This is a genomic window from Pseudomonas sp. 05N432 (genome assembly GCF_056396945.1).
This window is the reverse complement of sequence record NZ_JBFTMM010000022.1, coordinates 56313-113983: the sequence shown is the minus strand read 5'-3', so window position 1 is coordinate 113983 and position 57671 is coordinate 56313. Positions and strand designations below refer to the sequence as shown.

Here is a 57671-nt window from a genome sequence, read left to right as displayed (position 1 = left end):
CGATTGGGCAGGCCGGTCAGGACGTCATGGCCGACCCGCCATTGCAGTGAGTGCAGCAACTGACGCTTTTCACTGATATCGAAGCAAATCGACAGATACCGATGGACCCGTCCGGTCGATTCGTCCAGCACCGGCACCATGGTGCTGTCGACCCAGTACAGGCTACCGTCCTTGGACCGGTTGCAGATTTCGCCCTTCCAGACTTTGCCCAAGGCAACGGTGCGCCACATCGTGGTGAAGAAATCGTCAGGATGCAGACCCGAGTTGAGGATCCGGTGGTTGGCCCCCAGCAACTCCTCGCGACTGTGACCAGACACGGCACAAAACAAATCGTTGACGTAAGTAATGCGCCCCGCCAGGTCCGTCTCGGAGAAAATAGCGGCTGCATCTACGGCCCTGCGGTACTTCTCATCCATGAGTCCGGCTCACTGTGGCTAGCGGTTGTACCGCTCGACCAGCGCACAACGCCCGGAAGAGATGTTTTGAAGGATGCGGCACTGCGCAGAGGGTCGCAGCGCGTGATGCTGCCAGGGCAACATCCTTGTAAAAGAGCGGGCCGGCAAATTCAGATGCACGTTAAAACTCCATGAACAGCATTTGATGGCCCCCGAACAGACGAAGATCAACTAGGCTCAGAGGCCTCGTACAGGCACGTCAAAAACACCGACTCTGGTAATATTGAAACGGCATTTCGCGTCGTCAGCGGCGCCTCTGCACACCCTGCGAGGTAACACAATGCTGGCTATCTCACATTGCCTGGACTTATGAAGCCAGGTCACCAAATGCCTGTACGAAACAGGGATTCTACGAAATACATCACATTTTGCAAAGCAAGGTGATGGATCATGCAGTTGTCTAATGCAAAAATCTATCGTTAAGTTCTTGATTCTAAATGGGAATTGAGCGATGCAAATTTCAAGTTTGGGTCCAGCCATAAGGCGCTATCGCAAGGTGGCGGGGCTTACTCAGGCTGAACTCGGTGAAAAAACCGGTTTTGACCCCAAAACCATCAGCCGCTTCGAAACCGGCACCTATACCCCCAGCGTGGAAGCCCTGTTCATGCTTGCCGATGTGCTGGGAGTGAAGCTCAAAGCGTTTTTTGCCGATCTTGGCGACGAAGACGAACAGCGAGCGTATTTGTTCGGTGTCATACACAAAGCCACCCCGAAGGATCTGGGAAAGCTGATCGCGGCGGTAGACCAGGCCTTGTCCAAGCCTTAGAGCCAGAAACAAAAAAGAGCAGGCAGGTGTATCGGATTGATACACCTGCCTGCTCTTTTGCTATCGACTACTGACAGAAACTGACAGCCCGACCGTCTAGGCTTGAGCCATCAACGCCAACGACATCGGAGTCGCCATGAACGCCCAACATTACCTGCTGCTGTACGTCGACAGCCCCGCCACCAGCGCAAACTTCTACAGCCGCCTGCTCGACAAACCACCGGTTGAACTGCAACCGACCTTCGCGCTGTTCATTCTTGATTCGGGGCTAAAGCTTGGGCTGTGGTCCAGACACACCGTTGAACCTGCGGCCGAAGCGGCGGGTGGTGGCGGAGAACTGGGATTCTCGGTGGCCGACAAAGAGACGGTCGACACGCTGTACGCCGCATGGACTGCACAAGGACTGCGCATCGCCCAAGAGCCGATTGAACTGGATTTCGGCTACACCTTCGTGGCGCTCGATCCGGATGGGCATCGGTTGCGGGTATTTGCTCTTTCGGAATGACGGCGAGGTTATTTTGGACGAAGCAAGGCATCGATCAGGAAAGATCAATGAGATAGAAATTCTGGATTTTTTTGAAGAGGTACAAGCCTTGCGAATGAAGGCCTGGCGTTAAGGTGGCGACCCCACCAGCCACACCCCGGCACACAATGTTCCCGCTGTGGCTGCTTCCTTCCGGATCTGACCAGGTTCACGGGTAATCGTTGCGGGGGGACCGATGGGGTCACCATAACGACGCTCACCTGACGGCGAGCCGCGCCATTGTACCTATCTGAGACGAAGTTACAACCGTTCGCGCAGATTAAAAAATATGAGTCACGTCAAGGACCTGCGTTGGTCCTTAAAAGATCGCGGCCTGCGGCAGCTCCTGCCGGCAAATGCCGATTCCGGAGCTGCCGCGGGCTGCAATCTTAAACGTTGATGTCGTGTGCCTTCAGAAACCCGACAAACGCTTCTTCGTCCAGCACCTTCAACCCCAGCTCATTGGCCTTGACCAATTTGGAGCCCGCACCGGGCCCCGCCACCACGCAGTAGGTCTTGGCCGATACCGAGCCCGCCACCTTGGCACCGAGGCTTTCGAGCTTGTCCTTGGCGACGTCGCGGCTCATCAGCTCCAGAGAGCCGGTGAGCACCCAGGTCTGGCCCGCCAGCGGCAAGCCTTCGACGACTTTCTTCTCGCTTTGCCAGTGCATGCCGAAGTCGCGCAATTGCTGTTCGGCATCCAGCGCCAACTGGCGGTTCGGTTCGATGGCGAAGAATTCCCGAACAGCATTGGCCTGTTTCTCCGGCAGCGCTTGACGCATGTCCAGCCAGTCGGCGCTGATGATCGCTTCCAGCGAACCAAACTTGTCGGCCAGCTTCTGCGCCCCGCCCGGCCCGACCGAGGGAATGTTGAGCTTGTCGATCATTCCGCCCAGCGTGGTACTGGCGGCAAACTCGGCGCCCAATTCGCCCTGATCCTGAATCTCCAGGCCATGCTTGAGCAGTTCTTCGATCACCTTCCGGTTGTGCGCGTCTTCGAAGAAGCTGTGAATCTCGTAGGCAACTTCCAGCCCGACATCCGGCAAGTACGTCAGCACTTGCGGCAATGCCTGCTGAATCCGCGCAAGCGATGCCAGTGAGCGCGCCAGGACCTTGGCCGTCTCTTCGCCGACATCCGGAATACCAAGGGCGTAGATGAAGCGCGCCAACCCCGGTTTCTTGCTGTCGGCAATCGCGCTCAGCAAGTTCTTGCTCGACAGCTCGGCGAACCCTTCCAGGTCGACGATCTGTTCGAAGCTCAAGGCGTACAAATCTGCTGGCGAACTGACCAGGCCTTCGTCCACCAACTGCTCGACGCTCTTCTCGCCCAGACCCTCGATGTCCATGGCCCGGCGCGAAACGAAATGGATGATCGCCTGCTTGAGCTGGGCCCCACAGGCCAGACGCCCGACACAGCGATATACCGCCCCTTCGCTGACCGTTTCGCGCCCCTTGCTGCGCTTGACCAACTGCGTGCGCTCGACATGCGAGCCACAGACCGGGCAGCACTTGGGAATCTGCACGGGACGGGCATTTTCCGGGCGACGCTCGGTAACCACTTGCACCACCTGCGGGATCACGTCACCGGCACGGCGAATGATCACCGTATCGCCGATCATCAAGCCCAGGCGCGCGACTTCATCCATGTTGTGCAATGTCGCGTTGGACACGGTCACACCCGCCACTTTCACCGGTTTCAAGCGTGCAACCGGAGTCACCGCACCGGTTCGGCCGACCTGGAATTCCACGTCGAGCAACTCGGTGAGTTCTTCCATCGCCGGAAACTTGTGGGCAATCGCCCAGCGCGGCTCGCGAGCACGGAAGCCCAGCTCACGCTGCGAGGCGAGGCTGTTGACCTTGAACACCACGCCATCGATTTCATAAGGCAGCGCATTACGGCGCTCGCCGATATCGCGGTAGTAATCCAGGCATTCACCAATACCCTTGGCCAGTTTCAACTCGTGACTGACCGGCAAGCCCCACAGCTTGAGTTGTTGCAGATTGCCGATGTGCGTGTCGGCAATCTCGGCCGAGACCTGGCCGAGGCCGTAGCAGCAGAACTCCAGCGGGCGACTGGCGGTAATCTTCGAATCCAGCTGACGCAAGCTGCCCGCTGCGGCGTTGCGCGGGTTGGCGAAGGTTTTGCCGCCGGCTTCCAGTTGCGCGGCGTTAAGGCGATCGAAACCGGCCTTGGACATATACACTTCGCCGCGCACTTCCAGGGTCGACGGCCAGCCGCTGCCCTGCAGCTTGAGCGGAATGTTGCGCACCGTGCGCACGTTGACGCTGATGTCTTCACCGGTAGTGCCGTCGCCGCGAGTAGCGCCGCGCACCAGCATGCCGTCCTGATACAGCAAGCTGACTGCCAGGCCATCGAGCTTCGGTTCGCAGCTGTACTCCACCTCGGCGCCAGCGCCAAACAAATCGCCGGCCGGCAAATCCAGACCTTCGGTGACCCGGCGATCGAACTCGCGCATGTCATTTTCTTCGAAGGCGTTACCAAGACTGAGCATCGGCACTTCATGCCGCACTTGAGTGAACGCCGCAAGCGCCGCACCGCCAACCCGCTGGGTCGGCGAGTCGATAGTGACCAGCTCGGGGTTTGCCGTTTCCAGCGCCTTGAGCTCATGGAACAGCCGATCGTATTCGGCGTCCGGAATGCTCGGCTCGTCGAGAACGTAGTAACGGTAGTTGTGCTGATCCAGCTCAGCGCGCAGCTCTAGAATGCGTTTTTCAACGGCGGTCATGGGTGCTCTCTCATAAAGCAAAAGAGCAGCCGAGGCTGCTCAATCTTCAAAATACGATATAGCGTAAAGACGCAGATTCTGTGGCGAGGGAGCTTGCTCCCGTTCGGCGGCGAAGCCGTCGTAAACCAGAATGGGGCCGCTTCGCAGCCCAGCGGGAGCAAGCTCCCTCGCCACAAGAAGCTCTCTAGTCTTAGAGAGCTTGATCATTCGATTCAGCGCTTCTGGGTCAGGGCGCGACGCTCGAACTCGACGATACGTTGACGGTAGTGCTCGATGGTCTGAGCCGTCAGCACGCTGCGCTGATCGTCCTTCAGTTCGCCATTGAGTTCCTGAGACAGTTTGCGGGCAGCCGCGACCATCACGTCGAAGGCCTGTTTCGGATGGCGCGGGCCTGGCAAGCCGAGGAAGAAGCTGACGGCCGGGGTGCTGAACAGATCAATGTCGTCCAGATCGAACACACCAGGCTTGACCGCGTTGGCCATGGAGAACAGCACTTCGCCGTTGCCGGCCATGCTTTCGTGACGATGGAAGATATCCATCTCGCCAAAACGCAGACCGCTTTCCAGGATGTTCTGCAACAGGGCCGGGCCTTTGAACCCACCCGGGTCACGGCAGATCACGCTGATGACCAGTACTTCTTCTGCCTGCGGCTGTTCTTTATTGGCGGCAGCACTCGGCGATTTGGTTTCGTCCGGGAAATCATCACGGCTACTGAAACTTGGGCCGCCATCCAGGTCCAGATTCAAATTCAGGTCACCCTGGGATGGCTCACTACCCCGCTTGCCGCGCTTGGAGCCCGATTCACGCGGCTCACGGGCAGGCATGCTCACCGACGGCAAGTCATGCTCGTCGAGTTGTGGTTCTTTATGGGTATCCAGTACGCGTGGCGGGCCCAGCAGCTCGGCACCACTGTCCTCGTCCGGCAGGTTGGACAGGCTTCGGTCCAGGCGAAACTTCAGCTTGCCCTTGCCGCCGCGCATGCGCCGCCAGCCATCAAAAAGAATACCGGCAATGACAATAATGCCGATGACGATCAGCCACTCGCGCAGACCGATTTCCATGTAATCCCGTGCCTCTATAAAAAATGCTGAAAAATAAGGGGTTTACAAGCTGTAAACCGCTTTAAAACGTGGCGCCAACTCTATGTTCTGAATGGCGTTTTGCCCACGCATACGAAAAATTGACATTAAACTAGCACGACCAAAGATAACTTTACACCGTCAGTCACAATGGCTTCAGCCATTATGTCGATTAGCCAGCATTCTCTGCGGGTAAAAATCCCTGCTTCGCGCAAATATCTGGCCTACGCGCCATGACTCAGGCGTCCACCATCGCCATCGCCTCCTCGACATCCACGGCTACCAGACGCGAACAACCGGGCTCGTGCATCGTGACCCCCATCAATTGGTCGGCCATTTCCATGGCGATCTTGTTGTGGGTGATATAGATGAACTGCACCGTTTGCGACATCTCTTTCACCAATCGGGCATAGCGTCCAACGTTAGCGTCATCCAGCGGTGCGTCAACTTCGTCGAGCATGCAAAACGGCGCCGGGTTCAGCTTGAAGATCGCAAACACCAATGCCAAAGCCGTCAGGGCTTTTTCACCACCGGACAGCAAATGGATGGTGCTGTTCTTCTTCCCGGGTGGACGCGCCATGATCGTTACCCCTGTATCGAGTAGATCTTCGCCCGTCAGTTCCAAATAAGCGCTGCCTCCACCGAAAACTTTTGGAAAAAGAGCCTGCAATCCACCGTTAATCTGATCAAAGGTATCTTTGAAGCGATTGCGGGTTTCCTTGTCGATCTTGCGAATGACGTTTTCCAGCGTATCGAGCGCTTCCACAAGGTCAGCATCCTGAGCATCCAGATAACGCTTGCGCTCGGACTGCTGCTGATACTCGTCGATGGCTGCGAGGTTGATCGCGCCCAGTCGCTGAATTCGCGCAGCAATGCGCTCGAGCTCTTCTTCGGCGTCTTTTTCGTTCGCTTCAGCCACCAGGGTGGCGAGCACCCCTTGCAGGTCATAGCCGTCTTCGAGCAATTGATCCTGCAAGGTTTTGCGGCGCACGGTCAGGGCCTGCCATTCCATGCGCTGCTGTTCAAGTTGACCACGGATCAGCTGTGATTGCTGCTCGGCCTGGCTGCGGCGTTTCTCGGCATCACGCAATTCACGGTCGGCATCTTCCAGGGCGATCTGCGCGGTTCTGAGTTCTTCGTCGACGCTCATGCGCTTGTCGAGCAACTCTTCGAGCTTGAGCCGCAACTCTTCCAGCGGCGCTTCGCCCTCCTCCAGATTAAGGCTGAGCTGCTCGCGCTTTTCGGTCAGGCGCTCGGACTGCAACTCCAGCCGTTCCAGCGCCTGACGGGTTGAATCGTGTTGCGCCTTGAGCGAGCCCAGACGCACCGCCAATTGGTGCGCGTGGTCTTTATGCTGACGAGCCTCCTGCCGCACCCGATCCAGGCGCTCGCGCAAGCTGTCGCGCTGAGCCAGCAGCAACTCGCGCTGTTCGGTATCGATCGCCATGCTGTCGAGGGCTTCCTGCAATTGCAGGCGCGACTCGCCAATCTGTTCATGTTCCAGCGCACGCTGCTCAGCCAGTTCACCGAGCTCTTCGTCGAGCCGCGTGCGGCGTAATGTCAGTTGCTCGGCCTTGGCCTTGCCGGCCGACAACTGAGCTTTCAATTCGCCTTGCTGGCGCGCTTCGTCCTGCAGCAAACGGCGCAGGTGTTCGCGGCCATTCTCTTGCTGACGTTGCTGGGCGCGCAGGTTTTGCAAAGTGGTTTCCAGCGTCTCGACGGTCGCTTCGCGCTCTTCGCGCTCAAGCCCCAGACGCTGGATTTCCTGCCCGCGCGCCAACATGCCGCTCTCGGCCTCACTGGCGCGGCGCACCCGCAAAAAGTGCCGCCCAACCCAGTAGCCATCACGACTGATCAGGCTTTCGCCGACCGACAACTGGCCACGCAGCGACAGCGCCTGTTCAAGACTGTCCACCGGCTTGACCTGCCCCAACCACGGCGACAAATCGATCTGCGCCTCAACCTTGTCGAGCAGGCTGCCGGGGATCCGCACTCCATCGCTGGCCGGGCTGAGCAAACGCAGATCGCCTTGGGCAAAGCCGGACAGATCGAAGCCCGCGAAGTCATCGACCAGCACGGCTTGCAGGTCGGCACCGAGCACGGTTTCCACCGCCAGCTCCCAACCCGCTTCAACCTTCAAGCCTTCAGCCAGACGCGGACGTTCGGCCAGATGCTGTTCACGCAACCACTCGGCGGCGCCGGTGCCCGGATCGAGCGCCGCTTGCTGCAACGCCTCCAGCGAGGCCAGGCGCCCGTTGAGCCGTTGCAAGTCGCCCTGTGCCTGCTGCTGGTTTTGCAGGGCCAGTTGCAGTTCCTGACGCAACTGCTCAAGCCGCTCGACCTGCGCTTCTTCGCTGGCCTGCAAATCTTCGAGGGTCGCTTCACTGGCGGCAAGCTGTTCACTCAGATCGAGAATCGCCGCGTCTTCCGGGGCTGCCGACAACAGGTCGCGCTCTTCGGCCAAGCRACGTTGGCGCTCGGCCAGACGTTCCATGCTGGTTTCCAGCTGCTGGATGCGCGACTGCTGGACTTCGGCCTGACGCCGTGGCTCGGCCGAGCGCAGGTTGAAACTGTCCCACTGCTCCTGCCAGCCGTGCATGGTGGTTTCGGACTCTTCCAGCGCGGCGGCGGCCTCTTCAGCAGCGGCGCTGGTGACTTCCTGCTCGGGCGTGAGCATATCCAGCTCTTCGCCGAGGGTCGCCAGCAAGGTGCGGTCGTGGCCCAGGTGCGACTCGGTTTCCAGGCGCGAACGCTCGGCTTCCTTCAAATCGTCCTGCAACTGACGCAAACGCTGCTGGCCGTGCTGGATGCTTTGCTCGACCCGGGCGATGTCGCCGCCGACCGAATAGAAGCGTCCCTGCACCAGATTGAAGCGCTCGGACAGGTCGTGATGTCCGTCGCGCAGCCGCTCGATGCTCGCATCGGCATTGCGCTGTTCAGCGACCAGGGCCTCGAAACTGATTTCCTGGTTGCCAATGATCGCTTCGCGCTGGCCAACCTGTTCGTTCAATTCCTGCCAGCGTAGCGCCGACAGTTGTGCCTTGAGCTGACGCTCTTCGGCTTTGTATTCCTGATACTTCTCGGCCGCCTGGGCCTGACGATGCAAGCGTTCGAGCTGACGTTCCAGCTCATCACGCAGGTCGGTCAGGCGCGCGAGGTTTTCGTGGGTGCGACGGATGCGGTTTTCGGTCTCGCGCCGGCGCTCCTTGTACTTGGAGATCCCCGCCGCTTCTTCAATGAAGTTACGCAGGTCTTCAGGCTTGGACTCGATCAGCTTGGAGATCATCCCCTGTTCGATGATCGAGTAGCTGCGCGGGCCCAGTCCGGTACCGAGAAAAATGTCGGTGATATCGCGGCGACGGCATTTGGTGCCGTTGAGGTAATAAGTAGTCTGGCTGTCGCGGGTAACTTTGCGGCGAATGGAAATCTCCGCGTAAGCCGCGTATTCGCCGATCAACGTGCCGTCGGAGTTGTCGAAAACCAGTTCGATGCTTGCCTGGCTCACCGGTTTGCGACTGGTAGAACCGTTGAAGATGACATCGGTCATCGACTCGCCGCGCAAGTTCTTGGCCGAGCTCTCGCCCATCACCCAGCGTACGGCATCGATGATGTTCGACTTGCCGCAACCATTGGGCCCGACCACCGCCGCCATGTTACTGGGGAAGTTCACCGTGGTCGGGTCGACGAAGGATTTGAACCCCGCCAGTTTGATGCACTTGAGCCGCACGCTCAGGCAACCGGCAAGGCAGACAACACCAGATCGCAACTGCGCCGGGCATAAGCCGAGAGCACGACGCGAATCTCTGGCAAATCACGCGCCAGCACGGCCGCGAGCAAGCGCTCGAACAGTTCGAGGAACTCGCTCATCTCGGCCTTGCGCTGTTCCAGGGCGAGAAAATACGCACGGCTCATGGCCGGTTGCAGGTTCTCGACGGTTTCCTGCAAGTACGGGTTATTGGCGAATGGGTACGCCGCGCGCATCACGCTGAAGCTGTCTTCGACAAAGGCGCGGATGTCCTGACGCTCGTAACTGGCGCTCAGGCGTTGCTGGATTTGCAGGAACGGCGCCATGTCGGCCTGGACCTGCCAGCCACTGGCCACTGAATTACCGAGCAGGATGTACAGCTCGCTCATCAGCGTGCACAGGCTCTGCACCTTGTGTGCGGTGAGCTCGGTCACATGAGCACCACGACGCGGCAGGATGGCGATCAGGTGCCGGCGCTCGAGAATCAGCAAGGCTTCGCGAACCGAGCCGCGGCTGACATTGAGGGCCAGCGTGACCTTCTGTTCCTGGATGCGCTCTCCGGGCTTGAGGTCGCCGCGAATGATGCGTTCGGCGAGGTGGTGAGCAATTTGCTCGGCGAGGCTGTCCGGCGCCTTGAACGTCATGGTTTTCCTTCAAACTCTTCGATCTGTACAAGCGGCGCAGTGTAGCGCACTTGCGAGGTGATGGCGCAGGGCCCAGCCAGCGGAATTTGGCACGATTCAAGCAAAAAGCGAGGTATCCCGAGAGGGTCAATAATGAAATAAGCCGTTGTTGATCGGCAAAAGCGAATTTCCTGACCCTTAAGTCAGAAAATCATTGACCGAAAAGTCAGACCTGATAAATTCAGGTTCGTCGGTTAACAACAATAATGAGTCTGCGAGGCCTTCCGTGATCCAGTTTTTACTTAACCAGGAACTCCGTAGCGAGCACGCCCTGGACCCGAACCTGACCGTGCTCAACTATCTGCGCGAACATTTGGGCAAACCCGGTACCAAAGAAGGTTGCGCCAGCGGTGACTGTGGCGCGTGCACGGTGGTGGTCGGTGAATTGCAGACCGATGACAACGGCCGCGAACACATTCTCTATCGCAGCCTCAACTCGTGCCTGACGTTTGTGTCGTCGCTGCACGGTAAACAGCTGATCAGCGTTGAAGACCTCAAGCATCAGGGCCAATTGCATAGCGTGCAAAAAGCCATGGTCGAGTGCCACGGTTCGCAGTGCGGCTTCTGCACACCGGGCTTCGTCATGTCGCTGTTCGCCCTGCAGAAAAACAGCGATCACGCCGATTCCCATAAAGCCCATGAAGCCCTCGCCGGCAACCTCTGCCGCTGCACCGGCTACCGGCCGATCCTCGCCGCCGCCGAACAAGTGTGCAGCGCCAAAAAGCCTGACCAGTTCGATGCTCGCGAAGCCGAGACCATCGCTCGCCTGAAAGCCATTGCGCCGACCGACACCGGTGAACTGAACAGCGGCGACAAACGCTGCCTGGTGCCACTGACCGTCGCCGATCTGGCCGACCTCTACGACGCCTATCCGCAAGCCAGACTGTTGGCCGGCGGTACCGACCTGGCACTGGAAGTGACCCAATTCCACCGCACGCTGCCGGTGATGATCTACGTCGGCAACGTCGCAGAAATGAAGCGCATCGAGCGCTTTGACGACCGCCTGGAAATCGGTGCCGCCACCGCCCTCTCCGACTGCTACGACGCCCTCGAGACCGAGTACCCGGATTTCGGCGAATTGCTGCAACGCTTCGCCTCCCTGCAAATCCGCAATCAGGGCACCCTCGGCGGCAACATCGGTAACGCCTCGCCGATTGGTGACTCGCCTCCGCTGCTGATCGCACTGGGCGCACAGATTGTTTTGTGCAAAGGCGAAACCCGCCGCACGCTGGCACTGGAAGACTATTTCATCGATTACCGGGTCACTGCGCGCCAGGAAAGCGAGTTCATCGAAAAGATCATCGTGCCGCGTGCCAGCGCTGAACAACTGTTCCGCGCCTACAAGGTCTCCAAGCGTCTGGACGATGACATTTCCGCGGTCTGCGCGGCATTCAACCTGCGCATCGAAAACGGCGTGGTTGCCGACGCCCGCGTCGCGTTCGGCGGCATGGCTGCGACGCCGAAACGCGCGAAAAGCTGCGAAGCCGCGCTGCTCGGCGCGCAGTGGAGTTCACTTTCTCAAGGGCAGACAACGGTCGAACGTGCCTGCGCCGCCCTTGCGCAAGACTTCACACCGCTCACGGACTTCCGTGCGAGCAAGGAATACCGTCTGCTCAGCGCACAGAACCTGCTGCGTAAATACTTCATCGAACTGCAAACACCGCACATCGAGACTCGGGTGACCGCTTATGTCTAACCATCACAAAGTCGAGAAGACCCAAGCCGAACTGGCCGAACTGTTTGCCAAGGACCTGACTACCGGTGTCGGTCGCAGCGTCAAGCACGACAGCGCCGACAAACACGTGTCCGGTGAAGCGCAGTACATCGACGACCGACTTGAATTTCCGAATCAGCTGCACGTTTACGCACGGCTCTCGGACCGCGCCCACGCGAAAATAATCAGCATCGACACCCAGCCCTGCTACGCCTTCGAGGGCGTGCGCATCGCTATTACCCATAAAGATGTGCCGGGCCTGAAAGACATCGGCCCATTGTTGCCGGGCGATCCATTGCTGGCCATCGATGATGTGCAATTCGTCGGTCAAGTGGTGCTGGCGGTGGCCGCGAAGGACCTGGAAACCGCGCGCAAAGCGGCCATGGCCGCGATCATCGAATACGAAGATCTGGAGCCGGTACTCGACGTGGTCGAAGCCTTGCGCAAACGCCATTTCGTGCTGGACAGCCACACCCACAAGCGCGGCGATTCAACCACTGCACTCGCGACCGCAGAACATCGGATTCAAGGCACGCTGCATATCGGCGGCCAGGAACACTTCTATCTGGAAACCCAGATTTCTTCGGTGATGCCGACCGAAGACGGCGGCATGATCGTCTACTGCTCGACCCAGAACCCCACCGAAGTGCAGAAACTGGTGGCGGAAGTGCTCGACGTCTCGATGAACAAAATCGTCGTAGACATGCGCCGCATGGGCGGTGGTTTCGGCGGCAAGGAAACCCAGGCCGCCAGCCCCGCCTGTCTCTGCGCGGTAATCGCGCACCTGACCGGCCAGCCGACCAAAATGCGTCTGCCACGGGTCGAAGACATGCTGATGACCGGCAAGCGTCACCCGTTCTACATTGAATACGATGTCGGCTTCGACGACAGCGGACGCCTGCACGGCATCCAGCTGGAACTGGCCGGCAACTGCGGTTGTTCACCGGACCTGTCGGCGTCGATCGTCGACCGGGCGATGTTCCACTCGGACAACTCGTACTACCTGGGCGACGCGACCATCAACGGTCACCGCTGCAAGACCAACACCGCGTCGAACACCGCTTATCGCGGCTTTGGCGGCCCGCAAGGAATGGTCGCCATCGAAGAAGTGATGGACGCCATCGCCCGTCATCTGGGCCTCGACCCGCTGGCCGTGCGCAAGGCCAACTACTACGGCAAGACCGAGCGCAACGTCACCCATTACTACCAGACCGTCGAGCACAACATGCTCGAGGAAATCACCGCCGAGCTGGAAGAAAGCAGTCAGTACGCCGAACGCCGCGAAGCGATCCGCCGCTACAACGCCAACAGCCCGATCCTGAAAAAAGGCCTGGCGCTGACCCCGGTGAAATTCGGTATTTCCTTCACCGCCAGCTTCCTCAATCAGGCTGGTGCGCTGATTCACGTCTACACCGACGGCAGCATTCACCTGAACCACGGCGGCACCGAAATGGGCCAGGGCTTGAACGTCAAAGTCGCGCAAGTCGTGGCCGAAGTGTTCCAGGTTGAAATCGACCGCGTGCAGATCACCGCGACCAACACCGACAAARTGCCGAACACCTCGCCGACCGCCGCGTCCAGCGGTGCCGACCTGAACGGCAAGGCTGCGCAAAACGCCGCCGAAATCATCAAGCAACGCCTGGTGGAATTTGCCGCGCGCAAGTATGCGGTCAGCGAAGAAGACGTGGAGTTTCACAACGGCCACGTGCGGGTTCGCGATCAGATCCTGACCTTCGAAGAACTGATCCAGCAGGCGTATTTCGCCCAGGTATCGCTGTCCAGCACCGGCTTCTACAAGACTCCGAAAATCTACTACGACCGTAGCCAGGCACGCGGCCGGCCGTTCTACTACTACGCGTTTGGCGCCGCCTGCGCCGAGGTGATCGTCGACACCCTGACTGGCGAATACAAAATGCTCCGCACCGACATCCTGCATGACGTCGGCGCCTCGCTGAACCCGGCCATCGACATGGGCCAGGTCGAAGGTGGCTTCATCCAGGGCATGGGTTGGCTGACCATGGAGGAGCTCGTCTGGAATAACAAAGGCAAACTGATGACCAACGGCCCGGCCAGCTACAAGATCCCAGCAGTCGCCGACATGCCGCTGGATTTACGGGTCAAGCTGGTGGAAAACCGCAAGAACCCGGAAGACACGGTGTTCCATTCCAAGGCCGTGGGCGAACCGCCGTTCATGCTGGGCATTTCCGTCTGGTGCGCAATCAAGGATGCAGTGGCGAGCCTGGGCGATTACCGACATCAGCCAAAAATCGACGCACCGGCCACACCGGAGCGGGTGTTGTGGGGCTGTGAGCAGATGCGCCAGTTGAAGGCGGTGAAAGCCGTGGAAGCCGAGACCGAGCTGGCTTCGCTGTAAAGACCGCGTCGCGGCCAATCGCGAGCAGGCTCGCTCCCACAGGGTTATGTGCTGATTGTTGGACCTGTACAAATCCAATGTGGGAGCGAGCCTGCTCGCGATGAGGCCCGAACAGACAACAGAAATGTTGAGGTGAACATGTACAACTGGATCGACGCCCTCGCCGACCTGCAAAACCAGGGTGAACCCTGCGTGTTGGTGACCATCATCGAAGAGCTCGGCTCAACGCCGCGCAATGCCGGCTCGAAGATGGTCGTCAGCGCCACGCAGGCGTTCGACACCATCGGTGGCGGGCACCTGGAATACAAGGCCATGCAGGTCGCCCGGGAAATGCTTGCCAGCGGCAAACAGGACACCCACCTGGAGCGTTTCACCCTCGGCGCCAGCCTCGGTCAATGCTGCGGCGGCGTCACGGTGCTGCTGTTCGAGCCCATGGGCCAGGTACAGGCACAGATCGCTGTATTCGGTGCCGGCCACGTTGGTCGGGCGCTGGTGCCGTTGCTGGCCAGCCTGCCCTGCCGCGTGCGCTGGATCGATTCGCGGGAAGCCGAGTTCCCCGAACAGATCCCCCATGGCGTGCGTAAAATCGTTGCCGAAGAACCGGTGGACGAAATCGACGACCTGCCCGCTGGCAGTTACTGCATCGTCATGACCCACAATCACCAGCTCGACCTGGAACTCACTGCGGCAATCCTCAAGCGCAACGACTTCGCCTACTTCGGCCTGATCGGCTCGAAGACCAAACGGGTGAAATTCGAACACCGCCTGCGCGACCGCGGTTTCGACAACGCCGTGCTGCAACGCATGCGCTGCCCGATGGGCCTGGGCGAGGTCAAAGGCAAATTGCCGGTGGAAATCGCCATCTCCATCGCCGGCGAAATCATCGCCACCTATAACGCGAATTTTGGCCAGCACGGCGCGAAAGCCGAACCTATTGCCAAACTGCTGCCCGCCTCGCGCCGCAGCCACGCCTCGAACTAAAAAAGCCACGAACCGAGAACGACAATGCCTTTGACTCGCAAAGCCTACCGCGCCGCCATTCTGCACAGCATCGCCGACCCAGCCATGGTGGGTATCGAAGCCTCCTACGAGTATTTCGAAGATGGCTTGCTGGTGACTGAAAACGGCCAGATCAGCGCCGTCGGCCCTGCCTGCGAACTGCTCGCCAGCCTGCCCGCCGACATTCAAGTCAGCCATTACCAGGATGCGCTGATCACGCCGGGCTTCATCGATACGCACATCCACCTGCCGCAGACCGGCATGGTCGGCGCGTACGGCGAACAACTGCTGGACTGGCTCAACACCTACACCTTCCCGTGCGAAAGCCAATTCGCCGACAAGGCCCACGCTGAAGAAGTCGCCGGTATCTTCATCAAGGAACTGCTGCGCAACGGCACCACCACCGCACTGGTGTTCGGCAGTGTGCACCCGCAATCGGTGGACTCGTTCTTTGAAGCTGCCGAAAAGCTCGACCTGCGGATGATCGCCGGCAAGGTGATGATGGACCGCAACGCCCCGGACTATCTGACCGACACCACCGAATCCAGCTACGTCGACAGCAAGGCGCTGATCGAGCGCTGGCACGGCAAGGGTCGTTTGCACTACGCGGTAACGCCACGTTTTGCACCGACCAGCACCCCGGAACAACTGACCCTCGCCGGCCAGTTGCTCAGCGAATACCCCGACCTGTACATGCAGACCCACATCAGTGAAAACCTGCAGGAAGTTCAATGGGTCAAGGAACTGTTCCCCGATCGCAAGGGCTACCTGGACGTCTACGACCACTACAAACTGCTCGGCGAACGCTCGGTATTCGCGCACGGCGTGCACCTGTGCGATGACGAATGCGCGCGCCTGGCCGAAACCGGTTCGGCGATTGCCTTCTGCCCAACCTCGAACTTCTTTCTTGGCAGTGGATTGTTCAACCTGCCAATGGCCGAGAAGCACAACCTGAACGTGGGCCTGGGCACTGACATCGGTGGCGGCACCAGTTTCTCACTGCTGCAAACCCTGAACGAAGCCTACAAAGTCATGCAGCTGCAAGGCGCCCGCCTGAGCCCGTTCAAATCGCTGTACCTGGCAACCCTCGGCGGTGCCCGTGCACTGCGCCTGGAAGACAAGATCGGCACCCTGCAACCGGGCACCGACGCCGACTTCCTGGTGCTGGACTACAACGCCACGCCGCTGCTCAGCTATCGCCTGAAACAGGCCAAGAGCATCGCCGAGACGCTGTTTGTGTTGATGACATTGGGTGATGACCGGACGGTGTTGCAGACGTATGCGGCGGGCAACCTCGTTCACCAGCGTTAAGTCTTTCCAGACATAAAAAATCCCCCGCAGCCATTCGGTTGCGGGGGATTTTTTTATCGTCTGTCAGACCGCCATCGCGAGCAGGCTCGCTCCCACAGGGGAATGCGGTCAAATGTGGGAGCGAGCCTGCTCGCGATAGGCGCGCCGCGGTCTATCAAAGCTTGGCGGTTGGCCGCCCTGGCTTCTTGGTCTGCAACAGGTGCGAGAACACCGCGTGCAAATCATCCGAGGCGCTTTCTTCGTCGAGGTTGAGCTTGCTGTCGATGTGATCCATGTGATGCATCATCAGGTTCACCGCCAGGTCGGCATCGCGGGCCTCGATGGCGTCGATCAGCTGAGTGTGTTCATCGTAGGAACAGTGCGAGCGGTTACCGCTTTCATACTGGGCGATGATCAAGGAAGTCTGCGACACAAGGCTGCGCTGAAAGCTGATCAGCGGGGCGTTCTTCGCTGCCTCGGCCAGCTTCAGGTGGAACTCGCCAGACAGACGGATACCGGCACCGCGGTCGCCACGGGAAAAGCTGTCGCGCTCGTCGTTGACCATCTGCCGCAGCTCGGCAATCTGTTCGGCCGTTGCGTGTACGACTGCCAGCTCGGTGATCGCTTTCTCGACCAGACGCCGCGCCATGAATACCTGACGGGCTTCTTCGACACTCGGGCTGGCAACCACGGCACCCCGGTTGGGACGCAACAGCACCACGCCTTCATGGGCCAGACGCGACAACGCGCGGCGAATGATGGTGCGACTGACCCCGAAAATTTCTCCCAGCGCCTCTTCGCTCAACTTTGTACCGGGCGCCAGGCGCTGTTCGAGGATGGCCTCGAAGATATGCGCATAGACGATATCGTCCTGGGTTCCGCTGCGGCCGGCTTTGCCTGCTCGCGGTTGTTTCTTGAGGGGCTGCAACTGTTCGTTCATGGGCACTCGAGTCGGGAGAACTGCGGCGAATTGACTGTGACTGTAATACGTCACAGAGGGTCGCTGGCAAGTATTGCGTAAAAAACACAGCACATTGTACACAACCGCTGGTGGCAACACGACTGTACGGCCACATACGCCCCCGGCTGTATCGCAACGAGATGCCAGGTTTAAGTTTAGGCTTGAACACCTGGCCCATGGCGAGGGAGCTTGCTCCCGTTGGACTGCGCAGCAGCCCTGAAACCTGCCGACTCGTTTACTCAGATAACCTCGCTCACACATTACGACCGCTGCGCGGCCGAGCAGGAGCTAACTCCCTCGCCACACCGGTAGCAGCGGACTTTATTCGTATATCAAGAACAAGGAACACCGCGCCATGACCGACGCCACTCACGTGCAACTTCGCCCACTGGCCGACACTTCACCTTCGGCCATCGTCGCCGGGTTCATTGCCATGATGACCGGCTACACCAGTTCGCTGGTGCTGATGTTCCAGGCCGGCCAGGCGGCGGGCCTGACCAGCGGGCAGATTTCGTCGTGGATCTGGGCGATTTCGATTGGCATGGCGGTGTGCTCGATCGGTTTGTCCTTGCGTTATCGCACACCGATCACCATCGCCTGGTCGACGCCCGGTGCGGCACTGCTGATCACCAGCCTGTCGGGGGTGACTTACGGCGAGGCGATTGGCGCCTACATCACTTGCGCCGTGCTCGTCACTCTTTGCGGCATGACCGGCAGCTTCGAACGCCTGGTCAAACGCATTCCGGCATCCCTGGCGGCAGCGTTGCTGGCGGGGATTCTGTTCAAGATCGGCAGCGAAATTTTCGTCGCCGCCCAGCACCGCACCGGCCTGGTACTGGGGATGTTTTTCACCTACCTGGTGGTCAAGCGCCTGTCGCCGCGTTATGCGGTGCTGGCGGCGCTGCTGATCGGCACGGCACTGTCCGGCGTCATGGGCCTGCTGGATTTCAGCGGTTTTCATCTGGAAGTGGCCACGCCGGTCTGGACCACCCCGCACTTTTCCCTCGCGGCAACCATCAGCATCGGCATTCCATTGTTCGTGGTGGCCATGACCTCGCAGAACATGCCCGGCATCGCCGTGTTACGCGCAGATGGCTACAACGTGCCGGCCTCGCCGCTGATCACCACCACCGGCATCGCCTCACTGTTGCTGGCGCCATTTGGCTCCCACGGGATCAACCTGGCAGCGATCAGCGCCGCAATCTGCACCGGGCCGCATGCCCATGAAGATCGCAACAAGCGTTACACCGCGGCCGTCTGGTGCGGGATTTTCTACGGGATTGCCGGGGTCTTTGGCGCAACCCTCGCAGCGCTGTTCGCCGCCTTGCCGAAGGAGTTGGTGCTGTCGATTGCCGCGTTGGCGCTGTTCGGCTCGATCATCAACGGCCTGAGCATCGCCATGGCGCAAGTGAAGGAACGTGAAGCGGCATTGATCACCTTTATGGTCACTGCGTCGGGGTTGACGCTGTTTTCCATTGGTTCGGCATTTTGGGGGATTGTGGCGGGGGTGGTGACGCTGATGATTCTGAACTGGCGCAATGCCTGAAACGCAAAAAAAACGGCGACCTTCAGGTCGCCGTTTTTTTGAACATCAGGCTACCGGATTGATCGGCTTTTCCGGGTACCAAACGTCCAGCAACGGGCTGACTTCTACGCTGGTCAGCTCGGTGCGGGCTTTCAGCCAGGCTTCAACGGCGGCGCGTTGTTCAGCGCTGACCGAGCCACGTTTTTGCAGGCAAACCAGACCGAAGTCGTCGCCGCCAACGTAGCCGAGGCCGTTCGCTTCCATGGCTTCTTTCAGAAACGCGTCGAGGAAAGCGTCAACAGCCTCATCAGCCAGATCTTCTTTGAAATCCAGGTTCAGTTCGAAACCCAGCTCTTGAAATTCATCGACGCAAAGCTTTTTGCGCAGACGCTGGGAACGGTTAGTCGCCATTGGAACAATCCTCAAAAGTAATAACGGGCAGCACTTTAGCAGTTTAAGCCGTTGTTTGCCCGACTCTCTGGCCGCTTGTGCCTACCGCCGGTAAAAAAATAGCGGATTCGGCCCTCTGGATACGGCACAAGCCGCTACTCCTTGGGGCATAATGCCGACACTTTCGCGACCACCGAGGGAATTTATTCTCATGCCCTCATCTTTTTCCCCCTCGGCAGTAGGGTTTTATTTCAGATGATCAAATCTTTACGTCCATTGCTTCTCGCCAGCCTGCTTGTGCCGCTGGCCTTCCCTGTTTCCGCTGCCCCGACCAACACCAGCCTGCCACCCAGCGTTGAAAAAGCCCTCAAAGCCAGCAAGCTCCAGGACAGCGCCCTGTCGCTGGTGATGATTCCGCTCAACGGCCCAGGCACACCGACGGTCTTCAACGCTGACGTTTCGGTCAATCCGGCCTCGACCATGAAACTGGTCACCACCTACGCCGCGCTGGAAATGCTTGGCCCGAACCACCAGTGGAAAACCGAGTTCTACACCGACGGCACCCTCAATGGCGGCATCCTGCACGGCAACCTGTACCTCAAGGGTGGCGGCGATCCAAAGCTGAACATGGAAAAACTCTGGCTGCTGATGCGTGACCTGCGAGCCAATGGCGTGCAGCAAGTTACCGGTGACCTGGTGCTGGACCGCAGCTTCTTCGTCCAGCCGCAATTGCCGGAGTTCAATGACGACGGCAAAGACGAAAACAAGCCATTCCTGGTCAAACCCGACGCGCTGATGGTCAACCTCAAGGCCCTGCGCTTCGTCGCTCGCAACGATTCGGGCAAGGTGCTGGTGTCGGTCGAACCACCGATCGCCAGCATTCGCATCGACAACCAGGTCAAAGCCCTCAGCGGCAAACAGTGTTCCGGGGGCGTGCGCTACAACCCGGTGACCCAGGCCGACGGCAGCGTGTCCGTGACCGTTGCGGGCCAGTTGGCCGACGGTTGCAGCTCGCAGACTTACCTTTCGCTGCTCGATCATGCGACCTACACCGCTGGCGCTGTACGGGCGATCTGGCAGGAACTGGGTGGCAGCATCCAGGGCAAGGATCGTCTGGCCGCTGTACCAAAGGATGCCAAGGTACTGGCCCGGGCGTTCTCGCCGGACCTGGCGGAAATCATCCGCGATATCAACAAATACAGTAACAACACCATGGCTCAGCAGCTGTTCCTCAGCCTGGGCGCGAAATACCGCACCGACGCCGATGCTGACGATGCCAAAGCCGCACAACGCGTAGTGCGTCAGTGGCTGGCGAAGAAAGGCATCACCGCGCCGCATCTGGTGATGGAGAACGGCTCGGGCCTGTCGCGTGCCGAACGGGTCAGCGCCCGTGAAATGGCGAGCATGCTGCAGGCTGCCTGGAGAAGCCCGTACTCGGCCGAGTTCGTCAGTTCGCTGCCGATCAGCGGCATGGACGGCACCATGCGCAAACGCCTCAAGACCACCGCAATGCGGGGTGAAGCACACGTCAAGACCGGCACCCTGAACACTGTGCGCGCTATCGCCGGTTTCAGCCGCGACAACAACGGCAACACCTGGGCGGTGGTCGCGATCCTCAACGATCCGGCACCTTTTGGCGCGCATACGGTGCTCGATCAGGTGCTGCTGGACCTGTATCGCCAGCCGAAACTGGCAACGGCCGAGTCGGCGCTTTAAGCCGATCGATCAAACACCACAGATCCAATGTGGGAAGAGCCGGGCGACGTTCGTCTGCTCGCGATGAACGATGACACGGTCATTCTGATGCACCGCGTTGCCTGCATCGCGAGCAGGCTCGCTCCCACAAAAGCTTGTGTACAACGGGCTTACACCAGCTCCATCTCAACCCGATCCCGCCCGGCCTGTTTCGCCGCGTAAACCCCCGAGTCAGCGCGCAGCAGCAAGGCATCAGCCCCCTCCCCGGAACGCCAACTGGCGATACCAAAGCTGGCAGTCACCGTGCCCAGGTCGTCGATCGGCGTATTACGCAAGCTCTGCCATAACTCGACGGCCAACGCATGGGCATGCTGCCCGTTGGTGTCCGGACACAGCACCATGAACTCCTCGCCTCCCAGGCGACAGAACACATCGGTGCGCCGCAAACGGTGGCGGATGCGCTGACAAATCGCCTGCAACACCCGATCGCCGGCCGCGTGGCCGTACACATCATTGATGCGCTTGAAGTGATCGATATCCAGCATGATCACCGCCAAGTCTCCAACACCTCGCTCGACGCGGGCCATTTCCATGGTCAACCGCTCCTGGAAATAGCGTCGATTGTGAATGCCGGTCAGCGAGTCGGTCACCGACAAGGCGCGTAGCTCTTCCTCGACCCGTTTGAGGTCGGAAATATCCGAAATGTAGCCATGCCACAACACCCCGCCACCGGGCAGTTCTTCCGGCGTTGCCTCACCGCGTACCCAACGCAGGCCACGGACCGGCAACTGTACGCGGTACTCTTCGCGCCACGGGTTGAGCTTTAACGAAGAGATCCGGATCGAGGAACGCACCCGAGCGACATCCTGCGGATGGATCCGCTCGAAAATGGCCTCGGCGTTCTGTTGCAGCACGTCCGGATCGATCTCGTAAATGTCGCGGATGCCATCACTCGCGTAAATCACACTGAATCGCCCGTCAACCGCCATCTTGAACTGATAAATGCCGCCCGGCACATGAGCGCTGAGTTTCTTGAGCAGCAAATCGCGCGCCGCCAACGCTTCATGCACCCGCTTGCGCTCGGTAATGTCGATGCAGATCGCCAGATTCCCGACCCACAGCCCCTGCTCGTCGAGCACGGCAGTGGCGAGCATGTTCACCGTCAGATAGCTGCCGTCCTGGCGCACCAAGGTCCATTCACGCGCTTCATGCCCACCCGCTTCGCCACCTTCCATCAGCATCGCCTGACAGCTCGGCACCGGTTTGCAGTAACGCTGACTGAGTTCCACGGCTCGCGCTTCCAGCTCAGCGGGCAGATGCAGGCTTTCCAGGGTCGCCTGCCCCAACACATCGACACTGCGATAGCCGAGCATGTGCTCGGCACCGGCATTGAAGGTGGTGATCACACCACGCAGGTTGGTGGCGATCACCGCCACTTGGGTCGCCGCGTCCAGCACCCCGCGTAACTGACCATGAGCGCCGCTCAACTCCTGTTCTCGCAGGCGCAACTCGCGGGTGCGCTCTTCGACCAGCGCCAGCGCTCGTTGCCGTTGACTGACCAGAATGTAGAGCAAGGCACTGAGCAGCACGCTCAACAGCGCCCCCATCACGACCAGGYTGGCAACCGCCGAATGATTGGCATGTTCGAACACGGCGCTGGTGCGAATATCGAGATCGTAGACATGATCGCCCAATCGCAGCATCGAGCTGTAATGCAATGGCTGATTCGCCACCCGATTGGTAGATTCGTAGAGCGCTTGCGCCTGACCGTCCTGCGCCCGACCGCGAATCTGCACCACAAGGTTGTCCTGACCGGGCAACGGAAACCCATCGATGACCAACTGACGCATGCTGATCACTGCCAGCACGTAACCAAGGGGCACAGCGTCATGAGCTGACGCTGCGGCATCACGCAAAACCGGCTCGACCAGCAGCACGCCATGGGCATATTCAGGATCGACGCCAACCAGCAGCGTGGGCTCGGACACCGCCATCGCGTTGAGGTCGCGAGCCCTTTGCAGGGTGGCCCGACGTGTCGGTTCCGAGAGCAAATCAAAACCCAGCGGCGCACCTTTTGCACTTTGCGTCTGGCTATACAACACCGGCGCGTATTCATCACGCTCGGCGGCAGGTTGCAACGTGGCGGAAGGTGTCAGATCGCTGATGGAGAACCCTGCTTTACCTTGCTCGCGCACCCGTTGCTCGAACGCGGAACGTTCACTACGGGCAACCAGCGGCGCCCAGGCGTAGGCCTGAGTTCTGTGCAACAGTGCTTTGGTAAAGCCGTCGAACTCTTCACGGGAGACCGACTCGGAGTTGACGAAGAAACGCCGCAGGCTATCAAGACGCTGTTCCTGATCGCCGAAACGCTCGGTAATCCGGCCCTTGCGCTCATTGACCAGCATTTGAAAACGCCGCGCCATCTGCTGATGGTGCTCATTGAAGCTGGCCCAGGCGAGCAGCCCCGTCAGTACGCCGCCGGCCAGTAGCACCAGCAGCGCAATGAGCCAGGCCGAAACATCTTCACTGATCAGGCCCAGGATCTTGGGTCGTACGGCGTGCGACGGCATAAACAAAACTCAAAACGCCGGCGTGCTTTGACGTCACCTTGGCTTTGAGTGAAGTTATAGCTATCAGCCACTCGATTAGCCAGCGCAAAAAGGCCACAGAACCTCGAAAAATCAAGGTTCTGTGGATCCAATCAGCCTCAGCGCGCCATGATTTTCCAGGCGCGGTGGATCTTGCCGTTACGGGCAAAATCCGGGTCGATGGTTTGTGCGGTGATCTCCTCGACGGCATAACGCGCCGTGAGGTTTTCTTCGAGCTGGAACTTGCGGAAGTTATTGGAGAAATACAGCACGCCACCCGGCGCCAGACGGGCCATGGCCAGGTCCAGCAACTGCACGTGGTCACCCTGTACGTCGAAGATGCCTTCCATGCGCTTGGAGTTGGAGAAGGTCGGCGGATCGATAAAGATCATGTCGAACTCGTCACGGTTGGCTTCCAGCCAGGCCATCACATCGCCCTGCTCCAGGCGGTTCTTGTCGGAGAAACCGTTCAGCGACAGGTTGCGACGCGCCCAATCCAGATAGGTTTTCGACAGGTCGACGCTGGTGGTGCTGCGTGCACCGCCCTTGGCCGCGTGAACGCTGGCGGTTGCGGTGTAGCAATACAGGTTGAGGAAGCGCTTGCCCGCCGCCTCTTTCTGAATCCGCAGGCGCATTGGACGGTGGTCCAGGAACAGGCCGGTGTCGAGGTAGTCGGTCAGGTTGACCAGCAACTTCACACCGCCTTCGTTCACCTCGGTGAACTTGCCCTGTGCGCTCTGGCGCTCGTACTGCTTGGTGCCGCTCTGACGTTCGCGACGTTTGACGACCACGCGATTCTTGTCGATGTTCAAGGCCTGTGGAATGGCTGCCAGCGCATCGAACATCCGCGCCGAGGCTTTTTCCGGATCGATCGATTTCGGCGCCGCATATTCCTGAACGTGGACCCAGTCGTGATACAGGTCGATCGCCATGGAGTATTCCGGCATGTCGGCATCGTAAACACGGTAGCAGTCGATACCTTCACGCTTGACCCACTTGCCCAGCGCCTTGAGGTTTTTTTGCAGGCGGTTGGCAAACATCTGCCCGCCTTCGCTCAGACGTGGCTGCTCGACAACAGGAGCCGGCGCCGGTACAGGCTTGATCGGGTTGCCGTTCTTGTTGTACTGACGCTCTTGCGGCTCGGCCGGCGACTGATCGTAGGCCGCCTGCTCGCGTTCGGCCTGACGCTGTTCCGGGGTACGACGCTCACCCGTGACGAACTGGTCCGGCAGTACTTTGATCAGCAGCAATTTGCACGGCAAGGCGCCGTTCCAGAACGAATACTGTTTGTGGCTGCGAATACCCATGCGCTTGCCCAGGTCCGGTGCGCCGGTGAACACCGCCGCTTCCCAGTTCAGGCAGGCCTGACGCAGACGCTCACCGAGGTTCTGGTAGAGATAGAGCAAGCTCGCCTCATCACCCAGACGCTCGCCATACGGAGGGTTGCAGATCACCAGGCCTTTCTGGTTCTGGTCCGGACGCGGCTCGAAGGTTGCGACTTCACCCTGGTAGATCTTGATCCACTCACTCAGGCCTGCGCGCTCGACGTTATTGCGGCCGGGTTGAATCAGCCGTGGGTCGGCCTCGTAACCGCGAATCCACAGCGGTGGCTTGGCCAGGCCGGCAGCAGCGCGGACGACGGCTTCTTCGTGAAGTTTTTTCCACAGCGCCGGCACATGACCGAGCCAGGCGGTGAAGCCCCACTGCTCGCGACGCAGGTTCGGCGCCATGTCGGCGGCGATCATCGCGGCTTCGACGAGGAACGTACCGACACCGCACATCGGGTCAGCCAGGGCGCCGCCTTCAGCCGCAATGCGCGGCCAGCCGGAGCGGATCAGAATTGCGGCGGCGAGGTTTTCCTTCAGTGGCGCCGCACCTTGCTGCAGGCGATAGCCGCGCTGGTGCAGGCTGTGGCCGGAGAGATCGAGGGACAGAATCGCTTCGCCACGGTCCAGGCGCAGATGAATACGCAGGTCCGGGTTGAGCTTGTCGATGGACGGACGCTCGCCTGATGGGGTGCGCAGTTTGTCGACAATGGCGTCCTTCACTTTCAGGGCGCCGAAGTGCGTGTTGTCGATGCCCGAGCCGTGACCGCTGAATTCGACGGCCAGGGTGCCGTCATTGAGCATGTGGTCTTGCCACTCGATATCCAGCACGCCGTGGTACAGGTCTTCGGCATCCTTCATCGGGAAACGCTTGAGTACCAGCAGCACCCGGTTAGCCAGACGCGACCACAGGCACAGGCGATAAGCCGTTTCCATGTCGGCCATGCCGCGCACAGCCGACGTGTGCTCACGCGCTTCCTCAAGGCCAAGCCCGACGGCTTCCTCGATCAGCAAGCCTTCGAGGCCCTTGGGGCAAGTGAGGAAGAGTTCGTAACGATCCGACATGGGAGTTCCAGGGCCTTTAGCAATAAGTGAACGGACAACGCATTGACCGCTCGGTTTTCAATCAAGCGCTTTTCTTGAAGAGCGCTCGCGTGGCACGAAAGTGTGCCGCCCCACCCTGGCCACACAGCCAACCAACCGGTTGAATGAGCTTAGATGCCCGGGCAGATAAAAAATTCTGTGCAACAAAATGTCATAACTCGACCCTTCGTCGAATAGTACCCGAGTGCAATGGGTGGACATTTTTACTCAATCATTAGCCGCATCATCCAGTGAAAGGCCGATCATAGCGAGCTTTGGTCAATGAACACGGGAATTACATCGTGTTACTTATGGCCTTAGCATCATTATCGTTACGTCCTTATGACAAAACGATCATTCCCTCGATGTGACGCATTGGTTAGAACTCAACACAGGTTGACGTCGCAACGGCGTCAACACCTTGGCTCGTGACGCCGGCAGCGAGCCACCAACGGCAGAATTTTTCTGCCTGACCTCGATCGAGGTCGACGCGACAAATACAGTCAACAAGTGAGGGAAACACCCTATGAGAAGACTTAAGCGTGATCCGTTGGAAAGAGCATTTTTGCGCGGATATCAATATGGCGTTGGTGGAAAATCCCGTGAGCTTTGCCCCTTTACTCTACCGTCGGTACGCCAAGCCTGGATCAACGGCTGGCGAGAAGGACGCGGCGACAACTGGGACGGTATGACCGGCACTGCGGGAATCCATAGACTCAACGAACTTCACGCCGTCGGCTAAAACAGGGCACACACTCCGACACGAAAATCTGAATAGGTAACGACTTAACCACGCACGTCCTCTCCGGACGGCGGGCTTCGGCCCAAGGGCTCCTTCGAGGAGCCCTTTTTTATGCCAACTTCTCCACAATCCCTGTAGCAGCTGCCGAGCCTGCGAGGCTGCGTTCGGCTGCGAAGCAGTCGTAAACCCGGAATGCACCGCGCACCTGCAAGACCACGGTGTCTGATTTCACGACGGCTTCGCCGCCGAACGCAGCCTCGCAGGCTCGGCAGCTGCTACGAGGTCAACGCAGGGCTGCGATCGCGTCTACAGATTCGCGAATCAACGCCGGGCCCTTATAGATGAAGCCAGAGTAGAGCTGCACCAGACTGGCGCCCGCAGCGATTTTCTCAGCTGCATGCTTGCCTTCGGTAATGCCGCCCACCGCGATGATCGGCAAACGCCCGGCCAGCTCGGCCGCCAGGACCTTGACCGTGTGAGTACTCTTGTCGCGCACCGGTGCGCCGGACAAGCCACCCGCCTCGTCACCGTATTCCATGCCTTCGACGCCTACGCGGCTCAGGGTGGTGTTGGTCGCAATCACCGCGTCCATCCCGGTGTCGATCAGCGCTTGTGCCACCTGAACGGTTTCTTCGTCGGTCATGTCCGGTGCGATCTTGATCGCCAGCGGTACACGCTTGCCATGGCGTTGAGCCAGGTCTTCCTGGCGCTGACGCAAGGCTTCGAGCAGTTGCTTGAGCGAATCACCAAATTGCAGGCTGCGCAGGCCCGGAGTGTTCGGCGAGCTGACGTTGACCGTCACGTAACTGGCGTGGGCGTAGACCTTGTCCAGGCAGATCAGGTAGTCGTCGACCGCACGCTCAACCGGCGTGTCGAAGTTCTTGCCGATGTTGATCCCCAGCACGCCCTTGTATTTGGCCGCGGCCACACGCGCCAGCAGATGATCGACGCCGAGGTTGTTGAACCCCATGCGGTTGATGATCGCCTCGGCTTGCGGCAAGCGGAAAATCCGTGGCTTTGGATTGCCCGGTTGCGGACGCGGGGTAACAGTGCCGATTTCGACGAAGCCGAAACCCAATTGCGCAAACCCGTCGATGGCCGCCCCGTTCTTGTCCAGACCAGCCGCCAACCCCACCGGGTTTGGAAAGTCCAGGCCCATGACATTCACTGGCAACTGCGCTGGCGCCTTGCACAGCAAGCCATTGAGACCCAAACGCCCGCCTGCGCCGATCAGGTCCAGGGACAGATCGTGGGAGGTTTCCGGGGAGAGTTTGAACAGCAGTTGGCGGGCCAGGGTATACATGGGTGGGCTTGACTCGGTTGGCGGCGAAATAAGGCGGCGATTATAGCCGTGCATCGGGGTCGCAAGCGAGGTGCGCGATGAAATCAGACCTCAGTGGCATATGCCTTGCACTGGTACTGACATCGGCACCCATGCCAATGGCGGGATGCGTGCCAGGTAACGATTAAAAAGGACAACGGCGTCGTCACCTGGCCTGGTTTGCACATGGGGCCTGGGTACGGCGCTTTTTTCATGCAAGGTGCTTATGTGATGACTGAACCTGAAGCAGGACCGCTGGCCTGGGTCAATGGCAGCGATGCCCCGGAAAAGACCGCGATCAACCTCGGTTTCATGGCCCTGAGCGACTGCGCATCCGTGGTGGTTGCGGCGACTCAGGGCTTCGCCCAACCCTACGGGTTGACCCTGAACCTCAAGCGCCAGTCGTCGTGGGCCAACCTGCGGGACAAACTGGTCAGTGGCGAACTGGATGCCGCCCACAGCCTCTATGGTTTGATCTATGCGGTGCATCTGGGCATCGGCGGCGTCGCCGCGACGGACATGGCCGTGCTGATGGGGCTGAACCAGAACGGCCAGAGCATCAACCTTTCTCATGGCCTGCAAGGGCTAGGCGTGACCGGTCCTGAAGCGCTGGACCGTCACGTGCACCAAAGTCGCCCAAAACTCACCTTCGCCCAGACCTTCCCTACCGGCACCCACGCCATGTGGTTGTATTACTGGCTGGCGAGCCAGGGCATCCATCCGTTGCAGGATGTCGACAGCGTCGTGGTGCCACCGCCACAAATGGTCGCGCACTTGCAGGCCGGACGAATCGACGGTTTCTGCGTCGGCGAACCCTGGAGCGCCCGTGCGGTGAAGCAGAACCTCGGCTTCACCCTGGCGACAAGCCAGACCATCTGGCCCGACCACCCGGAAAAAGTTCTTGGCTGCACCCGCGCCTTCATCGAGCAATACCCGAACACCGCACGAGCGCTGGTCATGGCGATCCTTGAGGCCAGTCGTTTCATTGAACAAAGCACGGAAAACCGCCGCAGCACCGCGCAACTGTTGAGTGCTACCGAATACCTGGACGCACCGCTCGACTGCATCGAACCGCGCCTGCTGGGCGATTATGCCGACGGTCTGGGCAATCGCTGGCAGGACCCTCACGCGCTGCGCTTCCATGGCGGCGGCGAGGTCAACCTGCCGTACCTTTCCGACGGTATGTGGTTCATGACTCAATTCCGGCGTTGGGGCTTGCTGCGCGAAGACCCGGACTATCTGCAGGTGGCGCGTCAGGTCCAGCAACTTGGCGTCTATCGCGATGCCGCCAGCGCGCTGGGGATCGCGGTCCGGGATCAGGAAATGCGCAGCAGCCAGTTGATCGACGGTAAAATATGGAATGGCTCGGACCCGGCGGCGTATGCCCGCAGCTTCAAGCTGCACGCCATGGCCGACACCCCCGCTCTTCTCGCCCGCCGCTGACAGGAGGCTGCAAATATGTTGCGTATCCTGCTGATCAACGACACGGCGAAAAAGGTCGGGCGGCTCAAGGCCGCGCTGACCGAAGCCGGGTTTGAGGTGATCGATGAATCAGGCCTGACCATCGACCTGCCTGCGCGCGTCGAAACGGTGCGTCCGGACGTGATCCTGATCGATACCGAGTCACCGAGCCGTGATGTGCTGGAGCAAGTAGTGCTGGTCAGCCGCGACCAGCCTCGGCCGATCGTGATGTTCACCGACGAGCACGACCCGGACGTGATGCGCCAGGCGATCAAGTCCGGCGTCAGCGCCTATATCGTCGAAGGCATTCATGCCGCGCGCCTGCAACCGATCCTCGACGTGGCCATGGCACGCTTTGAAAGCGATCAGGCCTTGCGTGCCCAACTCCAGGCCCGCGACCAGCAACTGGCCGAGCGCAAGCGCATCGAACTGGCCAAGGGCTTGCTGATGAAAATGAAGGACTGCAATGAAGAACAGGCCTACACCCTGATGCGCCGTCAGGCCATGAGCCGCCAACAGAAGCTGATCCAGGTGGCCGAGCAGATCATTGCCATGAGCGAGCTGCTGGGCTGACCCTTCTAGCGCCTGTTGGGGCGCCCATCGCGAGCAGGCTCGCTCCCACAAGGAAATTGCGTCGTACACAAATCAACTGTGGGAGCGAGCCTGCTCGCGATTGGCCGCGACTCGGTTTCGTCTGTTGGCACAGATCTCGCTAAGTAAACCGCACAGGTAGCCAACGGCGGTTGCCCCACCTACGACAAAGACGTCGCATACCCCTTTCGCGCAAGTGCAGCGGGTTGCGGCGTTTTTTCGTTTTGGCCCCACAGCCCGGGGCCGGTGGTGCGGCCGTCGCGGCGCGCCACCGCAAAGCTCATGACTCCCTTCGAGACTCTTTACAGCTGAGGTGCGCGATGAATTCAAGCTTCTGGAAATCCGGCCATACCCCGACACTCTTCTCGGCCTTTCTGTATTTCGACCTGAGCTTCATGGTCTGGTACTTGCTCGGCCCGCTGGCGGTGCAAATCGCCGCCGACTTGCACCTGACTACCCAGCAACGCGGGCTCGTGGTGGCCACGCCGATTCTGGCCGGGGCGTTCTTGCGCTTCGTGATGGGACTGCTGGCAGACCGTCTGTCACCGAAAACCGCCGGGCTGATCGGTCAGGTCATCGTGATTTGCGCCCTGTTCGGCGCCTGGAAACTCGGCATCCACAGCTACGAACAAGCGCTGCTGCTGGGCCTGTTCCTCGGCATGGCCGGCGCCTCGTTCGCGGTCGCCCTGCCCCTGGCTTCGCAGTGGTATCCACCACAGCATCAAGGCAAGGCGATGGGCATCGCCGGCGCGGGCAACTCGGGCACGGTGTTCGCCGCGCTGATCGCCCCGATGCTGGCGGCCTCATTTGGCTGGAGCAACGTCTTTGGCTTCGCATTGATCCCACTGATACTGACGCTGATCATCTTCGCCTGGCTGGCGAAAAACGCACCTGAACGGCCGAAAGCCAAATCCATGACTGACTACCTCAAGGCCCTCGGTGACCGCGACAGCTGGTGGTTCATGTTTTTCTACAGCGTGACCTTCGGTGGTTTCATCGGCCTGGCCAGCGCCCTGCCCGGCTACTTCAACGACCAATACGGCCTGAGCCCGGTCACCGCCGGCTACTACACCGCAGCTTGCGTGTTCGGCGGCAGTTTGATGCGGCCACTCGGTGGCGCACTGGCGGATCGTTTCGGTGGCATTCGCACCTTGCTGGTGATGTACACACTGGCCGCGACCTGCATTGCTGCCGTGGGTTTCAACCTGCCCAGCTCCTACGCTGCACTGGCACTGTTCGTCTGCACCATGCTCGGCCTTGGCGCGGGTAACGGCGCGGTGTTCCAGCTGGTGCCACAACGCTTTCGCCGCGAAATCGGCGTGATGACCGGGTTGATCGGCATGGCAGGCGGCATCGGCGGTTTCGCCCTCGCGGCAGGCATGGGTGCGATCAAGCAAAGCACCGGCAGCTATCAACTGGCCTTGTGGCTGTTCGCGAGTCTCGGTGTTCTGGCCTGGTTTGGCCTGCACGGGGTCAAGCGCCGCTGGAGAACCACCTGGGGTTCGGCTGCTGTGACCGCCGCGCGGGTATGATGCACCAATGAGCCTGCAATTGAGCTTCGCCGAGGCCAGCGCCATCGGCCCACGGGACGAAAACCAGGACGCCCTGCGCCTGGTCACGCCCGCCGCTGAACTGGCGGCGAGCAAGGGGTTTCTGTTCGCCATCGCCGACGGCGTCAGTCAATGCGCCGATGGCGGGCTCGCAGCCAGGGCAACCTTGCAGGCCCTGGCCCTCGATTACTACGCCACTCCGCAAACCTGGGCTGTGGCGCAAGCGCTGGACCGCCTGTTGCTAGCGCAAAATCGCTGGTTGCAGGCCAATGGCGGCGGCCAGCCATTACTCACCACCGTCAGCGCGCTGGTGCTACGCGGTCGTCGCTTCACGTTGGCGCACGTTGGCGATTGTCGGGTGTATCGCTGGCACGCCGACCAGTTGCAGCGCATCACTGAGGACCACGTCTGGGAACAACCGGGCATGCAGCATGTGCTCAAGCGCGCATTGGGACTGGATCAGCATCTGGTGCTGGATTTTCTCGACGGCGAATTGCGCGCCGGCGAGAGTTTCGTCCTGTTGAGCGACGGCGTTTGGGCGACGCTGGGCGACACCGCCATCGCGGCCATTCTGCGCGATCAACCCGACCTCGACAGCGCGGCACAAACCCTGGTCAACGCCGCTCACCTGGCCGGCAGTCAGGACAACGCCAGCGCGCTGCTGGTGCGGGTCGACACCCTCGGTGAAACAAGCATTGGCGATACGCTGATCCAACTGCAGCAATGGCCATTGCCACCGCCGCTCAAACCCGGTCAGGTCTTCGAGGGCTGGCACGTCGAAAGACTGCTCGGGCAGAGTCAGCAGTCGCTGATTTACCGTGTCCATGATGGGCAGCAACAGCCCTGGCTACTGAAAACACTCCCCTCACAGTTGAACAACGACACAAAGGCCGCTCAGGCTCTGCTCTCTGAAGAGTGGTTTCTCAAACGTGTTGCCGGTCGCAGCTTTCCGGAAGTTCACCCAGCGGCGCAACGTCAACACCTGTATTACGTGATGCGCGAGTATCCGGGGGTGACCCTGGCCGAGCTGTTCGCACAAAACGGCCCGTTGCCGCTGCCCCAATGGCAACAACTGGCCGAACGTTTGCTGCGGGCGGTGGGCATGCTGCATCGGCGGCAGATTTTCCATCGCGACATCAAACCGGAAAACCTGCTGCTGTCTGAGGACGGTGAGTTACGGCTGCTGGATTTCGGCCTGGCGTACTGCACCGGCTTATCCGAAGACCAATCCAACGCGCTGCCGGGCACCCCGAGCTATATCGCCCCGGAAGCGTTCAACGGGACTCCACCAACACCACAACAGGATCTGTATGCCGTCGGTGTGACGCTTTATTACCTGGCCACCGGGCATTATCCCTACGGGGAAATCGAAGCCTTTCAACGTCCGCGCTTTGGCTCGCCCGTCGCAGCCAACCGCTATCGGCCGGATTTGCCGGACTGGCTCGGGCAAAGCCTGGAACGTGCGGTATGTGCCGACCCGGCGCAACGCTATGAAACGGCGGAGGAATGGTTGCTGCTGCTGGAACAAGGCGAACGGCGCAGTTTGAGCGTACGACCCAGGCCGTTGCTGGAACGTGAACCGTTGAAGGTGTGGCGGACCCTGGCGCTGGTGTCGTTGTTGATCAATCTGGTGCTGTTGTATCTGGCATTTCATACCTGACGCCTTGCTTTACGTAGCAGTTGGCGCAGCCTGCTGCTACAGGGATTTGTCGCGCCAATTGCGGGCGGCGCGCTTTGATTTGGTGCAAAAAGCTCCAACCCGACACTGCTTAACGAAGCGAAACCCAACAAAACCGCGCCCTCCGCCGATTTGGCACGACCACTGCATTACCTTTTCCAACAGACATAAAGCCCGGCCTTCAACGACGAAGGGCGTGCTTCCCGAGAGAACGGGACCAGGACAAAGGCGTCCTCGCTAGGTAACTAGCGGGACGCCTTTTTTTGTTTGCGCAAAATTTGTCGAGCCAGCCTGACCGCCCTGATGAGGCAAGCCTGAGCTCCCCGGAGAACCTGATGAAAAAACTAAAACTGGTGATGATCGGCAATGGCATGGCCGGGGTTCGCACCCTGGAAGAATTGCTCAAGCTGAGCAGCGAGCTGTATGACATCACGGTCTTCGGTGCCGAGCCCCATACCAACTACAACCGCATTCTGCTTTCGCCGGTGCTGGCGGGTGAGCAGACCTTTGAAGAGATCGTGCTTAACGATCTTGATTGGTACCTGGAAAACAACATCAAACTGCTGCTCAACCGCAAGGTAGTGGAAATCGACCGGGTCAAACGCCGGGTCATCGCCGAAGACGGCAGCGAAGCCGAATACGACCGGCTGCTGATCGCTACCGGCTCGACGCCGTTTATCCTGCCGATTCCGGGCAATACCCTGGAAGGCGTCATCGGTTACCGCGACATCGCCGACACCCAGGTCATGATCGACACCGCGAAGACCCACAAGCACGCGGTAGTCATCGGCGGCGGCCTGCTCGGCCTTGAAGCGGCCAATGGGCTGATGCTGCGCGGCATGCACGTGACCGTGGTGCACCTCGGCGAGTGGTTGCTGGAGCGGCAACTGGACAAAACCAGCGGCCAGCTGCTGCAAACTGCCCTGGAAGGACGCGGCTTGCACTTTCGCCTGTGCGAACAGACCCAGGCCCTGCACGACGCCGGCAATGGCCGGGTCGGCTCGGTGCAGTTCAAGAACGGCGACATCATTCCCGCTGACCTGGTGGTGATGGCTGCCGGCATTCGCCCCAATACCGAACTCGCGGAAAAATCCGGCATCCCGTGCAACCGCGGGATTCTGGTCAACGACACCCTGCAAACCTATGACCCGCGCATCTATGCGATCGGCGAATGCGCCAGTCACCGCGGCATCGCCTACGGCCTGGTAGCGCCACTGTTCGAGCAGGCCAAGGTCTGCGCCAACCACTTGGCGCAACTGGGGTTTGCCCGCTATTCGGGCTCGGTGACCTCGACCAAGTTGAAAGTCACCGGCATCGATCTGTTCTCCGCTGGCGACTTCATGGGCGGCGAAGGCACCGAAACCATCACCCTCTCCGACCCGATCGGCGGGGTCTATAAAAAACTGGTGATCAAGGATGACGTGCTGGTCGGTGCCTGTCTGTACGGCGACACCGCGGATGGCGGCTGGTATTTCCGGCAGATTCGCGAGAACCACGCCATCGGCGAGATCCGCGATCACCTGATGTTCGGCGAAAACGCTCTGGGGGATGTAGGCCATCAAGGCCAGGACAAAGCCATGAGCATGGCTGATAACGCCGAAGTCTGCGGTTGCAATGGCGTCTGCAAGGGCACCATCGTCAAGGCGATTCAGGAACACGGGCTGTTCAGCGTCGACGAGGTCAAGAAACACACCAAAGCGGCCAGCTCCTGCGGCTCCTGCGCCGGATTGGTGGAACAGATCCTGATCAACACCGTCGGCGGCGCGGCGGACGTCAAACCGAAAAGTGAAAAAGCCATCTGCGGTTGCAGCGACCTCAACCACGGACAGATCCGCCAGGCGATCCGCGAAGAGCATCTGCTGACCATCGCCGGGACCATGAGCTACCTCAACTGGCGCACCCCGAATGGCTGCGCCACCTGCCGCCCGGCGCTCAATTACTACCTGATTTCCACATGGCCAGGCGAGGCCAAGGACGATCCGCAATCACGGCTGATCAACGAACGTGCCCACGCCAACATCCAGAAAGACGGCACCTACTCTGTAGTCCCTCGGATGTGGGGTGGTGTGACCAATCCTTCGGAGCTGCGGCGTATTGCCGATGTGGCAGACAAGTACAACGTGCCCATGGTCAAGGTCACGGGCGGCCAGCGCATCGACTTGCTGGGGATCAAGAAGCAGGATCTGCCCGGCGTCTGGAAGGACCTCGACATGCCGTCCGGCCATGCCTACGGTAAATCGATCCGCACGGTCAAAACCTGCGTCGGCAGCGAGTTCTGCCGCTTCGGCACGCAAAACTCCACGCAACTGGGCATCGAACTGGAGCATGACCTGTTCAACATGTGGTCGCCGCACAAGGTCAAGCTGGCGGTCTCTGGTTGCCCGCGCAACTGCTCGGAAGCCGGGATCAAGGACGTAGGAATCATCGGCGTCGACTCGGGTTGGGAGATGTACATCGGCGGCAATGGCGGGATCAAAACCGAGGTCGCGGAATTCTTCGTCAAACTGAAAACCGCCGAAGAGGTGCGCGAGTACAACGGCGCGTTCCTGCAGCTGTACCGCGAAGAAGCCTTCTACCTCGAGCGCACCGTGCACTACCTGCAACGGGTCGGCATGGAGCACATCAAGAAAGCCGTACTGGAAGACCCGGAGCGCCGTAAAGCGCTCAACGACCGGCTGCAATTCTCCCTGTCGTTCGAGCAGGACCCATGGAAAGAACGCCTTGAGCAGCCATTGCTGAAGAAGGAGTTCGATGTCATCCCCGTGAAAAACCTGGAGGTGCCGGCATGAACTGGCTGGATATCTGCGCACTGGAAGAAATCAACGCCCTGGGCTCGCGCATCGTCAGCGGCCCCAAAGGTGACATCGCGATTTTTCGCACCAGCGACGACGAGGTTTTCGCGCTTGACGACCGCTGCCCACACAAGGGCGGACCGCTGTCCCAGGGGCTGATCTACGGTAAACGCGTCGCTTGCCCGTTGCACAACTGGCAGATCGACCTGGAGTCCGGTGAGGCCCTGGCGCCTGATGTCGGCTGCGCTCATCACCATCCGGCACGGGTGGAGAACGGTCGGGTCATGCTGGCTCTGCGGGAAGCAGGCTGATGAGCCGCCAGACGACCGCCTCGACCTGCTGTTATTGCGGGGTGGGCTGCGGCGTACTGATCGAGCATGACGGCGAGCAGATCCTCGGCGTCAGCGGCGACCCGACGCACCCGGCCAACTTCGGCAAGTTGTGCAGCAAAGGCTCGACCCTGCACCTCACCGGCGACCTCGCGGCACGGGCGCTGTACCCGGAACTGCGCCTCGGCAAAGGTATGGCCCGCAGCCGTACCGATTGGGACACCGCCCTCGATCACGCCACCAGCGTTTTCGCCGACACCATCGCCGAGCACGGCCCGGACAGTGTGGCGTTCTATATCTCCGGGCAATTGCTGACGGAAGACTATTACGCCTTCAACAAGTTGGCCCGGGCGCTGGTTGGCACCAACAACATCGACAGTAATTCGCGACTCTGCATGTCGTCGGCGGTGGTCGGCTACAAGCGCAGCCTGGGCGCCGACGCCCCGCCGTGCAGCTATGAAGACCTTGAGCTGAGCGATTGCGTGATGATTGTCGGCAGCAACATGGCCTACGCCCATCCGGTGCTGTTTCGCCGACTGGAAGAAGCCAAATCCCGCCGACCACAGATGAAAGTCATCGTCATCGACCCTCGACGCACTGACACCTGTGATCTTGCCGACCTGCACCTGGCCATTCTGCCGGGCACCGATGTCGCGCTGTTCCACGGAATTTTGCACCTGCTGTTGTGGGAAGACTGGGTCGACCGTGAGTTCATCAAGGCGCACACCGAAGGCTTGGCCGAGCTGAAAAGCCTGGTACGCGATTACACCCCGCAAATGGTCGCGCAACTTTGCGGGATCAGCGTTGAACAGCTGCAGCAATGCGCCGAGTGGGTCGGCACCTCAAGCAGTTTTCTCTCGCTATGGTGCATGGGGCTGAACCAGTCCACTGTCGGCAGCGCAAAAAACAGTGCACTGATCAACCTGCACCTGGCCACCGGGCAAATCGGTCGGCCGGGCGCCGGCCCCTTCTCGCTTACCGGTCAGCCGAATGCCATGGGCGGGCGCGAAACCGGCAGTTTGTCGAACTTGCTGCCTGGCCATCGCGAAGCAGCCAATGCGCAACATCGCGCCGAAGTGGCGGCTTACTGGGGTGTCGAAAAACTACCTGACACCACCGGGCTAACCGCCATTGAACTGTTCGAACAGGTCCAGAGCGGCAAGATCAAAGCATTGTGGATCGCCTGCACCAACCCTGCGCAGTCRCTGCCGGATCAGCAAACCGTGCGCGCTGCATTGCGGGCTTGCCCATTCGTGGTGCTGCAAGAAGCCTTTCGTACCACCGAAACCGCACCCTTCGCTGACCTGCTGCTGCCAGCCGCCAGTTGGGGTGAGAAAGAAGGCACCGTGACCAACTCCGAACGGCGGATTTCCCACGTTCGCCGCGCCATAAGCGCACCGGGTGAAGCGCGCCCGGACTGGGCGATCACAGTGGATTTCGCACAACGCCTGGAGCGGCGCCTGCGTCCAGGACAGCCCAGCCTGTTTACTTTCGAACAACCGGCGCAGGTCTTCGATGAATACAAACAACTGACACGCGGACGCGATCTGGACCTCTGCGGGATCAGCCATGCGCTGCTCGATCGCCTCGGCCCGCAGCAATGGCCGTTCCCGGACGGCGCCTCGAGCGGAACGCCACGGCTTTACGCGGACGGGATTTTCCCTACCGAGAGCGGCCGTGCACAGTTTGTCGCCGATCCATATCGCGCGGCCAAAGAGCAGCGTGACGCACGCTTTCCGCTGACCCTGATCACCGGGCGCCTGCGCGATCAATGGCATGGCATGAGCCGCACCGGCACGGCTGCACAATTGTTCGGCCATGTCAGCGAAGCCCTGTTGAGCCTGCACCCTGATGAACTGCGTCGGTATCGGCTGCAGACCGGCGACCTGGTCAACCTCAAAAGCCGTCGAGGCAGCGTGATCGTCGCCGTTGGCAGTGATGACAGTGTGCGCCCGGGCCAGGCGTTTCTGCCGATGCACTGGGGAGACCGTTTCCTCAAGGGTGGCGTCAATACGCTCACGCAGCCGGCGTTCGATCCTCTGTCGAAACAACCTGAACTCAAGCACAGCGGCGTGCGAATCGAGCCAGTAAAACTGCCATGGCATTTGTTTGCACTGGTTGAGGGCGATGTTCAGCAGCATTTCGAGACCTTACGACCGCTATGTGAGGACTTTGCCTACGTCAGCCTCAGCCTGGCCGGCCGTGAACGCCCTGCGCTGCTGATACGCGCTGCCAGCGCCCAGGCGCCCGACCCACAATGGCTGCATGACATCGATCAACAACTGGGACTCAACGATGGCCCGGTCCTGGCTTACGACGATCCACGGCGTGCCATTGGCAAACGCGTACGCATCGAACAGGGCCGGATTACCGCCATTCGCCTGGCCGGTGAAACCCTTGCACAACACTGGCTGCAAAACCTCTGGCTGGAAGGCCGCGCCGACGAACAACTGCGGCGCTGGCTCTTGGCGCCGTTGAGCACGCCACCCGGCAGTGCGGGCTCATCCGTCAGTGCCACGAAAACTCTGTGCAATTGCAAGAACGTCAGCGAAAGCGCGGTGTGCGCCGGCATTCGCAGTGGCCTGGATTTGCAGGGTCTGAAACAACAACTCGGTTGCGGCACGCAATGCGGCTCCTGTGTCCCGGAAATCAAGCGTCTGTTGGCGGCCAGCGTGCAGCCCATCGCAATCACCTCGTGAGGAATAGAACATGAGCGCAAAAGTCTGGTTGGTGGGTGCAGGTCCGGGTGACCCTGAATTGCTGACCCTCAAAGCTGTACGGGCGCTGAACGAAGCCGATGTGGTGCTGATCGATGACCTGGTCAACGACGCGGTGCTGGTGCATTGCCCGCAGGCACGAATCATTGCGGTCGGCAAACGTGGTGGCTGTCGCTCTACCCCACAGGCGTTCATTCATCGCTTGATGCTGCGTTATGCCCGCCAAGGCAAGTGCGTGGTACGGCTCAAGGGTGGCGATCCGTGCATTTTCGGACGCGGCGGCGAAGAAGCGCAGTGGCTGCGCGAGCGCGAGATTGAAGTGGAGTTGGTCAATGGCATCACCGCAGGCCTGGCCGGCGCAACGCAATGCGATATTTCGCTGACCCTGCGCGGCGTCGCCCGCGGCGTAACCCTGGTCACCGCGCACACTCAGGACGACAGCGAGCTTAATTGGCGAGCCTTGGCCCAAAGTGGTACGACGCTGGTGATTTACATGGGCGTGGCGAAATTGAGCTCAATTGGCGAGCAATTGCTTGCCGGTGGGATGGCGGCAGATACGCCCGTGGCGATGATTGAAAATGCTTCACTGCCCCACCAGCGCGAATGCCGGAGCAACCTGACAGCGATGCAGGAAGATGCCCACAACTTCCAACTGAAAAGCCCGGCGATCCTGGTGATCGGTGCGGTGGCTGCCAGTGACAATGTTAAAAGATCGCAGCCTGCAACAGCTTCCAGAGAAGAGTTCTGGAACGCTAACCTCGCATAAGTGCCCTTGAAGGCTCGGACCGCGTTTGGACGATTCTTCCAAAAAGCTAAATCGCAGACAAAGAAAAGCCCGGCCTAAGCCGGGCTTTTCCGAACTACCAGGCTAATTACTTAGCGGTAGCTTCAACCTGCGCTTCTACGCGACGGTTTGCAGCGCGGCCAGCTTCAGTGCTGTTGTCAGCAATTGGGCGGGACTTGCCATAACCAACCGAGTGAACGCGGTTAGCTTCAACGCCATCTTTGACCAGGACTTGCTTAACAGCGTCAGCACGACGCTGGGACAGCTTCTGGTTGTAAGCGTCAGGACCGACGTTGTCGGTGTGACCTTCAACTACGGTGGTGGTGTTCGGGTACTGCTTCATGAAGTCAGCCAGGTTCTTCACGTCGCCGTAGCTGTTTGGCTTGACAACAGCCTTGTTGAAGTCGAATTTCACGTCCAGTTGAACGCGAACAACTTCAGCAACTGGAGCTTCTGCAACTGGCTCTGGAGCCGGTGCCGGAGCTACTGGAGCTGGAGCAACTTTACCGCCAGTGCCGCCGAAGTTAACGCCCAGGCCGATCAGAGCCTGGTAGTCCCAACGACCGCTGTCCAGCTTGTAGTCGGCTTCAACGCCAGCACGAGCGTACAGGTTGTCGGTCATGTACCACTTGGCGCCAGCACCAGTGGTCAGGTAGGTGGACTTGTCACGACCAGTGTGACCGTCAGCAGCGACGTTGGTCATGCTGCCGTGAGATACACCGCCTTCAACGTAAGGACGGATAGCGTCGCCTACGGTACCGAAGTGGTACTGGGATTTCAGACCGAAGTGATCGCCTTTGATCCGCTGGTTGCCAGTATCGGTGTCCGAACGGGTGTATTCGTCTTTGCGATAGGTCGCGTTCACAGACACGTCATCGGTCAGGAAGTAGCCGATCGAGACGCCAGGAGTGCGGCCGTTCTCGTAGGAATCGACGCTGTGGTTCCAGGTTTTGCCCCAGAATGCTTCCCCTTCGACCGCGCCTTGGCCTTGTGCCAGAGCGCCGAACGAAGTAGCGGCAATAAGAGAACCAATGGCCAAGCCCAAGGTGTTTTTCAGTTTCATCCGTTAAATCCCCATCTGGTGATTGTAAAGCAGTCCCGCAAACCGGGGGACAACTCGGCGGCAAGTCTATCAGAACTTGCCTACACGTAAGAAGTATTTGCGCTGAACTAAGCCTCAGCGATGCCTGCAAATTTCTCACGCAATTTGTCAAGAGCGCGTTTGTACCGCATTTTCGTTGCACTCAAACCCATGTGCATGATGTCCGCGATCTCCTGAAACTCCAACTCTGCGACAAATCGTAGCACTAGAATTTCTCGGTCAATCGGGTTCACATACACTAACCAGCGATCAAGTCCACCCTTTTCCTCAGGTTTCGGCGCCTTCTCTTCAGACGCTTCCTCAAGGGGGTCCAGACTCAAAGCGTCCATCAAGCGACGCTTACGCCGTTCCTTCCGATACTGTGTGATGCATTCGTTGTATGTGATGCTGTAGAGCCACGTTTTGAACTTCGATTTACCCTCGAAGTTCTTCAGACCGTACAACACCTTCAACATCACTTCCTGACAGACATCATCTGCGTCACGATCGTTCCCAAGATACCGTGCACAAACGTTAAATAATGTTCTCTGATAACGCCGCATCAGCTCTTCGTAGGCGCGCGTCACGTGAAACAGCTCCGTGTGCGAGCGCGCGACCAACTCCTCATCAGAGAGCTCGCGGGGGTCGTAGCGCATGGATAGCGATTGGGCTTTATTCAAAACAAGTCGGGCCGACAGTCAGGTCAATGTCCGCCGCAGCCCATCGTATCGGGCATTTTGCGGCGGCATACATTAGCAGGGTTTGCCGGGTTAGCGGCTACTAACATGCTGTTCCAGGAGGATCCGATTGGAAAGTGAGACTAGCTCACCCTCATCGGTCAGCAATGTAGTTTTAACCGTGCCGATCTCTTCGATCTGACCTTCGACCTCACCAACACGCACTTGTTGCCCAACCTGATACAACTCACGCACATAGATTCCAGCAAGAATCTGACCGGCGATTTCCCGGCTTCCCAACCCCATGGCCAAGGCAACTGCCAGACCAACGGTAATCAAGACAATCACGATTACATGGTTCAGCAGGTCTGTTTTGACCTCAAGCTGACTGATCGCGACCGAAATACTGATGATGATCACCAGGCCCTGAGCGATACGTCCAAGGCCCGATGCGTAATCCAGCCCTACACCTTCTGCGGCGCCACGCACCAGCCCGTTGGCCAATTGTGCGAGCAATACGCCCACCAGCAACACCAGCGCGGCACCAAATACTTTCGGTAAATACAGTGCCAGCATGTCGAGCGTAGCCGAAACTCGCTCCAAGCCAAGGGATTCTGCAGCAGAAACCAGAAAAATCAGCAAAACGAACCAATAAACGATCTTGCCGATCAATGTAGAAATCGGCACCTGCAGCCCTGCGCGGGACAGCAGCTTGGTCAAGCCGGTACCGCCCATCAAGCGATCCAGACCCAGTTTTGCGAGCAATTTCGAGAGCAGGGTGTCGAGCAGCTTGGCCACGACAAAACCCAGCAGAAGCACTACCAGTGCGCCGAACAGGTTCGGAATGAAGTTCGCTACCTTGGTCCACAACGCAGTCATTGCAGTGACGAGGCTCTGAGTCCAGAGATCAAGTTCCATATTCAATCAGCCTTATCAGCAGTGCGGGCAGCAGGTTTATGACGGGAAACCGGCATGACATGGGCCGATCCGTTATTTAGGGCGATCATCAGCGCGGGCAGCCAGCGGCCCAGCAGACTGAACAGATCACCGGCACCAACCTGGCGGTTGGCGGTTTTCAGCACACGCCCCAGACAGGCATCGTCGTCACGGGTGGACGGTGATGCCTTGAGCATGTCGCGCAAGGACTGTTCAAACGGATCGTGCATACGCACCTCTCGTGATATCTGTGAAAGACGCGATCAAAATTCCTCGGGTCACATGGCTCTCCCTCATACCCAGCGCAAACGCCGGAACAACCACCACTGCCCCACCCCTACCGTCACCATCATCAGGCAGGCAATCACGAAGCCATAAGGGTTCCCGGAAAAAGGAATTCCGCCGACGTTTATTCCGAGCAAACCGGTCAGAAAACTCATCGGCAAAAAGATCCCGGTGATGATCCCGAAGCGGTACATGATGCGATTCATGTGCACGTTCAAACGCCGGTCTTCAGTCTCAAGCACCAGCCCCACGCGCTCCCGGGTCAATTCCAGCTCTTCCAGGTAACGCGTCAGGCTGTTGTTCAATTCGTTCCAGTAGTCGCCGTCATCGTCGACAAACCATGGCAGTTTTATCCTCGTCAGTTGGCCGAAGATATCCCGCTGCGGAGCAAGGAAGCGCTTCAGTCCGGCCGCTCGCCGACGGATCTGCACAATGGCGCCATGCTCCGGAGTATACCGTTCGTCGGCATCCAGCTTTTCTTCTTCGTCATCGACGATTTCGGAGAGATCGCTGACCAGATCCTGCACCTTATGGGTGAGGTACTGAGCCAGATAAAGGACCAGTTCGGAGGTGGTTTTCGGCCCCTTGCCCTCGTTCAGTTGCACCAGCAACTCATCGGTGGCGCGTAACGGGCGTAAACGCAGGGAAATGACCCGCTGAGCAGAGGCGAAGATGCGCACCGACACCATGTCTTCAGGCTCGGCACCCGGGTTGAGGTTGATTCCGCGCAAAAACAGCAACAACTCGGAGTCCGGCAGCGCCAACAGGCGCGGCCGGGTGTTCTCTTCGAGCAGCAGGTCACAGCTGAACTCGCTCAGACCGCTGGATTTACGCAACCAGGTCTGAGTTTGCGGGTGACTACGATCCCAGTGCAGCCAAAGGCTTTCATGAGGTTGCAGTTGCAGGTCATCCAGTTCAGTCCGGGCAAGCCAACGCGCACCACCTTTACCATCCAGCACCAGGGCATGCACCAGCCCCCACTGCGCGTTTTCTTCCTCGAACATCCTCACCCCTGGTTTGAATCAGCTGTTTATTCTGGCATTTTCAACGGACTTGGCGAGACGATCACGCCGTTATTGTCCGCGTAGATGTATTCACCCGGACGGAAAGTCACGCCGGCAAAGGTTACCGCAACGTTGAGGTCGCCGAGGCCACGCCTGTCGGTTTTCATCGGGTGACTGGCCAGCGCCTGCACGCCCAGGTCGGTTTGCGCAATAACGTCGACATCACGGATGCAGCCGTAGATAACCAGCCCTTCCCAACCGTTTTTCGCGGCTTTCTCGGCGATCATGTCGCCCAGCAAGGCGCGACGCAGCGAACCACCGCCATCGACCACCAGCACCTTGCCATTCCCTTTGAGCTCGGCCTGCTCCTTGACCCGTGAGTTGTCTTCGAAGCACTTGATGGTAACGATTTCGCCGCCGAAGGAGTCACGGCCACCAAAATTGCTGAACATCGGCTCCAGCACCTGCACCAGTTCCGGGTAGGCATCACACAGGTCGGGAGTGAGGTAATGGTTCATCGAGAAACTCCTGTAAGAGAGAAAGAACACGATCGTGGGCTGTCGAAAATCGCAGGGATTACGGCACCGAAACGAGTACCAGCAAAGAATTTAAACATCTATTCCGATGCGATCCCCCTCGTAAGCCACCTTCAGCATACTCAAGCTAGGACACTGTGCCTGTACCGGCACGCCGCTGGGCAACTGAAACTCGATACCGTGGCGCTGACAACGCAGGATATTTCCCGACAATGTCGCGCTGCCTAGCGGCGAGCCTTGATGTGGGCAGCTGTCTATCAGCAACAACGGCTGATTATCCAGCACCAACAACAGCAGGCTACGCCCTTCAACCTGGAACGTCCGCCGATAACCTTCATTCAGATTGATCAGACGCTCAAGAGGTACGAACATAAGGTCGACTCAACAACCGTTTGTGACCAGAACAGCTCAATGCGTCATATGTTAGCCGTTCGCTGATCAGAGCGAAACGCTCTTGTCAGAGCATTCGTACTCAGACAGCTGTCGCCACATCCGGCTTGCCCGCCAGCAACGGCGCCTGCGGGTCTGTCAGCCAGCGCTGCACCAACGGCCAGACTTCGGCCTGTGCGGCTTTGCTGACGAGCATTTCAACATGCCCGAAATTGTCCGAAAAACCCTGCTCGCGCCCCAGGCAGATGAACTGTTTGTGCTCGGAACCGATCTGATCGAACAGCTTGCGACACGCCCAATCCGGGTCCTGATGATCGCTGGTCGCGCTGACGCCCAAGACCGGCACCTGAACCTCCGCCAGCCCGGCCCACCAGTCTTTCTCGGCATCGCCAAAGCGCCCGAACAAGCCGTACCAGCGCATGCCTTCCAGAGCCAGGCCTATGGGCTCGTCCTCTGGACCGCGCTTTAGACGAGAACCGGAAATTTGCGCGAAACGCTTCAGGATAAACCGCCCGCTCCACTCCACCGGGGGAATTTTCAGCGGCCAATAAGTGCGACTGACCTGCGTACCAAAAAATGCCGCAGAGGCCACGGCAGGTTCACCCAGGTACTGACCACCCAGCGCTGCGGCCAGGGTGATGCCACCCAGTGAATGACCAATCCAGTGCGGAACCTGACCGCTTTGCTCACGAACGAATGCAGCAATCGCTGGCAAATCGTAACGGGCATAGTCGGCAACGCGGTTTTTTCGATAGTTCTGGTTGCGCTGGGACAAGCCGTGACCGCGCATTTCCGGTATCCACACATCAAAGCCGGCGCGCGCCAGATAGGCGCCCAGACCAAGGCCCTTGGGGGAAAACCAGAAACGCCGATTGGAAAAACTGCCGTGAAGCAAAATCACCGGAACGCCACGCACGGTGGGCTCATCGGCCATGCCCAGGCGGGTGACCGCCAGCTCGACAGTGCCGTCCGGGCTGTTGCCGGGTTTCAAACGGTAGACGTCCTCGCTCAGATCGCCGCGACGCTCGGCGCTGATCAAGGCGACAGGAAATAGGTTACTGCTGCTTTGCATAATGCTCTTGCACAAAAAAGGGCGGCATCCACCGGAGCCCGCCCTACTCGAATCCTAAAGGGGCCAATCATCGATCAGCCCCTTCACTCAACACATCAGACCGCAGCCTGACCTTCAGCCAGGAAGAACCAGGTTTCCAGTACGGAATCGGGGTTCAACGAAACGCTTTCGATACCCTGTTCCATCAGCCACTTGGCCAGGTCTGGGTGGTCGGAAGGGCCCTGGCCGCAAATACCGATGTATTTGCCAGCCTTGTTGCAGGCCTGAATCGCGTTGGACAGCAGCTTCTTGACCGCAGGATTACGCTCGTCGAACAGATGCGCGATGATCCCGGAGTCACGGTCCAGGCCCAGGGTCAGCTGGGTCAGGTCGTTGGAGCCGATGGAGAAACCGTCGAAGAATTCGAGGAACTCTTCAGCAAGGATCGCGTTGGACGGCAGTTCGCACATCATGATGACGCGCAGACCGTTTTCGCCACGGGCCAGGCCGTTTTCGGCCAACAGCTCCACAACCTGGCTGGCTTCGCCCAGGGTACGGACGAACGGCACCATGATTTCGACGTTGGTCAGGCCCATCTCGTTGCGCACGCGTTTCAGCGCACGGCATTCGAGTTCGAAGCAGTCACGGAACGACTCGCTGATGTAGCGCGAAGCGCCACGGAAGCCCAGCATCGGGTTTTCTTCTTCCGGCTCGTAGAGCTTGCCGCCGATCAGGTTGGCGTATTCGTTGGACTTGAAGTCCGACAGGCGCACGATGACCTTTTTCGGCCAGAACGCGGCAGCCAGGGTGCTGATACCCTCAACCAGTTTCTCGACGTAGAAGCCGACCGGATCGTTGTATCCGGCAATACGCTTGTCGACGCTTTCCTTGATGTCCAACGGCAGGCCGTCGTAGTTCAGCAGTGCTTTAGGGTGCACGCCGATCATGCGGTTGATGATGAACTCCAGACGGGCCAGGCCCACACCGGCGTTCGGCAACTGCGCGAAATCGAAGGCGCGATCCGGGTTGCCGACGTTCATCATGATTTTGAACGGCAGTTCCGGCATGGCGTCAACGGAGTTTTTCTTGATGTCGAAGCCCAACTCGCCTTCGAAGATGAAACCGGTGTCGCCTTCAGCGCAGGAAACGGTCACGCCCTGGCCGTCTTTCAACAGCTCGGTGGCATTACCGCAACCCACGACTGCCGGGATCCCCAGCTCACGCGCAATGATCGCCGCGTGGCAGGTACGGCCGCCACGGTTGGTGACGATGGCGCTGGCGCGCTTCATGACCGGTTCCCAGTCCGGGTCGGTCATGTCGGAAACCAGAACGTCGCCCGGCTGGACTTTGTCCATCTCGGAAACGTCTTTGATGATGCGGACTTTACCGGCGCCGATGCGCTGGCCGATGGCGCGACCTTCCACCAGCACGGTGCCGGTTTCTTTCAGCAGGTAACGTTCCATGACGTTGGCGTGGGTACGGCTTTTCACGGTTTCAGGGCGAGCCTGAACGATGTACAGCTTGCCGTCGTCGCCGTCTTTGGCCCATTCGATGTCCATCGGGCACTTGTAGTGCTTCTCGATGATCATCGCCTGCTTGGCCAGTTCGCTGACTTCAGCATCGGTCAGGCAGAAACGTGCACGCTCGGCCTTGTCGACATCGACAGTCTTGACCGAACGACCGGCCTTGGCCTCGTCGCCGTAGATCATCTTGATGGCTTTGCTGCCCAGGTTGCGGCGCAGGATCGCCGGACGACCGGCTGCCAGCGTGCCTTTGTGGACATAGAACTCATCCGGGTTCACCGCGCCTTGTACGACGGTTTCGCCCAGGCCATAGGCGCCGGTGATAAACACCACGTCACGGAAGCCGGATTCGGTGTCCAGGGTGAACATCACGCCGGCAGTGCCGGTTTCCGAACGGACCATGCGCTGCACGCCAGCCGACAGGGCCACCAGCTTGTGGTCGAAGCCTTGGTGCACGCGGTAGGAAATGGCACGGTCGTTGAACAGGGAAGCAAACACTTCCTTGGCAGCACGAATGACGTTTTCAACGCCGCGGATGTTCAGGAAGGTTTCCTGTTGACCGGCGAAGGACGCGTCCGGCAAGTCTTCGGCTGTTGCCGAGGAGCGCACGGCCACAGCCATGTCCGGGTTGCCGGCCGACAGCGTGGCGAACGCGGTGCGGATTTCGGTGTTGAGCTTCTCCGGGAACTCGGCCTCCATGATCCATTGACGGATTTGCGCACCGGTTTTCGCCAGGGCGTTCACGTCGTCGACGTCCAGCGCATCGAGGGCTGCGTGGATCTGGTCGTTCAAACCACTTAATTCGAGAAAATCACGATAAGCCTGAGCCGTCGTGGCGAAGCCACCCGGGACCGAGACACCGGCACCCGCAAGATTACTGATCATCTCGCCGAGGGATGCGTTCTTGCCCCCCACATGCTCCACATCATGGACGCCGAGCTTATCGAGGGAAACTACGTACTCTACCAAGGTGATCTCTCCACTAACTGTGTTGGAAAAGCTCAGGGCGCCGGCAGCTCATCAGGAGCATTTGCCAGCAATATGGCCTGGACCTGGAAAATAAGTGAGAATGCGGGCCAATCCAGGCCGACAAACCGCGCCTATCATATCCAAGAATCGTCACCAGCTTAAGGCCCAAGGCGCAAATGAAACGATCTGCTTTCTTTATCTCCGATGGCACGGGCATTACAGCCGAAACCCTGGGTCAAAGTCTGTTGGCGCAGTTCGAAAACATTACCTTCAGCAAAATCATACGACCGTACATCGACAACGTGGACAAAGCGCGGGCCATGGTACAACAAATCAATATGGCCGCCGAAAAGGACGGATTTCGTCCGATCATCTTCGACACGATCGTCAACCAGGATATTCGTGAGATCCTCGCGACCTCCAATGGTTTCATGATCGACATTTTCTCGACCTTCCTCGCGCCGCTCGAGCAGGAGTTGAGCGAACACTCGTCGTATTCGGTCGGCAAGTCCCACTCCATTGGCCACAACTCCAATTACATGGAGCGTATCGAGGCGGTGAACTTCGCCCTCGACAACGACGACGGCGCCCGCACCCACTATTACGACACGGCCGACCTGATCCTGGTCGGCGTGTCACGCTGCGGCAAAACCCCGACCTGCCTGTACATGGCCATGCAATTCGGTATTCGCGCGGCCAACTACCCGCTGACCGAAGACGACATGGAGCGCCTGCAACTGCCAGCGGTATTGCGTGCCCATAAGCACAAGCTGTTTGGCCTGACCATCGATCCGGACCGCCTCACCGCGATCCGCAATGAACGCAAGCCCAATAGCCGCTACTCGAGCTACGCCCAGTGCGAGTTCGAAGTGCGTGAAGTCGAAAACCTGTTCCGCCGCGAGAACATCGCGCACATCAACTCCACGCATTTTTCCGTGGAAGAGATTTCGGCGAAGATTCTGGTGGAAAAAGGCGTCGAGCGGCGGTTCAAGTAGCTCCTTGCTGCCAGGCCTACCGCCATCGCGAGCAGGCTCGCTCCCACATTTGATCTTCAGTGAACACGTTACTTGTGTACGACGAAGAAATAATGTGGGAGTGAGCCTGCTCACGATGAACGATAACGCGGTCTGGCTAGATCACCCACAAATCGACAAAACGGTTAACCGACGTGGCCTCAAGGCTCGCCTGATCCTTGCACAAGGAAAAGATCTGCGCCGACCGTTGCGCAGTGAAGCGCGTCGCCAGATTGGCCTTGAACTTGTCCTCCAGCAAGGGAATGCCCTCGGCGCGGCGACGACGATGACCAATCGGGTATTCGACCACCACTTGTCCGGTACTTGAGCCGTCCTTGAAGAACACTTGCAAGGCGTTGGCAATAGACCGCTTGTCGGCCTCCAGATATTCGCGGGTGTAGCGCGGCTCTTCGACAATGACCATCTTCTCGCGCAACTCGTCGATGATCGGGTGCGCCGCGTGAAACTCGTCTTCGTACTGTTCAGCCACCAGAGTGCCGAAGGCCAGCGGCACGGCGGTCATGTACTGGATGCAGTGGTCGCGGTCCGCGGCATTGGCCAGTTGGCCGACCTTGGAAATGATACGAATCGCCGACTCGTGAGTGGTGATAACGATCTTGTCGATTTCACCCAGACGATCGCGCACCTGCGGGTGCAGGGTCACTGCCGCTTCGCAGGCGGTTTGCGCGTGGAACTCGGCCGGGAAACTGATCTTGAACAGCACGTTTTCCATCACGTAGGTGCCGTACTGCTGCGAGAGGCTGAACGTACGTTTATCGGCGGGCTTGAGCGCCAGGTCCTTGTTGGTGTGGCTGAACAGCACGTCGTAGAAACCCCATTGCGGCGCGGTCAATACACCCGGAATGCCCATCTCGCCACGCATGGCGATGTCCGCCAATCGCACGCCACGACTGGAGGCGTCGCCCGCGGCCCAGGACTTGCGCGAACCGGCGTTCGGCGCGTGACGGTAAGTGCGCAATGCCTGGCCGTCGACAAACGCATGGGACAGCGCCGCCAACAATTGCTCGCGATTGGCGCCCATCAGTTTCGCAGTCACCGCCGTCGAGGCGACTTTGACCAGCAGCACGTGGTCCAGCCCAACCCGGTTGAAGGAGTTCTCCAGGGCAATCACACCCTGAATCTCGTGGGCCATGATCATCGCGTCCAGCACCGCTCGCATGGTCAGCGGCGCATCGCCATTGGCCACGCGTTTTTGCGACAGGTGGTCGGCAACCGCGAGGATCCCGCCGAGGTTATCGGACGGATGGCCCCACTCGGCAGCCAGCCAGGTGTCGTTGTAATCGAGCCAGCGAACGATACAGCCGATATCCCACGCCGCTTTTACCGGGTCGAGACGAAAATGGGTACCGGGAACACGTGCGCCAAAGGGCACGACCGTGCCTTCAACGATAGGGCCCAGGTGTTTGGTGCATTCGGGAAAGCGCAGGGCCAGCAGGCCGCAACCGAGGGTGTCCATCAGGCAATTGCGGGCGGTGTCCAGCGCCTCTTTGGACTCGATCTTGAAATTGAGAACGTAATCGGCAATGTCCTGCAGGACCTTGTCGTAGTCGGGACGTATGTTCAGGTCGACGTTGGCGCTCATGTTCGATTCACTCTGGCAGTGGTTCGTAAATGGGACCTCGGTTCAGGATCAATCTCTGTCGGTTACTGCTTTCTTATAATTGAAATGCAATGAACTGTGGGAGCAGCCGGGCGGCGTTCCGTATGCTCGCGATGGGGCCGGCACAGTCAACATTGATGTCGCCTGAGACAACGCTATCGCGAGCAGGCTCGCTCCCACATGGGCTCGGAGTCGGGATCAGAAAGAATCGCCCGGCACGCGCACCCAGCCTTCCATCAACACCCGCGCACTGCGGCTCATGATGGCTTTGGTCACGGTCCACTCGCCATCGACCTGTTGGGCTTCGGCGCCAACGCGCAAGGTGCCTGACGGATGGCCAAAGCGCACCGCGTTGCGGGGAATACCACCCGCGGCGAGGTTGACCAGCGTGCCGTCAATCGCTGCTGCGGTGCCAATCGCTACGGCAGCAGTGCCCATCATCGCGTGATGCAACTTGCCCATGGACAGTGCGCGGACCAACAGGTCGACATCGCCTGCCGCCACCGGCTTGCCGCTGGAAGCGAGATAATCGGCAGGCCGTGCGACAAACGCCACCTTGGGGGTGTGCTGACGCTTGGCGGCGTCGTCGAGGTTCGAAATCAGCCCCATGCGCAGTGCGCCATGTGCACGAATAGTCTCGAACATCGCCAGCGCTTTCGGATCGCCGTTGATATCGCCCTGCAACTCGGTGCCGGTGTAGCCGATGGCTTCGGCGTTAACGAAAATGGTCGGGATGCCGGCGTTGATCATGGTCACTTTGAGCGTGCCGACACCGGGTACTTCCAGGTCATCGACCAGGTTGCCGGTCGGGAACATCGAGCCGCCGGCGCCCYCTTCCTCGGCCGCCGGATTCATGAATTCGAGCTGCACTTCAGCGGCCGGAAAGGTCACGCCATCGAGTTCGAAATCACCGGTTTCCTGCACCGCGCCGTCAGTGATCGGCACGTGGGCGATGATGGTCTTGCCGATATTGGCCTGCCAGATGCGCACCACCGCCATGCCGTTGCGCGGAACACGACTGGCCTCGACCAGACCGCTGCCGATGGCGAACGAACCGACCGCCGCCGAGAGGTTGCCGCAGTTACCGCTCCAGTCGACAAAAGGCTTGTCGATGGAGACCTGACCGAACAGGTAATCGACGTCGTGATCAGCTTTGATGCTCTTGGACACGATCACCGTTTTACTGGTACTGGAGGTCGCCCCGCCCATACCATCGATTTGCTTTTCATACGGGTCAGGGCTGCCGATCACTCGCAACAACAGCGCGTCGCGGGAGGGGCCCGGAATCTGCGCCGACTCAGGCAGGTCTTGCAGGCTGAAGAACACGCCTTTGCTGGTGCCGCCCCGCATGTAGGTGGCAGGGATCTTGATCTGAGGTACGTGGGCCATAATGTTCCTTATGCGCCGGAGCAGGACGTCACTGCCCTGCCCCGGCAAGTCGCGTTAGACAGCAACAGCCGATTCAAGGAAGTCCTGGGCGAAACGCTGCAACACGCCGCCGGCTTCGTAGATCGAGACTTCTTCAGCAGTATCGAGACGGCAGGTAACCGGTACTGACACCTGTTCACCGTTCTTGCGGGTAATGACCAGAGTCAGCGTGGCACGCGGCGTGCGCTCGCCGATCACATCGAAAGTTTCAGTGCCGTCGATGCCCAGTGTCTTGCGGTCGGTGCCCGGCTTGAACTCCAGCGGCAACACGCCCATGCCCACCAGGTTGGTACGGTGAATGCGTTCGAAACCTTCGGCAGCGATGGCTTCGACACCGGCCAGACGCACACCTTTGGCAGCCCAGTCGCGGGACGAACCCTGACCGTAGTCGGCGCCGGCGATGATGATCAGCGGCTGCTTGCGCTCCATGTAGGTTTCGATGGCTTCCCACATGCGCATGACCTGGCCTTCCGGCTCGACACGCGCCAGCGAACCCTGCTTGACCTTGCCATTTTCCTGAACCATTTCGTTGAACAGTTTCGGGTTGGCGAAGGTCGCGCGTTGCGCGGTCAAGTGGTCACCGCGGTGCGTCGCGTAGGAGTTGAAGTCCTCTTCCGGCAAGCCCATTTTCGCCAGGTATTCGCCAGCGGCGCTGTCGAGCATGATGGCGTTGGACGGCGACAGGTGATCGGTGGTGATGTTGTCCGGAAGCACTGCCAATGGACGCATACCCTTGAGTGGACGTGCCCCGGCCAGTGCGCCTTCCCAGTACGGCGGACGACGGATGTAGGTACTCATCTCGCGCCAGTCGTACAGCGGTTTGACTTTCGGGCCGGTGTCTTCGTGGATGGCGAACATCGGGATGTAGACCTGGCGGAACTGCTCCGGCTTGACCGATGCCTTGACCACCGCGTCGATCTCTTCGTCGCTCGGCCAGATGTCCTTCAGGCGGATTTCCTTGCCATCCGCCGACAGGCCCAACACGTCTTTTTCGATGTCGAAACGGATGGTCCCGGCAATGGCGTACGCCACCACCAACGGCGGCGAAGCAAGGAACGCCTGCTTGGCATATGGGTGAATCCGACCGTCGAAGTTGCGGTTACCCGACAACACGGCAGTGGCGTACAGATCGCGATCGATGATCTCTTGCTGGATCACCGGGTCCAGCGCACCGGACATGCCGTTGCAGGTGGTGCAGGCGAATGCCACCACGCCGAAACCGAGTTGCTCCAGTTCAGAAGTCAGGCCAGCTTCATCGAGGTACAGCGCCACGGTTTTCGAACCCGGCGCAAGGGACGATTTGACCCACGGCTTGCGAGTCAATCCGAGCTTGTTGGCGTTGCGTGCCAGCAGGCCGGCGGCGATGACATTGCGCGGGTTGCTGGTGTTGGTGCAACTGGTGATGGCGGCAATGATAACCGCGCCGTCAGGCATTTGGCCGGGCACATCGTCCCACTGTCCGGAGATGCCTTGGGCCGCGAGATCAGAAGTAGCGACACGGGCGTGAGGATTGCTCGGCCCCGCCATATTGCGCACCACCGACGACAGGTCGAAGGTCAAGCCGCGCTCGTATTGCGCGCCCTTCAGGCTATCGGCCCACAGGCCTGTGGTCTTGGCGTAATTTTCGACCAACTGCACCTGCTCGTCTTCGCGGCCGGTAAGTTTCAGATAGTCGATGGTCTGCTGGTCGATGTAGAACATCGCCGCAGTGGCGCCGTATTCCGGGGCCATGTTGGAAATGGTTGCACGGTCGCCGAGGGTCAGCGCGGAGGCGCCTTCGCCGAAGAATTCCAGCCAGGCCCCAACGACTTTTTGCTTGCGCAGGAACTCGGTCAACGCCAGCACCATATCGGTGGCAGTGATGCCCGGTTGCAGCTTGCCGGTCAGCTCGACGCCGACGCTTTCCGGCAGACGCATCCAGGAGGCACGGCCGAGCATCACGCTTTCCGCTTCCAGACCGCCGACACCGATGGCGATCACGCCCAGGGCATCGACGTGCGGGGTGTGGCTGTCGGTGCCGACGCAGGTATCCGGGAAAGCCACGCCGTCACGCACCTGGATCACCGGCGACATTTTCTCCAGGTTGATCTGGTGCATGATGCCGTTGCCTGGCGGAATCACGTCGACGTTCTTGAAGGCCTTTTTGGTCCAGTTGATGAAGTGGAAACGGTCTTCGTTGCGACGGTCTTCGATGGCGCGGTTCTTTTCGAATGCCTCCGGATCGAAGCCACCGCGCTCGACGGCCAGGGAGTGATCGACGATCAATTGCGTCGGCACCACCGGGTTCACTTGCGCTGGATCGCCACCTTGCAGGGCAATGGCATCACGCAGGCCAGCGAGGTCGACCAGGGCGGTCTGGCCAAGAATGTCGTGGCACACCACGCGGGCCGGGAACCACGGGAAGTCGAGGTCGCGTTTGCGCTCGATGAACTGTTTCAGGGATTCGGTGAGCGTGGCCGGGTCGCAGCGGCGCACCAGGTTTTCCGCCAGTACGCGGGAGGTGTACGGCAGGGTGTCATAGGCGCCGGGCTGGATGGCCTCGACTGCCGCACGGGTGTCGAAGTAATCCAGATGGCTGCCGGGCAGCGATTTGCGGAAATCTGTGTTCATCGTCAGGACTCGGTCACGGTGATTACAAAAAGTGGGGGCTGGCACCGGCTTTGAAGCGAACTCGGTCAAATGTGGGAGCGAGCCTGCTCGCGATAGCAATGCAACTGGCGACATCAATGTTGAATGTCAGTCCGTCATCGCGAGCAGGCTCGCTCCCACAGGGTTCTCCGTTGCTCCAAAAATCGGCGGTCAGGCCCTCCACCATTCAGCGTTGTTCGATTGGCACGAACTTGCGCTGTTCGACGCCGACGTACTCGGCGCTCGGGCGGATGATGCGGTTATTGGCACGCTGTTCGAACACATGCGCCGCCCAGCCGGTCAGGCGCGAGCAGACGAAAATCGGCGTGAACAGCTTGGTTGGAATGCCCATGAAGTGGTACGCCGAGGCATGGTAGAAGTCCGCGTTGGGGAACAGTTTCTTCTGCTCCCACATGGTCTTGTCGATGGCTTCCGACACCGGGAACAACACGGTGTCACCGACTTCGTCAGCGAGCTTTTTCGACCAGCCCTTGATCACTTCATTGCGCGGGTCGTTGTCTTTGTAGATCGCGTGACCGAAGCCCATGATCTTGTCTTTGCGCGCGAGCATGTCGAGGGTGCCTTTGATCGCCTCTTGCGGCGACGCGAAGCGCTCGATCATTTCCATCGCCGCTTCGTTGGCGCCGCCATGCAGCGGGCCGCGCAGGGAACCGATGGCCGCGGTAACGCAGGAGAACAGGTCGGACAACGTCGATGCGCAAACGCGGGCGGTGAAGGTCGACGCGTTGAACTCGTGTTCCGCATAAAGGATCAGCGAAACGTTCATCACCTTGACGTGCAATTCGCTTGGCTTCTTGTCATGCAGCAGGTGCAGGAAGTGCCCGCCAACCGACTCTTCATCGGTCACGCAGTTGATGCGCTTGCCGTCGTGACTGAAGCGATACCAGTAGCACATGATCGCCGGGAACGCGGCCAGCAGCCGGTCGGTTTTGTCATGTTGCTCGGAGAAGTCATGCTCCGGCTCAAGGTTGCCGAGGAACGAGCAACCGGTGCGCATCACGTCCATCGGATGGGCGTCGGCCGGGATGCGTTCGAGCACTTCCTTCAGCGCTTGCGGCAGGTCACGCAGCTTGCTCAGTTTGTTGATGTAGGCGGCCAGTTGTGTCTTGTTCGGCAGTTCGCCGTACAGCAGCATGTACGCCACTTCTTCGAAATGCGCCTGGGCCGCCAGTTCGCGAACGTCATAGCCGCGATAGGTCAGGCCTGCGCCTTCCTGGCCCACGGTGGACAATGCGGTTTGCCCGGCCACCTGGCCACGCAGCCCGGCGCCACTCAATACTTTTGCTTCGGCCATTGCTGTCTCCAATCTTGAATTTGTTAGGGAAACTTGTGGGAGCGAGCCTGCTCGCGATGGTGGATGGCTCACCTCGGTGCATCAGGAACACCGCGTTATCATTAACGTCCATCACGAGCAGGCTCGCTCCCACAGGGTTTGATTCAGTTCTTCTTCTGCGCAAACAACGCATCGAGCTTCTGCTCGAAGGTGTGGTAATCGATGCGATCGTAAAGCTCCATGCGGGTCTGCATGGTGTCGATAACGTTCTTTTGCGTGCCATCGCGACGGATCGCGGTGTAGACGTTTTCCGCCGCTTTGTTCATCGCGCGAAAGGCCGACAGCGGGTACAGCACCAGCGACACATCGGCAGCTTTCAGTTGCTCGGTGGTGTACAGCGGCGTGGCGCCGAACTCGGTGATGTTGGCCAGGATCGGCGCTTTGACGCGGCTGGCAAACAGCTTGTACATGTCCAGTTCGGTGATGGCCTCCGGGAACACCATGTCGGCGCCGGCTTCGATGCATGCCGCGGCGCGATCCAGTGCCGACTCCAGACCTTCCACCGCCAGGGCGTCGGTGCGGGCCATGATCACGAAGCTGTCATCGGTGCGCGCATCGACTGCCGCCTTGATCCGGTCGACCATTTCCTGCTGGGAAACGATCTCTTTGTTCGGGCGGTGACCGCAGCGTTTGGCACCAACCTGGTCTTCGATGTGAATCGCTGCCGCGCCGAACTTGATCATCGACTTCACGGTGCGCGCGACGTTGAACGCCGAGGAACCAAAACCGGTGTCCACGTCCACCAACAGCGGAAGGTCGCAGACATCGGTGATCCGGCGTACGTCGGTCAACACGTCATCGAGCCCGGTAATCCCGAGGTCCGGCACACCGAGAGAACCGGCAGCGACCCCGCCACCGGACAGATAAATAGCCTTGAAACCGGCGCGCTTGGCCAGCAGCGCATGGTTGGCGTTGATCGTGCCGACCACTTGCAAAGGATGCTCGCTGGCAACCGCATCGCGGAAACGCTGGCCTGGTGTGCTCTTGTTCGAACTCATGACTCACCTCGTGGAGTGGCTGTCTGATGGGCTCCGTCCTGATAGTGACGGGCGATATTGCGTTTTGAAGCGCCGATGTGACGACGCATCAACAACTCGGCCAATTCACCGTCACGGTCGGCGATGGCATCGAGAATCCGGTGGTGCTCGGCAAACGCCTGGCGCGGACGATTGGGCGTGGCAGAAAACTGGATGCGGTACATGCGCACCAGTTGATACAGCTCGCCGCAGAGCATTTGCGTCAGTGTGCGGTTGCCGCTGCCTTGAATG

Annotated in this window: 43 protein-coding genes and 1 other RNA gene (2 of these 44 cut by a window edge); 18 read left to right on the top strand and 26 right to left on the bottom strand. The window is 59.7% G+C overall.

The annotated features are described in order from the left end of the window. Nucleotides 1-416, bottom strand: the 5' end (the start) of a protein-coding gene (locus AC1DHT_RS25130) for a putative bifunctional diguanylate cyclase/phosphodiesterase (protein WP_477761504.1). 1285 nt of this gene lie to the left of the window's left edge; only the first 416 of its 1701 coding nucleotides appear in the window; its start codon is at nt 414-416; its stop codon lies beyond the left edge, outside the window. Nucleotides 417-906: 490 nt separating this feature from the next. Between AC1DHT_RS25130 and AC1DHT_RS25125 the strand changes: the two genes are divergently transcribed. Beyond that, the gene (locus AC1DHT_RS25125) at nt 907-1221 is read left to right on the top strand and encodes a helix-turn-helix domain-containing protein (protein ID WP_054593225.1); all 315 of its coding nucleotides are present in this window, start codon (nt 907-909) and stop codon (nt 1219-1221) included. Nucleotides 1222-1357: 136 nt separating this feature from the next. Further along, a complete protein-coding gene (locus AC1DHT_RS25120) occupies nt 1358-1726 on the top strand; it encodes a VOC family protein (RefSeq protein WP_427545958.1) in 369 nt (122 codons plus the stop codon). A gap of 120 nt (nt 1727-1846) precedes the next feature. On the opposite strand, the gene ffs is transcribed toward AC1DHT_RS25120, so the two are convergent. From ffs to AC1DHT_RS25095, 5 genes are all read right to left on the bottom strand, one after another. Next, nucleotides 1847-1943, bottom strand: an RNA gene (gene ffs / locus AC1DHT_RS25115) — signal recognition particle sRNA small type. A 190-nt stretch (nt 1944-2133) separates the two neighbouring features. Then, entirely contained in the window at nt 2134-4491 is a 2358-nt protein-coding gene (ligA, locus tag AC1DHT_RS25110) for an NAD-dependent DNA ligase LigA (protein ID WP_427545956.1), read from the bottom strand. Between the two features lie 212 nt (nt 4492-4703). Beyond that, nucleotides 4704-5552 carry a cell division protein ZipA gene (zipA, locus tag AC1DHT_RS25105; RefSeq protein WP_427545954.1) on the bottom strand — a complete coding sequence of 283 codons (849 nt, stop codon included), beginning with the start codon at nt 5550-5552 and terminating at the stop codon, nt 4704-4706. Nucleotides 5553-5808: 256 nt separating this feature from the next. Beyond that, on the bottom strand, nt 5809-9297 hold the full coding sequence (smc, locus tag AC1DHT_RS25100) for a chromosome segregation protein SMC (RefSeq protein ID WP_477761503.1): 3489 nt from the start codon (nt 9295-9297) through the stop codon (nt 5809-5811). A gap of 2 nt (nt 9298-9299) precedes the next feature. Next, nucleotides 9300-9959 carry a GntR family transcriptional regulator gene (locus tag AC1DHT_RS25095; RefSeq protein WP_216744939.1) on the bottom strand — a complete coding sequence of 220 codons (660 nt, stop codon included), beginning with the start codon at nt 9957-9959 and terminating at the stop codon, nt 9300-9302. A 265-nt stretch (nt 9960-10224) separates the two neighbouring features. On the opposite strand from AC1DHT_RS25095, the gene xdhA reads away from it, so the two are divergent. The 4 genes from xdhA (at nt 10225) to guaD (ending at nt 16396) form a co-directional block, all read left to right on the top strand. After that, nucleotides 10225-11694 carry a xanthine dehydrogenase small subunit gene (xdhA, locus tag AC1DHT_RS25090; RefSeq protein WP_427545950.1) on the top strand — a complete coding sequence of 490 codons (1470 nt, stop codon included), beginning with the start codon at nt 10225-10227 and terminating at the stop codon, nt 11692-11694. Next, the gene (xdhB, locus tag AC1DHT_RS25085) at nt 11687-14086 is read left to right on the top strand and encodes a xanthine dehydrogenase molybdopterin binding subunit (protein WP_477761502.1); all 2400 of its coding nucleotides are present in this window, start codon (nt 11687-11689) and stop codon (nt 14084-14086) included. Before xdhA ends, xdhB begins: the two co-directional genes overlap by 8 nt. A 138-nt stretch (nt 14087-14224) precedes the next feature. After that, the gene (gene xdhC, locus AC1DHT_RS25080) at nt 14225-15067 is read left to right on the top strand and encodes a xanthine dehydrogenase accessory protein XdhC (protein WP_427547009.1); all 843 of its coding nucleotides are present in this window, start codon (nt 14225-14227) and stop codon (nt 15065-15067) included. Between the two features lie 24 nt (nt 15068-15091). Then, nucleotides 15092-16396, top strand: a complete 1305-nt coding sequence (gene guaD, locus AC1DHT_RS25075; protein WP_427547011.1) for a guanine deaminase — start codon at nt 15092-15094, stop codon at nt 16394-16396. Nucleotides 16397-16550: 154 nt separating this feature from the next. Here the strand turns inward: guaD and AC1DHT_RS25070 are convergent, their stop codons facing one another. Then, a complete protein-coding gene (locus AC1DHT_RS25070; RefSeq protein WP_103315365.1) occupies nt 16551-17315 on the bottom strand; it encodes a GntR family transcriptional regulator in 765 nt (254 codons plus the stop codon). 376 nt (nt 17316-17691) lie between these two features. Between AC1DHT_RS25070 and AC1DHT_RS25065 the strand changes: the two genes are divergently transcribed. Continuing rightward, complete coding sequence (locus AC1DHT_RS25065; RefSeq protein ID WP_427528202.1) at nt 17692-18882, top strand: benzoate/H(+) symporter BenE family transporter; 1191 nt, start codon at nt 17692-17694, stop codon at nt 18880-18882. A 45-nt stretch (nt 18883-18927) separates the two neighbouring features. Here the strand turns inward: AC1DHT_RS25065 and AC1DHT_RS25060 are convergent, their stop codons facing one another. Then, a complete protein-coding gene (locus AC1DHT_RS25060; protein ID WP_427547014.1) occupies nt 18928-19272 on the bottom strand; it encodes a YggL family protein in 345 nt (114 codons plus the stop codon). A gap of 234 nt (nt 19273-19506) precedes the next feature. On the opposite strand from AC1DHT_RS25060, the gene dacB reads away from it, so the two are divergent. Further along, the gene (gene dacB / locus AC1DHT_RS25055) at nt 19507-20967 is read left to right on the top strand and encodes a D-alanyl-D-alanine carboxypeptidase/D-alanyl-D-alanine endopeptidase (protein WP_427547017.1); all 1461 of its coding nucleotides are present in this window, start codon (nt 19507-19509) and stop codon (nt 20965-20967) included. 149 nt (nt 20968-21116) lie between these two features. On the opposite strand, the gene AC1DHT_RS25050 is transcribed toward dacB, so the two are convergent. Beyond that, entirely contained in the window at nt 21117-23516 is a 2400-nt protein-coding gene (locus AC1DHT_RS25050) for a sensor domain-containing diguanylate cyclase (protein WP_477761501.1), read from the bottom strand. A 137-nt stretch (nt 23517-23653) separates the two neighbouring features. Next, complete coding sequence (rlmKL, locus tag AC1DHT_RS25045; protein ID WP_427547023.1) at nt 23654-25924, bottom strand: bifunctional 23S rRNA (guanine(2069)-N(7))-methyltransferase RlmK/23S rRNA (guanine(2445)-N(2))-methyltransferase RlmL; 2271 nt, start codon at nt 25922-25924, stop codon at nt 23654-23656. A gap of 544 nt (nt 25925-26468) precedes the next feature. On the opposite strand from rlmKL, the gene rmf reads away from it, so the two are divergent. Beyond that, nucleotides 26469-26684: a ribosome modulation factor gene (rmf, locus tag AC1DHT_RS25040; RefSeq protein ID WP_003223300.1), complete on the top strand. Its 216-nt coding sequence runs from the start codon at nt 26469-26471 to the stop codon at nt 26682-26684. A gap of 283 nt (nt 26685-26967) precedes the next feature. Here the strand turns inward: rmf and AC1DHT_RS25035 are convergent, their stop codons facing one another. Continuing rightward, a complete protein-coding gene (locus AC1DHT_RS25035; RefSeq protein WP_427547003.1) occupies nt 26968-27987 on the bottom strand; it encodes a quinone-dependent dihydroorotate dehydrogenase in 1020 nt (339 codons plus the stop codon). Nucleotides 27988-28236: 249 nt separating this feature from the next. On the opposite strand from AC1DHT_RS25035, the gene AC1DHT_RS25030 reads away from it, so the two are divergent. The 8 genes from AC1DHT_RS25030 to cobA all read left to right on the top strand — a co-directional run bounded on the left by AC1DHT_RS25030 (nt 28237) and on the right by cobA (nt 39889). Further along, a complete protein-coding gene (locus AC1DHT_RS25030) occupies nt 28237-29448 on the top strand; it encodes a CmpA/NrtA family ABC transporter substrate-binding protein (RefSeq protein ID WP_427547000.1) in 1212 nt (403 codons plus the stop codon). Nucleotides 29449-29463: 15 nt separating this feature from the next. Further along, complete coding sequence (locus AC1DHT_RS25025) at nt 29464-30039, top strand: ANTAR domain-containing response regulator (protein WP_145015334.1); 576 nt, start codon at nt 29464-29466, stop codon at nt 30037-30039. Nucleotides 30040-30377: 338 nt separating this feature from the next. Continuing rightward, complete coding sequence (locus AC1DHT_RS25020; protein WP_216744927.1) at nt 30378-31589, top strand: nitrate/nitrite transporter; 1212 nt, start codon at nt 30378-30380, stop codon at nt 31587-31589. Nucleotides 31590-31596: 7 nt separating this feature from the next. Next, entirely contained in the window at nt 31597-33267 is a 1671-nt protein-coding gene (locus AC1DHT_RS25015) for a bifunctional protein-serine/threonine kinase/phosphatase (RefSeq protein WP_427546997.1), read from the top strand. A gap of 353 nt (nt 33268-33620) precedes the next feature. Next, the gene (gene nirB, locus AC1DHT_RS25010; RefSeq protein WP_054593245.1) at nt 33621-36074 is read left to right on the top strand and encodes a nitrite reductase large subunit NirB; all 2454 of its coding nucleotides are present in this window, start codon (nt 33621-33623) and stop codon (nt 36072-36074) included. Next, nucleotides 36071-36388: a nitrite reductase small subunit NirD gene (gene nirD / locus AC1DHT_RS25005; RefSeq protein ID WP_103315371.1), complete on the top strand. Its 318-nt coding sequence runs from the start codon at nt 36071-36073 to the stop codon at nt 36386-36388. Before nirB ends, nirD begins: the two co-directional genes overlap by 4 nt. Next, the gene (locus tag AC1DHT_RS25000; RefSeq protein WP_427546992.1) at nt 36388-39105 is read left to right on the top strand and encodes a nitrate reductase; all 2718 of its coding nucleotides are present in this window, start codon (nt 36388-36390) and stop codon (nt 39103-39105) included. The genes nirD and AC1DHT_RS25000 overlap by 1 nt, the downstream gene beginning before the upstream one ends. A gap of 10 nt (nt 39106-39115) precedes the next feature. Continuing rightward, nucleotides 39116-39889 (top strand): uroporphyrinogen-III C-methyltransferase, encoded by a 774-nt coding sequence (cobA, locus tag AC1DHT_RS24995; protein WP_427546990.1) that lies wholly within the window; start codon nt 39116-39118, stop codon nt 39887-39889. A 106-nt stretch (nt 39890-39995) separates the two neighbouring features. Here cobA and AC1DHT_RS24990 read toward each other — a convergent pair whose 3' ends face one another. The 9 genes from AC1DHT_RS24990 to ppsA all read right to left on the bottom strand — a co-directional run bounded on the left by AC1DHT_RS24990 (nt 39996) and on the right by ppsA (nt 48359). Then, complete coding sequence (locus tag AC1DHT_RS24990) at nt 39996-40970, bottom strand: OmpA family protein (protein ID WP_054593249.1); 975 nt, start codon at nt 40968-40970, stop codon at nt 39996-39998. A gap of 107 nt (nt 40971-41077) precedes the next feature. Continuing rightward, on the bottom strand, nt 41078-41668 hold the full coding sequence (gene sigX / locus AC1DHT_RS24985) for an RNA polymerase sigma factor SigX (RefSeq protein WP_427528225.1): 591 nt from the start codon (nt 41666-41668) through the stop codon (nt 41078-41080). A 90-nt stretch (nt 41669-41758) separates the two neighbouring features. Further along, nucleotides 41759-42583, bottom strand: a complete 825-nt coding sequence (locus tag AC1DHT_RS24980) for a mechanosensitive ion channel family protein (RefSeq protein WP_008048604.1) — start codon at nt 42581-42583, stop codon at nt 41759-41761. 2 nt (nt 42584-42585) lie between these two features. Further along, on the bottom strand, nt 42586-42831 hold the full coding sequence (locus AC1DHT_RS24975; protein WP_054593251.1) for a hypothetical protein: 246 nt from the start codon (nt 42829-42831) through the stop codon (nt 42586-42588). A gap of 63 nt (nt 42832-42894) precedes the next feature. Next, nucleotides 42895-43890 (bottom strand): zinc transporter ZntB, encoded by a 996-nt coding sequence (locus AC1DHT_RS24970; protein ID WP_427540247.1) that lies wholly within the window; start codon nt 43888-43890, stop codon nt 42895-42897. Nucleotides 43891-43916: 26 nt separating this feature from the next. Continuing rightward, nucleotides 43917-44408, bottom strand: coding sequence for a ribonuclease E activity regulator RraA (gene rraA, locus AC1DHT_RS24965; RefSeq protein WP_427540250.1), 492 nt, complete (start codon nt 44406-44408; stop codon nt 43917-43919). A 90-nt stretch (nt 44409-44498) separates the two neighbouring features. Then, on the bottom strand, nt 44499-44798 hold the full coding sequence (locus tag AC1DHT_RS24960; protein WP_427540253.1) for a Rieske (2Fe-2S) protein: 300 nt from the start codon (nt 44796-44798) through the stop codon (nt 44499-44501). A 100-nt stretch (nt 44799-44898) separates the two neighbouring features. After that, the gene (locus tag AC1DHT_RS24955) at nt 44899-45888 is read right to left on the bottom strand and encodes an alpha/beta fold hydrolase (RefSeq protein ID WP_427540256.1); all 990 of its coding nucleotides are present in this window, start codon (nt 45886-45888) and stop codon (nt 44899-44901) included. 95 nt (nt 45889-45983) lie between these two features. Continuing rightward, on the bottom strand, nt 45984-48359 hold the full coding sequence (ppsA, locus tag AC1DHT_RS24950; RefSeq protein ID WP_427540259.1) for a phosphoenolpyruvate synthase: 2376 nt from the start codon (nt 48357-48359) through the stop codon (nt 45984-45986). A 176-nt stretch (nt 48360-48535) separates the two neighbouring features. On the opposite strand from ppsA, the gene ppsR reads away from it, so the two are divergent. Then, entirely contained in the window at nt 48536-49354 is an 819-nt protein-coding gene (ppsR, locus tag AC1DHT_RS24945) for a posphoenolpyruvate synthetase regulatory kinase/phosphorylase PpsR (protein ID WP_427540262.1), read from the top strand. Nucleotides 49355-49490: 136 nt separating this feature from the next. Here the strand turns inward: ppsR and prpD are convergent, their stop codons facing one another. The 6 genes from prpD to AC1DHT_RS24915 all read right to left on the bottom strand — a co-directional run. Next, complete coding sequence (gene prpD, locus AC1DHT_RS24940) at nt 49491-50975, bottom strand: 2-methylcitrate dehydratase (protein ID WP_427540265.1); 1485 nt, start codon at nt 50973-50975, stop codon at nt 49491-49493. A gap of 216 nt (nt 50976-51191) precedes the next feature. Beyond that, a complete protein-coding gene (gene prpF, locus AC1DHT_RS24935; protein ID WP_477761500.1) occupies nt 51192-52382 on the bottom strand; it encodes a 2-methylaconitate cis-trans isomerase PrpF in 1191 nt (396 codons plus the stop codon). A 54-nt stretch (nt 52383-52436) separates the two neighbouring features. Next, on the bottom strand, nt 52437-55031 hold the full coding sequence (gene acnD, locus AC1DHT_RS24930) for a Fe/S-dependent 2-methylisocitrate dehydratase AcnD (RefSeq protein WP_054593260.1): 2595 nt from the start codon (nt 55029-55031) through the stop codon (nt 52437-52439). 205 nt (nt 55032-55236) lie between these two features. Further along, the gene (prpC, locus tag AC1DHT_RS24925) at nt 55237-56364 is read right to left on the bottom strand and encodes a bifunctional 2-methylcitrate synthase/citrate synthase (protein ID WP_427540273.1); all 1128 of its coding nucleotides are present in this window, start codon (nt 56362-56364) and stop codon (nt 55237-55239) included. A gap of 143 nt (nt 56365-56507) precedes the next feature. Beyond that, entirely contained in the window at nt 56508-57401 is an 894-nt protein-coding gene (gene prpB, locus AC1DHT_RS24920; RefSeq protein WP_427528244.1) for a methylisocitrate lyase, read from the bottom strand. After that, a protein-coding gene (locus AC1DHT_RS24915) for a GntR family transcriptional regulator (RefSeq protein WP_427528246.1) crosses the window boundary here: on the bottom strand, nt 57398-57671 show its final stretch. Its footprint extends 449 nt past the window's final position; the window shows 274 of its 723 coding nt (coding positions 450-723); its start codon lies off the right edge, out of view — the gene reads right to left on this strand; it ends in the stop codon at nt 57398-57400. Before AC1DHT_RS24915 ends, prpB begins: the two co-directional genes overlap by 4 nt.

What these genes read in the sequence shown, in the direction of transcription:
- AC1DHT_RS25125 (WP_054593225.1), top strand. Translation starts at nt 907, where the DNA reads ATGCAAATTTCAAGTTTGGGTCCAGCCATAAGGCGCTATCGCAAGGTG.
- AC1DHT_RS25120 (WP_427545958.1), top strand. Translation starts at nt 1,358, where the DNA reads ATGAACGCCCAACATTACCTGCTGCTGTACGTCGACAGCCCCGCCACC.
- ligA (WP_427545956.1), bottom strand. Translation starts at nt 4,491, where the DNA reads ATGACCGCCGTTGAAAAACGCATTCTAGAGCTGCGCGCTGAGCTGGAT.
- zipA (WP_427545954.1), bottom strand. Translation starts at nt 5,552, where the DNA reads ATGGAAATCGGTCTGCGCGAGTGGCTGATCGTCATCGGCATTATTGTC.
- AC1DHT_RS25095 (WP_216744939.1), bottom strand. Translation starts at nt 9,959, where the DNA reads ATGACGTTCAAGGCGCCGGACAGCCTCGCCGAGCAAATTGCTCACCAC.
- xdhC (WP_427547009.1), top strand. Translation starts at nt 14,225, where the DNA reads ATGTACAACTGGATCGACGCCCTCGCCGACCTGCAAAACCAGGGTGAA.
- guaD (WP_427547011.1), top strand. Translation starts at nt 15,092, where the DNA reads ATGCCTTTGACTCGCAAAGCCTACCGCGCCGCCATTCTGCACAGCATC.
- AC1DHT_RS25070 (WP_103315365.1), bottom strand. Translation starts at nt 17,315, where the DNA reads ATGAACGAACAGTTGCAGCCCCTCAAGAAACAACCGCGAGCAGGCAAA.
- AC1DHT_RS25065 (WP_427528202.1), top strand. Translation starts at nt 17,692, where the DNA reads ATGACCGACGCCACTCACGTGCAACTTCGCCCACTGGCCGACACTTCA.
- AC1DHT_RS25060 (WP_427547014.1), bottom strand. Translation starts at nt 19,272, where the DNA reads ATGGCGACTAACCGTTCCCAGCGTCTGCGCAAAAAGCTTTGCGTCGAT.
- dacB (WP_427547017.1), top strand. Translation starts at nt 19,507, where the DNA reads ATGATCAAATCTTTACGTCCATTGCTTCTCGCCAGCCTGCTTGTGCCG.
- rlmKL (WP_427547023.1), bottom strand. Translation starts at nt 25,924, where the DNA reads ATGTCGGATCGTTACGAACTCTTCCTCACTTGCCCCAAGGGCCTCGAA.
- rmf (WP_003223300.1), top strand. Translation starts at nt 26,469, where the DNA reads ATGAGAAGACTTAAGCGTGATCCGTTGGAAAGAGCATTTTTGCGCGGA.
- AC1DHT_RS25035 (WP_427547003.1), bottom strand. Translation starts at nt 27,987, where the DNA reads ATGTATACCCTGGCCCGCCAACTGCTGTTCAAACTCTCCCCGGAAACC.
- AC1DHT_RS25030 (WP_427547000.1), top strand. Translation starts at nt 28,237, where the DNA reads ATGACTGAACCTGAAGCAGGACCGCTGGCCTGGGTCAATGGCAGCGAT.
- AC1DHT_RS25025 (WP_145015334.1), top strand. Translation starts at nt 29,464, where the DNA reads ATGTTGCGTATCCTGCTGATCAACGACACGGCGAAAAAGGTCGGGCGG.
- AC1DHT_RS25020 (WP_216744927.1), top strand. Translation starts at nt 30,378, where the DNA reads ATGAATTCAAGCTTCTGGAAATCCGGCCATACCCCGACACTCTTCTCG.
- AC1DHT_RS25015 (WP_427546997.1), top strand. Translation starts at nt 31,597, where the DNA reads ATGAGCCTGCAATTGAGCTTCGCCGAGGCCAGCGCCATCGGCCCACGG.
- nirB (WP_054593245.1), top strand. Translation starts at nt 33,621, where the DNA reads ATGAAAAAACTAAAACTGGTGATGATCGGCAATGGCATGGCCGGGGTT.
- nirD (WP_103315371.1), top strand. Translation starts at nt 36,071, where the DNA reads ATGAACTGGCTGGATATCTGCGCACTGGAAGAAATCAACGCCCTGGGC.
- cobA (WP_427546990.1), top strand. Translation starts at nt 39,116, where the DNA reads ATGAGCGCAAAAGTCTGGTTGGTGGGTGCAGGTCCGGGTGACCCTGAA.
- AC1DHT_RS24990 (WP_054593249.1), bottom strand. Translation starts at nt 40,970, where the DNA reads ATGAAACTGAAAAACACCTTGGGCTTGGCCATTGGTTCTCTTATTGCC.
- AC1DHT_RS24980 (WP_008048604.1), bottom strand. Translation starts at nt 42,583, where the DNA reads ATGGAACTTGATCTCTGGACTCAGAGCCTCGTCACTGCAATGACTGCG.
- AC1DHT_RS24975 (WP_054593251.1), bottom strand. Translation starts at nt 42,831, where the DNA reads ATGCACGATCCGTTTGAACAGTCCTTGCGCGACATGCTCAAGGCATCA.
- AC1DHT_RS24970 (WP_427540247.1), bottom strand. Translation starts at nt 43,890, where the DNA reads ATGTTCGAGGAAGAAAACGCGCAGTGGGGGCTGGTGCATGCCCTGGTG.
- rraA (WP_427540250.1), bottom strand. Translation starts at nt 44,408, where the DNA reads ATGAACCATTACCTCACTCCCGACCTGTGTGATGCCTACCCGGAACTG.
- AC1DHT_RS24960 (WP_427540253.1), bottom strand. Translation starts at nt 44,798, where the DNA reads ATGTTCGTACCTCTTGAGCGTCTGATCAATCTGAATGAAGGTTATCGG.
- AC1DHT_RS24955 (WP_427540256.1), bottom strand. Translation starts at nt 45,888, where the DNA reads ATGCAAAGCAGCAGTAACCTATTTCCTGTCGCCTTGATCAGCGCCGAG.
- ppsR (WP_427540262.1), top strand. Translation starts at nt 48,536, where the DNA reads ATGAAACGATCTGCTTTCTTTATCTCCGATGGCACGGGCATTACAGCC.
- prpD (WP_427540265.1), bottom strand. Translation starts at nt 50,975, where the DNA reads ATGAGCGCCAACGTCGACCTGAACATACGTCCCGACTACGACAAGGTC.
- acnD (WP_054593260.1), bottom strand. Translation starts at nt 55,031, where the DNA reads ATGAACACAGATTTCCGCAAATCGCTGCCCGGCAGCCATCTGGATTAC.
- prpC (WP_427540273.1), bottom strand. Translation starts at nt 56,364, where the DNA reads ATGGCCGAAGCAAAAGTATTGAGTGGCGCCGGGCTGCGTGGCCAGGTG.
- prpB (WP_427528244.1), bottom strand. Translation starts at nt 57,401, where the DNA reads ATGAGTTCGAACAAGAGCACACCAGGCCAGCGTTTCCGCGATGCGGTT.